General features: G+C 38.9%; 38 protein-coding genes, 1 tRNA gene and 1 riboswitch (1 of these 40 only partly in view). Of the genes, 32 read left to right on the top strand and 7 right to left on the bottom strand.

The features are described 5' to 3' along the window. Both P0108_RS05865 and P0108_RS05860 read left to right on the top strand, forming a co-directional pair. On the top strand, positions 1-2,488 hold the 3' portion of the coding sequence (locus tag P0108_RS05865) for an ABC transporter permease (protein ID WP_415697784.1). It extends 206 nt beyond the left edge of the window; 2,488 of the gene's 2,694 nt are visible here — the last part of the coding sequence; its start codon lies beyond the left edge, outside the window; it ends in the stop codon at positions 2,486-2,488. A 381-nt stretch (positions 2,489-2,869) separates the two neighbouring features. Next, the gene (locus P0108_RS05860) at positions 2,870-4,822 is read left to right on the top strand and encodes a chromosome partitioning protein ParA (protein WP_473730860.1); all 1,953 of its coding nucleotides are present in this window, start codon (positions 2,870-2,872) and stop codon (positions 4,820-4,822) included. An 81-nt stretch (positions 4,823-4,903) separates the two neighbouring features. Here the strand turns inward: P0108_RS05860 and P0108_RS05855 are convergent, their stop codons facing one another. After that, complete coding sequence (locus tag P0108_RS05855) at positions 4,904-5,677, bottom strand: response regulator (RefSeq protein WP_410310459.1); 774 nt, start codon at positions 5,675-5,677, stop codon at positions 4,904-4,906. Between the two features lie 12 nt (positions 5,678-5,689). After that, positions 5,690-8,239, bottom strand: a complete 2,550-nt coding sequence (locus P0108_RS05850) for a sensor histidine kinase (protein ID WP_102704492.1) — start codon at positions 8,237-8,239, stop codon at positions 5,690-5,692. 117 nt (positions 8,240-8,356) lie between these two features. Here P0108_RS05850 and P0108_RS05845 point away from each other — a divergent pair, with 117 nt between their 5' ends. The 4 genes from P0108_RS05845 to P0108_RS05830 all read left to right on the top strand — a co-directional run bounded on the left by P0108_RS05845 (position 8,357) and on the right by P0108_RS05830 (position 12,745). Then, entirely contained in the window at positions 8,357-9,739 is a 1,383-nt protein-coding gene (locus tag P0108_RS05845) for an alpha/beta fold hydrolase (RefSeq protein WP_064621612.1), read from the top strand. A gap of 126 nt (positions 9,740-9,865) precedes the next feature. After that, positions 9,866-10,669 carry a pyrroline-5-carboxylate reductase gene (gene proC, locus P0108_RS05840; RefSeq protein ID WP_064621611.1) on the top strand — a complete coding sequence of 268 codons (804 nt, stop codon included), beginning with the start codon at positions 9,866-9,868 and terminating at the stop codon, positions 10,667-10,669. 54 nt (positions 10,670-10,723) lie between these two features. Next, on the top strand, positions 10,724-11,812 hold the full coding sequence (ychF, locus tag P0108_RS05835; RefSeq protein WP_004111381.1) for a redox-regulated ATPase YchF: 1,089 nt from the start codon (positions 10,724-10,726) through the stop codon (positions 11,810-11,812). 147 nt (positions 11,813-11,959) lie between these two features. Further along, a complete protein-coding gene (locus P0108_RS05830; protein WP_416091227.1) occupies positions 11,960-12,745 on the top strand; it encodes a L,D-transpeptidase in 786 nt (261 codons plus the stop codon). A 102-nt stretch (positions 12,746-12,847) separates the two neighbouring features. On the opposite strand, the gene P0108_RS05825 is transcribed toward P0108_RS05830, so the two are convergent. Continuing rightward, entirely contained in the window at positions 12,848-13,909 is a 1,062-nt protein-coding gene (locus P0108_RS05825; protein ID WP_033888753.1) for a YeiH family protein, read from the bottom strand. A 221-nt stretch (positions 13,910-14,130) separates the two neighbouring features. On the opposite strand from P0108_RS05825, the gene P0108_RS05820 reads away from it, so the two are divergent. The 3 genes from P0108_RS05820 to P0108_RS05810 all read left to right on the top strand — a co-directional run bounded on the left by P0108_RS05820 (position 14,131) and on the right by P0108_RS05810 (position 19,497). After that, entirely contained in the window at positions 14,131-14,496 is a 366-nt protein-coding gene (locus P0108_RS05820; protein WP_012914086.1) for a DUF488 domain-containing protein, read from the top strand. A 339-nt stretch (positions 14,497-14,835) separates the two neighbouring features. Further along, entirely contained in the window at positions 14,836-16,125 is a 1,290-nt protein-coding gene (locus P0108_RS05815; RefSeq protein ID WP_004119362.1) for a uracil-xanthine permease family protein, read from the top strand. 321 nt (positions 16,126-16,446) lie between these two features. Further along, positions 16,447-19,497 (top strand): UPF0182 family membrane protein, encoded by a 3,051-nt coding sequence (locus P0108_RS05810; RefSeq protein WP_004111392.1) that lies wholly within the window; start codon positions 16,447-16,449, stop codon positions 19,495-19,497. Between the two features lie 100 nt (positions 19,498-19,597). Here the strand turns inward: P0108_RS05810 and P0108_RS05805 are convergent, their stop codons facing one another. Continuing rightward, positions 19,598-20,389, bottom strand: a complete 792-nt coding sequence (locus tag P0108_RS05805) for an ABC transporter permease (protein ID WP_076002793.1) — start codon at positions 20,387-20,389, stop codon at positions 19,598-19,600. A 311-nt stretch (positions 20,390-20,700) separates the two neighbouring features. Between P0108_RS05805 and P0108_RS05800 the strand changes: the two genes are divergently transcribed. The 3 genes from P0108_RS05800 to mfd all read left to right on the top strand — a co-directional run bounded on the left by P0108_RS05800 (position 20,701) and on the right by mfd (position 26,090). Next, the gene (locus P0108_RS05800) at positions 20,701-21,753 is read left to right on the top strand and encodes an ABC transporter substrate-binding protein (RefSeq protein WP_004111395.1); all 1,053 of its coding nucleotides are present in this window, start codon (positions 20,701-20,703) and stop codon (positions 21,751-21,753) included. 139 nt (positions 21,754-21,892) lie between these two features. Next, on the top strand, positions 21,893-22,492 hold the full coding sequence (gene pth / locus P0108_RS05795; RefSeq protein ID WP_004111397.1) for an aminoacyl-tRNA hydrolase: 600 nt from the start codon (positions 21,893-21,895) through the stop codon (positions 22,490-22,492). Further along, entirely contained in the window at positions 22,482-26,090 is a 3,609-nt protein-coding gene (gene mfd / locus P0108_RS05790; RefSeq protein WP_288231112.1) for a transcription-repair coupling factor, read from the top strand. Before pth ends, mfd begins: the two co-directional genes overlap by 11 nt. Before the next feature lie 37 nt (positions 26,091-26,127). Here the strand turns inward: mfd and P0108_RS05785 are convergent, their stop codons facing one another. The 3 genes from P0108_RS05785 to P0108_RS05775 all read right to left on the bottom strand — a co-directional run bounded on the left by P0108_RS05785 (position 26,128) and on the right by P0108_RS05775 (position 28,997). After that, the gene (locus P0108_RS05785) at positions 26,128-26,865 is read right to left on the bottom strand and encodes an ABC transporter ATP-binding protein (protein WP_119522876.1); all 738 of its coding nucleotides are present in this window, start codon (positions 26,863-26,865) and stop codon (positions 26,128-26,130) included. A 150-nt stretch (positions 26,866-27,015) separates the two neighbouring features. Next, on the bottom strand, positions 27,016-28,014 hold the full coding sequence (locus tag P0108_RS05780; RefSeq protein WP_119522874.1) for an ABC transporter substrate-binding protein: 999 nt from the start codon (positions 28,012-28,014) through the stop codon (positions 27,016-27,018). A gap of 167 nt (positions 28,015-28,181) precedes the next feature. Then, positions 28,182-28,997 (bottom strand): ABC transporter permease, encoded by an 816-nt coding sequence (locus P0108_RS05775; protein WP_473730859.1) that lies wholly within the window; start codon positions 28,995-28,997, stop codon positions 28,182-28,184. Further along, positions 28,987-29,111: riboswitch (TPP riboswitch) on the bottom strand. (Overlaps the previous gene by 11 nt.) A 210-nt stretch (positions 29,112-29,321) precedes the next feature. Here P0108_RS05775 and eno point away from each other — a divergent pair. From eno to P0108_RS05675, 20 genes are all read left to right on the top strand, one after another. Next, entirely contained in the window at positions 29,322-30,617 is a 1,296-nt protein-coding gene (eno, locus tag P0108_RS05770) for a phosphopyruvate hydratase (protein WP_004111411.1), read from the top strand. Between the two features lie 210 nt (positions 30,618-30,827). Continuing rightward, complete coding sequence (locus P0108_RS05765; RefSeq protein ID WP_012914093.1) at positions 30,828-31,742, top strand: L-lactate dehydrogenase; 915 nt, start codon at positions 30,828-30,830, stop codon at positions 31,740-31,742. 258 nt (positions 31,743-32,000) lie between these two features. Then, positions 32,001-32,501, top strand: coding sequence for a 2-amino-4-hydroxy-6-hydroxymethyldihydropteridine diphosphokinase (folK, locus tag P0108_RS05760; protein WP_004119382.1), 501 nt, complete (start codon positions 32,001-32,003; stop codon positions 32,499-32,501). A gap of 53 nt (positions 32,502-32,554) precedes the next feature. Next, positions 32,555-33,694, top strand: a complete 1,140-nt coding sequence (folP, locus tag P0108_RS05755; protein WP_119522870.1) for a dihydropteroate synthase — start codon at positions 32,555-32,557, stop codon at positions 33,692-33,694. 190 nt (positions 33,695-33,884) lie between these two features. Next, on the top strand, positions 33,885-34,358 hold the full coding sequence (locus P0108_RS05750) for an FtsB family cell division protein (RefSeq protein WP_119504393.1): 474 nt from the start codon (positions 33,885-33,887) through the stop codon (positions 34,356-34,358). 111 nt (positions 34,359-34,469) lie between these two features. Then, the gene (locus P0108_RS05745) at positions 34,470-36,146 is read left to right on the top strand and encodes a DUF501 domain-containing protein (protein WP_473046752.1); all 1,677 of its coding nucleotides are present in this window, start codon (positions 34,470-34,472) and stop codon (positions 36,144-36,146) included. Between the two features lie 42 nt (positions 36,147-36,188). Then, positions 36,189-36,272 (top strand) — tRNA-Leu (locus P0108_RS05740). 328 nt (positions 36,273-36,600) lie between these two features. Then, positions 36,601-37,299, top strand: a complete 699-nt coding sequence (locus P0108_RS05735; protein WP_473046686.1) for a hypothetical protein — start codon at positions 36,601-36,603, stop codon at positions 37,297-37,299. A gap of 186 nt (positions 37,300-37,485) precedes the next feature. Continuing rightward, complete coding sequence (locus tag P0108_RS05730; RefSeq protein ID WP_119522866.1) at positions 37,486-42,315, top strand: DUF4011 domain-containing protein; 4,830 nt, start codon at positions 37,486-37,488, stop codon at positions 42,313-42,315. Between the two features lie 359 nt (positions 42,316-42,674). Beyond that, positions 42,675-43,706, top strand: coding sequence for a cation diffusion facilitator family transporter (locus P0108_RS05725; protein WP_116994785.1), 1,032 nt, complete (start codon positions 42,675-42,677; stop codon positions 43,704-43,706). Positions 43,707-43,817: 111 nt separating this feature from the next. Then, positions 43,818-44,726 (top strand): TrmH family RNA methyltransferase, encoded by a 909-nt coding sequence (locus P0108_RS05720; protein ID WP_064621642.1) that lies wholly within the window; start codon positions 43,818-43,820, stop codon positions 44,724-44,726. A gap of 70 nt (positions 44,727-44,796) precedes the next feature. Further along, positions 44,797-45,864 (top strand): phenylalanine--tRNA ligase subunit alpha, encoded by a 1,068-nt coding sequence (gene pheS / locus P0108_RS05715; protein WP_033888768.1) that lies wholly within the window; start codon positions 44,797-44,799, stop codon positions 45,862-45,864. A 5-nt stretch (positions 45,865-45,869) separates the two neighbouring features. Continuing rightward, a complete protein-coding gene (pheT, locus tag P0108_RS05710; protein WP_473046687.1) occupies positions 45,870-48,491 on the top strand; it encodes a phenylalanine--tRNA ligase subunit beta in 2,622 nt (873 codons plus the stop codon). 256 nt (positions 48,492-48,747) lie between these two features. Next, a complete protein-coding gene (locus P0108_RS05705; RefSeq protein WP_032842537.1) occupies positions 48,748-49,287 on the top strand; it encodes an arginine repressor in 540 nt (179 codons plus the stop codon). 276 nt (positions 49,288-49,563) lie between these two features. Further along, complete coding sequence (locus tag P0108_RS05700) at positions 49,564-50,778, top strand: argininosuccinate synthase (RefSeq protein ID WP_012914101.1); 1,215 nt, start codon at positions 49,564-49,566, stop codon at positions 50,776-50,778. Positions 50,779-50,814: 36 nt separating this feature from the next. Next, positions 50,815-52,332, top strand: coding sequence for an argininosuccinate lyase (argH, locus tag P0108_RS05695; protein ID WP_473730858.1), 1,518 nt, complete (start codon positions 50,815-50,817; stop codon positions 52,330-52,332). A 166-nt stretch (positions 52,333-52,498) separates the two neighbouring features. Continuing rightward, positions 52,499-53,818, top strand: a complete 1,320-nt coding sequence (gene tyrS / locus P0108_RS05690; protein WP_076002805.1) for a tyrosine--tRNA ligase — start codon at positions 52,499-52,501, stop codon at positions 53,816-53,818. A 154-nt stretch (positions 53,819-53,972) separates the two neighbouring features. Further along, positions 53,973-55,583, top strand: coding sequence for a tetratricopeptide repeat protein (locus tag P0108_RS05685; RefSeq protein ID WP_102703053.1), 1,611 nt, complete (start codon positions 53,973-53,975; stop codon positions 55,581-55,583). A gap of 144 nt (positions 55,584-55,727) precedes the next feature. Further along, positions 55,728-56,828, top strand: a complete 1,101-nt coding sequence (locus tag P0108_RS05680; RefSeq protein WP_102703054.1) for an HAD-IIA family hydrolase — start codon at positions 55,728-55,730, stop codon at positions 56,826-56,828. Then, entirely contained in the window at positions 56,825-57,628 is an 804-nt protein-coding gene (locus tag P0108_RS05675) for a TlyA family RNA methyltransferase (RefSeq protein WP_102703055.1), read from the top strand. Before P0108_RS05680 ends, P0108_RS05675 begins: the two co-directional genes overlap by 4 nt. Positions 57,629-57,671: the final 43 nt, after the last annotated feature.

The raw sequence follows: 57,671 nt of genomic DNA, 5'->3' as shown, positions 1-57,671 counted from the left end.
TAGTAAAATTCATTATAAAGACCTTCATTTAGACGAAATATCGAAGATGCCTGGTGTTAATGGCATTCGTAGTGATGATGCGACTGCTCTTGTAAGAGTGGAAAAAGGTGATAAATCAGTTACGAGTATTGCTTGGTCTAATGGTTTGTATGGAAATCTTCCTGTGTATAAATCAACAGAAGGTAGAGAACCGCAAAAAATAGGTGAAATAACTCTTATTAAAAGTATTGCTAAATCAATACATGCAAATATTGGCGATACTATAACTTTGGTTAAAGTAGATGACACTGGCGGAGATAAAGAAAAATCGTACGATGTTCGTGTGGTTGGTCTTGTAGACGATGGAGAGCATTCTCAAATACCATTTTCAAATCGCGGCACATATCTTGGTGGCGTAACGAATGATTTTTGTGCAAAACTCAACAATCTTAAGAATTTTGACAATGAAGTTGTGCAAAGCAAAGTATACATGAGTATTGATGAATCTAAAATAAACGATTTATCTCCTACGATTAACTCTTTGCTTCCTTCGAGATTCTCTCTTATGTCTAGGCATGAAGTTGGCGTAAGAGCTGTTCGAAGTGTGTCCAACGGCACTAATTTTGTAACCATGTTCTTGCTATCTTTTGGTATTCTAGCGTTGCTTATTTCTTCGCTTGTTATAGCAAACACATTCCAAGTTTTGGTTGCTCAACGCAGACGCACTCTTGCACTTTTGCGCGTAATTGGTGCACAATCGCACCAGCTTTATGCAGCAGTTTTGCTTGAAGCTGCAATACTTGGAGTTATTTCTGCGGCTGTTGGCGTGCTTTGTGCAATCGGATTTATGGGCGCAATTAGTAACGTGAATATTAATTCTGGACCGTTATCTAAGATTCCTTTGATTGTCTCGCTTCCAGCGGTTGTGTGGCCAATAGCAATTGGCACGATTGTAACAGTTCTTGCATCTATGAGTGCTGCTCGATCTGCTACAAAAGTAACGCCTATGGAAGCGCTACGACCAATGGATTTGATTAAAGATAAGCGTGCAAGCATTATTCGCGCTGTTTTTGGCGTTGTGTTTATTGTTGTAGGTATTTTAGCTGCGGCTTTAAGTGCTACTTCTTTAGCAAGCATGATTGCGAGGAAGTCTCCTACTGCTGGTTCTGACTCTTGGATGACTTTGCTTGGAGCAATGTTTGGTTGTGCGCTTGTTTTTATTGGCATTATTATTACAGCAACATTCTGGATGCCGTTTGCTATGAAGGCCACTGGAGCAATCATGGCGCTTTGTGGGCCTGCATCTAAGGTTGCTAACGCAAACGTGCAAAGGAATCCTAGAAGAGTTGCAGCAACTGGAACGGCTTTGCTTATTGGCGTAACGCTTGTTTCAACAGTAGTAACGGGCGCAATGTGCGGTAAAGCAACTCTTAAAGGTGTTGTTGATGATCGTTACAGTGTTGACATTATTATTCAAGGCAAGAATGTTGATGAATCTCTAGCTGCTGATATTTCAAAGATTAGTGGAATAAAGCATACTGAGTTGCTTCCTGCAGTTCCTATGACTTTTAAGAATGCTAAGGGTAAAACTGAGTACGCTATGGCAGCTGGAGTTGATAATACAGATCAACTTAAAAATGTAATGCACACTGACCTTGATGGCGTTAACATAAACAAAGATTCTATACTTTTGCCTAAGTTTAATAATGAAGGTGGAGAACCTTTTGAGCTTAAAAAAGGAAACCTTAGTCTGCAAGCTTATGTAGAAAAGTACGATTCTAGTGAAGATAGTGTAGATAGTATTACGCCATTTACTGGCATGAACACAGACTCTAGTAATAACGATAAGAGCATTACTGTAAAGCAAGTTCAGTTTAAGAAGTATAGAAATGTTAATATATATTCAAGGAATACTGCTTTTGTTAGCAAATCTTACTTCAATAACTACCTTAAGCCTACAACGCATATTTTGCTTATTTCGGTAGACTCTAGCAAAGCTAATCTTGTAGATATTGTTAAGAATATTAGAAATATTACATCTAGCTATGCGGAGGTTATGGCTGGTGGAAGCGTGTTCCAACGAGCGCAGTGGGAGAGTGCTATCGACATAATGATGATGTTGCTTGTTGGCTTAATAGCAGTAGCTGTTGTGATTGCTTTAATAGGCGTTGCAAACACATTAAGCTTGTCTGTTATTGAGCGAACCAAAGAATCTGCAACTTTGCGCGCAATCGGCATGACAAGAGGACAGGTTAGAAGATCTCTTGCGTTGGAAGCAACGTTGATTTCCCTAACAAGCACTGTTTCTGGCTTGATTGTTGGAACAGCGTTTGGGTGGATTGGATCCTACATGGTGTTTAGCGCAATTGGCAAAGTTCCGTTTGTAATTGATTGGACTATTTACGCGGTTCTTGCTCTCATCGCTTTACTTGCAGCTCTTCTTTCTAGCGTGCTTCCAGCTCGTAGAGCAGTGAAGTCTTCGCCAGTAGTTGCGCTCGCGGAGGACTAAATTTCACAAAAACTATATGTGAAAGATAGTCTGTAGAAGTTAAGTTGCAGAAAATAAAGATAATGCCGGTGTGTAAATTTTACGTGCCGGCATTATCTTTTTCTTAGGCTTTTTCGACACTCTGAAAAAATTTGTAATATTGTTATTATTTTTTTATTAAAACGTGCGTATAATTATGCGACTAGCATAATATTATGTAAAAAAAGAGCATTTTTTATTAGTAATATTCAAAAATAATACGATTATTATTCATCATGACAAGTTTTATCGGAAATATTCCGAATAAATGGCATTGAAAATGTATTTATTTCTTTGTTATGCTCAAAATGACTGCTGACATAAGTTAGACATGAAGGCCGCTACGAGCAAGGAGTAACAAATATGGTAACGGTCAAGAAAAAATCTGCCGCAGCAATCGCAGGATTTGTTTTGTTCCTGCAAGGTCCAATGCCAGCATGGGCGCAAGAAGCTGCTGAGGTTGTACAAAATACGCAAGCTCAAACAGAGGTGACTGCAAAAGCATCTACTGAAGAAGCAATTGAAAAAGCTGAAGAGCAGGTTCAGCAATTAGAAGCTCAAATTGAAGAGTATAAGAAAAAAGTTGCAGAATTTGACGATCTTTTAAATAAAATCTCTGAAACTGAAAAAAGATTTGAAAACGTTGAGAAAGATAAGGAAAAGGAACTTTTAGAAGCTGAAAATGCATTGAAAATGGATTCCGAAGCTGCAAAAGTAAAAATTGCAGAATTTGAAAAATCCAAAGAAGAAAAGGATAACGAACTTATTGGATTAAAAGCCGCATATGAACTTTTAAAAGAGCAATATGATAATGCAAAATTAGCTCTTGATGCTTTGCAAAGTGACGAAGAAGAAAAAAGTCAAACAAAAGAAAGAGCTGCAGCTAACATAAAACAATATGAATCACAGATTTCAAATCTTCACAAAGAAGTAGATAATCTTAAGGAATCTATTGCAAGCGATTCTGCTCAAATTAAAGAGTATGATACAAAAATCAGTGAATTAGAAACTGCGTTAGAAAAAGTTGATCAAAACGATGCCGGTAATATTTATTCTCTAGCGGACCAGTTTAGAAAAGTCTCTAATGATCAAGTTTCGCTTAGCAAAAAAGTTGAAGAAAATAAGAAACTTGTTGCTGATAAAGAAAGAGCTTTGAACGAATTAGAGACTCTTTTCACAACAGCAAAACAAGAATTTGAAAAAGCAGATGAAGAACTTAAAAAGATTAAAGATCAAATTGATGAGTCTAAGAAAAATGTAGCTAGTAAGCTTGAAGCTTCTAACAGTAAAGATTCTGAAGTAAAGAAAGCAGAGTCTGAAACAAAGCTTCTTAATAATATTGTTGAGAACTATAAGTTAGTTGACGACAAAAAGAAACTAGATGAAAAAATTAAATCATTAAGAAATGGCTTTGAAGGCGCTAAAACATTTAAAAACAATCAGATTCAGCAGAAAACTGAGAAAAGTGATTTAAAGAAGAAAGCTGAGGATTCTTTAAAGGACGCAGAAAAGAATCTTGAGGAAGCTAGAGTTAAAGTTGCTGCCCTCAAAGCTCAATTGGAACAGGAAAAAGTTCAAAAGAATCAGCAAAGTGGTAGCAGCTCTGATGGTAATAATAATGCCAAAGAATCTGAAAAACAGACTAATCCTGTTGCTCCAGTACCTTCTGATTCTGAATCTAAAGAGCATGTTGCTCCAGTACCTGTACCTCCTGAAGCATCTGCTCCGAAAGTAACTGCTCCAGTTCCTACAGTGCCTGAATCTAAGATTCCAGCTCCGTCTATTAAAGCTCCAGCTATGCCACCTGCTTCTGTTGTTCCTGCTACCCCAGTAGTGCCAGCAGTTCAGGTTGAAGATAATTCAGCTCCTGCAACGCCTTCTGCACCTGTAGTTCCTGTAGCACCTGCAGAAAATCCTACTGTTGCAAATACTCAGAAGGCAGTAACTCCAGCTGCTGAATTGGTTAAAAGTGTTTCTTCCGCAGTTGCATCTCATGCTCCAGCTGCTGCTAGTACTTCAGCTGCTGTGGCTCCGTCGAACAATACTTCGCAAGCAGATAAGTCAACTGAATCTCAAGTTTCAGAAGAAAACTCGAAGAAGCCTGAAGATAATAATGGTGAAACTGAGGAAGTTGAAGAAAAGACTCCTGTTGAAAGCAATAAGCCACAAGCTCAAGCTAGTGCTACAGCCGAGAACAAGTCTTCTGGCAATATGCTTAGCACTATAATGCTGGGTGTTTTGGGTGTGCTAACCATTTCTGGAGCTGCTGCTGCCGGCGTTACTGTTATGCGTCACCGTCGCCTTCCGAGAGCATAAATTAAAAAACTACTCGGTACGTTGATAATCTGAATTTGCGGCTATTTGTGTCTATGCATAAATAGCCGCATTTTTATATGCTTACGACTTAACTAAGCCATTTTCGTAAGCGAAAACTACAGCCTGCACGCGGTCTCGAGCACCGATTTTTCCTAAAATATGCGCAACATGAGTTTTAACTGTTGGTAAGCTAATAAATAGTTTGTCAGCAATTTCCTGATTTGAAAGTCCGTGAGCAATTTCAACAAGAACTTCGCGTTCTCTATCAGTAAGTTCTGTAATAGCTGAATTTGTGTACGCGCAACTTTGTGTTTCTTGCGCAGCCGGATTTGCTTGTACGTCGTAACTTACTTGTGCAGTGTAATTCGCAGCACTGTTTTCTGTAGTATTTGTTGCTACTTTGCCTTGCTGAATCATATTTTCAATCAAACGCTTCGTAGCAGTCGGAGCAATAATTGCGTTTCCTTGATACACTGTTCGTATTGAATTAAGCAAAGTTTCAGGTTCAGTATCTTTCAAAAGGAACCCGGAAGCACCAGCATGAATTGCAGCCATAACATATTCGTCTAAATCAAAAGTTGTTAGAATAATAATTTTAGTATTTTCGTTAGTTTTTTGCTGCAGAATTTTGCGAGTTGCTTCCAATCCGTCCATTACAGGCATGCGAACGTCCATAAGAATAATGTCTGGATTTTGGCTTTTAGAAAGCTCCACAATTTGTGATCCATTAGAAGCCTGAGATACAACGTGCATATCTTGCTGCGAATTTATTACCATCGCAAATCCTGCTCGCACAAGCTCCTGATCGTCTGCTATTGCAACGCGAATTACTTCATTGTTTTCCATATTTTCCATAGTATCAACTTACTATTGCTTATTTAATGCGTTGTGTTGAATTTGCTCATCAAGTGGGGCAGCAGGGCGAATAGCAATCTCAGTTACATTCGCAGCATTATTTGCTGAATGAACGCTTGAACCTGTTTCTCGCAAAACTCCAAGCAATTTTCGCATATATTTCAGTGCCGAACGACCTTCATCTCCAATATTTTTAAAGGCTTTACTAATTTCTTCACTTTGTTCCTGTGATTGCTTTGGTTCTGATAACTTTCGATTTTCTGCATTGCTATTTGTTTTTTCGTATTTATTTAGCATATCAATTCCGCTATTTGCGGCATCGATTACTTTATGCAATGTAATAGCAACTTTTTGCTGAATATTTGAGCTAAGTCGTTGCCTTTCTGCGTTAGCTGCAAGTACTTCTAGCTGTTTTTGCTCTTGCTCTAATTCTGTTCTGCGCGCTTTTAGAATCAGCAAATTATTGTCATCGTTTCTGCGGGAATAAGCAAATGCAATGGCCGCAAAACAAATTAACGCAACTATAAAACCAAAAACTAATCCAACGGACGCAAATTGCATAAAGTCATAAAAATTGGTTGTGGCAATATTTGATGTAAAGAATCGTATTGGAGTTTCAGTTTGTGGAATATTTTTTGATGAAATACCAATTTTTACGGCGAAAATAGCAGATTCGGCAAGCACTACTGCGCTAACCCATTGCCATGCGCGTTTTTTACCGTAGAGCACAGCAGCGTAAATAATATTTGGTATGAAAAAATTAGCGAATAAAATATTCGGCAAGAGTATAAGCTGTATTGCAGAAAATACTGCTGCAACAATTGCGCATGCGGTTGGAGCTTTTCTGCGAAACATGAATGGCACCATGGTTGTAAGAGTAAATACTTTATAAAGTATTTGTAATGAAAGCGAGTTGGAATATTGTGAAGACATTCCAACTCCAACAATAAAATCGTAGGTTGGCAGAAAGAGCATCATAACAACCCAAGGTGATGCATAAATAATGTCTCCAATAAGCCAATGTTGTTCAAACCATTGTGATACTTTCTCAATCCTATTTTTTGAAGTATTTGCTTCTGGTAAAACGTATGGCAAAACGTTTGTCGAAACTTCCGATGATGTTGAAACGTTTGCATTTTCCGGTTTTGTTTGTGCTTCTGCTTGATTATTAACTTTTGCATTCTTATGAGTAACGTTATGAATACTATTTAATACAGAAGCAGTACTGTTTGACTGGTCTGCGCTGTAGGAATATGGAATAAAAGCAACAATACTAAACGTTCCATCATTCATTTTTCCATAATCAAGCGTTCCGTGAAGATTTTCAATTCGCTCTTTCATGCCAATCAAACCATAACCGTTTTTATGTGGCGCACCGCTATTTTGCTCTTGATTAGCTTCTAGCTTGTTTATTTCATTTGTAATTTTTAGTGTTAAGCCTTGGTTCTTCCACTGTTCGTGAATGTTTATTTTAATGCCATCTCCTGCATGCTTTCGAATATTAGTAAGAGACTCCTGAACAACGCGGTATGCAACGGTTTGTGCGTCCGCGTTAAGCCTATTTTGAGAATTTATGCCATCAACAGTGTGCCAAAAAATATTTTTAGGAGATGCAATTTTTGCTTGCTCAATAAGAGAAGGCACGTGATTGAAGTCCAATTGACCCGATGGAGCGTCTGTTAAAGCTTCTAGAAGTCGGCGCATATCGTGAACGGCTCGCTCGGCTTCATTTTTAATAATATGCATTGTTTTTTTAGCAAGCGAAATATCTTTGGTTGCTGCATAACGACCACCATCTGCTTGCACAATAATAATAGAAAGCGTGTGGGCAACAATATCGTGCATATCTCTTGCAATTCTTGCGCGTTCTGCAGTAACAGCAATGTGTTGAGCTTTTCGGCGGTACGCGCGAATAGAATTATTGTGATCTTGCAAAAGTTGAATAGTATGCACGTGAGTGCGCTGCCAGTAGCCAATAATAACCGTAATAGTAGTAATAATAATCGCAAAAATTATTGAAGGAATTGCAAAATTAAGTATATTTGAAACGCAATTTTTTATGTTACTACTATTTATATTTTGTACACTACAAGTGTAACTAGCTTTTGAATGATTGTTGCCATATATTGGCCCCATTACGATATTCCACGATATTATTGCGCAAGATAATACTGTTGTTACGTAAGCTGCAATAACAAAAGCTTTTGAATGTTCTGGATTTCCGCGCGCAATAGCATTAACAAGTAGCACGAAACCAAAGAAATCAGCGAAAAGTTGAGTAGAGCCAAATGCTACTTGCACAATGCAAATAACAATAAAAATAGTAGCCGATTGTTCAGGCCATAGTTTTCGGACTGAAAGTAGTAATGCAACAACAATATTGATAAGCGTTACTGTAATAAGCGAACCTTGAGTCAAAAAGCCATCAACGTTGCTTATAACGTAGCGATCGCTTGAAAGCATAAAAAGAATAAACGGAATAATACCCCACAATATATCGTTTAGCGTAAGTTCAGTGCGTAAGCGTTGTATGCAACTGTTAAACGTGTGAGATATTTTCATATTTACTAGGCTAGTGCATAGTACTTTATAGAACAATCAAACTTGAGTATGATTTATAAATAGAGTGTGTAATTGATAGTTGCAATGTAGCACGAAAATAAAGAAAGGGATGGCAAGATGGCATTGCTTACAAGCTATTATGTTCCGGGATTGCATATTGAAGAACGAGCGATTGATGTGCCGCTTGATTGGGAGGGTAACACTCCGGGTGGTGCTATCAAAGGTGAGACTATTCGCTTATTCTGCAGAGTAGTTTGCGCTCCTGAGCATGTGCATGACGATTTGCCGCTGCTTGTGTTCTTGCAAGGAGGCCCAGGCGGGCAGTGCCCACGTCCGCTTTCACCTTCTAGCGATGGTTGGATTCAAGAGGCTATTAAGCATTTTCGCGTAGTTTTGCCGGATCAGCGCGGTGTTGGACGTTCCTCAAGGGTAGATGCTTCAACCATGAAGCGTATGTTGGATGACGGCGTTAGTGTTGAGCGTCAAGCATGGTATTTGAAGCGTTTCTTAGCTGATTCAATTATTCGCGATTTTGAGCATTTGCGACTTACTGAGTTTGATGCGAAGCCGTGGGTGTCTTTGGGACAAAGCTACGGCGGTTTCCTTACGCTTACATATTTGTCACTGTTCCCGCAAGGATTAATTGCAAGCTTCACAACCGGCGGTATTCCTCATGTTCCGGCGAATGCGCGTGAAGTTTACGAACACACGTTCCCGCGTATGGCTCGCAAAACAGAGCAATTCTATGAGCGTTATCCGCAGGATGTGGCTCGCGCCGCTGCTATTGCAGACCGTATTGCTCAAGGAGACGTTATGCTTCCAAATGGCGAAAAACTTACGGTTGAACGATTCCAAATGTTGGGCTCTTCCTTTGGTATGAAACCAAGTTTTGAGCGAGTGCACTGGCTTCTTGATTCCGCTTTTTCTGACGGTGACGGTTCGCTTAAAGCTTTCAAACACGCTGGCGGTTCTGTTGCTGGTAGTTTAAGCGACGAGTTTGTTTACGGTGTCATGGACTCTACAGCTTCTAGTCCACTTTATTGGCCGCTGCAAGAATTTATTTATGCTGACGGTGAATTGGAACACCCAATTTTGTGGGCTGCTCAACAGGTTCGAGAAACTATGCCAGAGTTTTCTGGTTCTGCACGTCCGCTTCTTTTTACGGGCGAAGCTATGTTTCCTTGGATGTTTGATCAAGAAAAAGCTTTGCAGCCATTCTTGCCAGCAGTTGACTGCTTAATGAGCGACAAGCAGTTTGGCAAGATTTATGATCAAGAGCAGCTTGCTAATAATGAAGTTTCACTACAGTCTGCAGTCTACTTTGATGACATGTATGTTGATTCTGGTCTTCAGTTAGATACGCTTTCTCGTATTGCAAACTCCCATTATTGGACAACGAATGAGTTTGAGCATGATGGTTTGCATGGAAACATTGTTTTCCGTCATCTATTTGATGAGGCTTTAAATCGCGGTGATTTAGAGGGAATTTACAAGAGATAAGCCGTATACAAAGGTAATAATTTTAATATGCGCAATGATTATAGTGCACTCTTTGCTATGCTATACATCTGTTTGCTTAGTAATGAGTGCACTACTGTTTTATCAATGCGCTAAAGGGAGTCATGTATGGGTACTTGTGTATCTGGAACTGTTGGTTTTATAGGCTATGGCAATATGGCACAAGCAATCGCTAAAGGTGCGCTGAATGCAGGAGTATTGCAAGGTGAAAATATTGTTGCGTGCGCGCATAATTTTGAAAAACTCGAGCGTAATACTTCACTAATTGGCGCTCGCGCTATGCGTACTGCTCAAGAAGTGTGTGAAGCAAGTGATGTGATTATTATTGCTGTAAAGCCGTATCAGGTTGCTGAAGTGCTTAAGCCAATTTGTGAAGTTATTAATGAACGAGGTATTGCTGTTATTTCCGTTGCAGCCGGTTGGACGCTTGAGCGTTACATGGAACTGCTTGGCAAGAATGCTCATGTTCAGTGCATTATTCCGAATACTCCTATTGCGGTCTGCCAAGGCGTGACTTTAGCTGAAACTACTCATACGCTTAGTGATAGTCAACTTTCAATGTTTAGTGCTTTATTTGAGCCAATTTCTTTGGTAGAGCGAGTGAATAGTGATCATATGAATATTGCAATGTGTATTTCTAGCTGTGCTCCAGCTTTTACAGCAATGTATATGGAAGCATTGGGCGATGCTGGTGTGAAATATGGTTTGCAACGTGATTGTGCTTACCGTTTGGCTGCAAAAATGATTGAAGGAGTAGGTGCGTTATATATGGATTCGCGCACTCATCCAGGGATTATGAAAGATGCAGTGTGCTCTCCTGGAGGAACAACTATTCGTGGCGTTGCTGAGCTAGAATCTCGCGGATTTAGGGGAGATGTGATTGCTGCAGTTGATGCTATTGAAAATAAATAGTAAATAAAATCAAGTTGTGTCGGCTTTCCCGGCGCTGGTCTAAACTAGGTAAATATGTCTTTAACTATTGGAATTGTTGGATTGCCAAACGTTGGTAAGTCCACTATGTTTAATGCTTTAACCCGCAACAACGTTTTGGCGGAGAATTATCCGTTTGCAACTATTGAGCCTAATACTGGTATTGTTCCGCTTCCGGATTATCGTCTTCCAGTTTTAGCTAAATTAGTTAATACTGAAAAGATTGTTCCAGCAACAGTTACTTTCGTTGATATTGCAGGAATTGTTAAGGGTGCCTCCGAGGGTGAAGGCTTGGGCAATAAGTTCCTTGCTAATATTCGCGAAGCAGACGCTATTTGCGAAGTTGTTCGCGCGTTTAATGACGACGATATTGTGCATGTTAACGGAAAAGTAGATCCTGCTGACGATATTGACACGATTAATACTGAGCTAATTCTTGCCGATATGCAAACTATTGATAATGCTTTGCCAAAGCTTGAAAAAGATTTGCGCGGTAAGAAAGTTACGCAAGAATACGTAGACGCTGTAAATAAAGCTAAGGAAATTCTTGAATCTGGCAAAACTATTGACCAGGCTCATAACGAAAAGCTTATTGATAAAAACGACGTGTATGATTTGCACTTGCTAACTGCTAAGCCATTTATTTACGTGTTTAACGTGGATGATTCGGAGTTGGCTGATGAAGATTTAAAGTCTAAACTTTCTGCATCTGTCGCTCCTGCAAAAGCAATATTCCTTAATGCTCAATTTGAGTCCGAACTTACTGAGCTCGACGAAGCAGATGCTCGTGAAATGCTTGAAGATGCTGGTTTGAAGGAATCTGGTTTGGATCAGCTTGCTCGCGTAGGATTCGATATTTTAGGTCTTCAAACCTATTTAACTGCCGGTGTTAAGGAAGTTCACGCCTGGCAGATTCATAAAGGCTGGACTGCTCCACAAGCTGCTGGTGTGATTCACACTGATTTTGAGCGTGGATTTATTAAGGCAGAAATTGTGTCATATGATGATTTTGTTGCTGCTGAAGGATCTATGGTCAAAATTAAAGAGGAAGGCAAGCTTCGTCTTGAAGGCCGTGATTATGTTATGCAAGACGGCGATATTGTTGAATTTAAGTTCAACGTATGAGATTGTTTGCGAAAATAAAAGCAGTATGATTCATATTTAATATTGCTGAATTAATAAGTGAAAAAATATTGCTTTTTGCGCGTTGCATCTAATAATTTCCTGCTAAACTATTGGATGCAACGCTTTTGCATTTATATAGGAGACATAATGCAGTTTATTCGTAACATAATGAATGACATTAAAAAGTGCATTCGCATTGCTGCGAAAATGCGCAACTGGTGGAGGAGAAGCTCTAAAGCTGCTCGTATTACGTCTTCTGTTTTATTAGCTTCTTTGCTGATTGCATGGTTGTGCTTTATTATTTTCGAAACTGTTAATATGGTTTCTTACTCGTCTAGATACAGCGCAAAATTGCAGAATTCTGTATTAATTCAGCGCGAAAAAAATGCTTATAGTAACAATCTTGGTAATAAAGACAATGAGGTTGCTGATAATAAGTCGTTTGAAAAATATTTCGATAAATATTGCAAACAAAAGTTAGATAAATCAACGGTTAATCATGTTTTTTGGAAACATCCTACTGGTGGTGAATATCCAAATCTTTCAGGGGTTAAAGTTTCTGACTTAAAAGTTAATGTGGACTTAAAAAAGCAACGAGTGCATATTCTTGCCAATGGTAAAACTGTATATACAATGATTATGAGTTCTGGAATGGGTGATTCCACTCCTCATGGTGATTATCACATTAATATGCGCGGAAAACATTTCTTTAATCATGAGGAAAAAGTTGGTGCTGATTATTGGGTTGGTTTTATTGGTGGAGAATACTTATTCCATTCGGTTCCAACGCGCTACAACTTTGGTGAATATATTCCGTCGGAGGGCATGAAACTTGGTAAGCCTGCTTCGCATGGTTGTGTGCGTTTAAGTGTTGCGGATGCCAAATGGTTTTATAAAAATATTCCTGATGGAACGGCTGTGCATATTAGATAGATTTTTCAAGAATACGCGAAAATAAATTATCGAGAATATAAAATGAGGATCTTCAAACGAAGACCCTCATTTGTTAAGCAAAACTATTCTGTAATGTTTTATTTAGAAGAACAGTACTGCAGCTGCATAAGCCAAAGCAACTAAAACAATAGAAGCTAGGAAGCTTGCTGCAAATGCTGCGCGACCTTGCTTGAAAATAGCTCGGAAGTTTACGTTAATTCCAAGTGCAGCCATAGCCATGCCAAGGAAAACGTATCCTGCTTCTACAAGAGTTGATGCGTGTGCCGCTACGAAAGGAACGTAAGTTCCAATAACAGATGCTGCAATAAAGCCAAGCATAAACCATGGGAAGCTAATCTTATGCTTTCCGCCATTTTCAACTTTGCTATGACGAGCATTCCACCAAATTGCAATAAAGATGGAGGCTGGAACGAGCATAAGAACTCGCGAGAGCTTCATGATTGTTGCAACATCGATACTATTGAACGCTCCGCCAGCTGCAACAGCATGTGCAATTTCGTGAAGTGATGCACCTGCTGTAATGCCAAGCTGCTGCTTAGTCATGCCAAAGTTAGGCAGGATGAAAATTTCAGCAAGAGCGTAAATAGTGCCCATAATTGCAACTGTTGCAACAGCCATAACTTCGTTCTGTTCTTTCTCATCTTCCTCTTCTGGAAGAACTGGCATTGAGCCAGAAAGACCCATAACTGCAGCAGCTCCACAAATACTTGTGCCTCCTGCTGTAAGCATTGCAAGCTGAGGATTTACTTTCAAGAGTTTAGCAATGTTATAAGTTACGCAAACCATTATTGCAACTAACACAGCTGCAATAGGCAAGCATTTAATGCCCTTGGTAAACAAATCATGCAAATTCAGCTTAAATCCGAGGAGAATAATACCTAGGCGAAGAAGTTTGTTTGCAATCAAACCAGCAGCGCTTTTAACGCCTGCTCGCCTTGAATCATTATTCATTTTGTACACGTGCAATGGCAGCTGCAGAGCCATGCCAACAAGCAACGCAATAATAAGAGCACCAAGTAATTGGAAACCTGGGTACTGCTTAAGCCAGCTGCCAATAAAGGAAGCTAGAAGTGTCAATACAGCAATAAGAGCCATATCGATGGTGCAGATTTTCTTTTTCCATGTATCAAAGAAATTAACCATTTAGCCAAGTATTCTCCCATAATCGGACAAAAACGAACATAAATTAAAAAAATTAAGCAAATTTTATATAATTTTGCTGCAAATAAACGCGACACGCCGACATAAAATCACATAATCGAACATAATAACTCAATTTATATCGCAGATATCTTTTGCTAGTAAATAATTCCTTGAAAAAATAAATAAAGCTGCGATTATGGTAAACGTATAAAGGAGATTTTATGAACAAGTGCACTGTGAAGATTAAGCGTGTGTATGAAACGATTAGTGAAGATGATGGTGTGAGAGTCTTGGTTGATAGACTTTGGCCGCGTGGTATAAGCAAAGAATATGCTCATATTGATAAATGGCTTAAAGATATTGCTCCTACTTCGCAGTTACGCAAGTGGTTTAATCATGACCCGGAGCATTTTGAAGAATTTTCACATCGTTATGTTGAAGAACTTGATTCAAATCATGAAGCTGTTGGTGTGATTATGGATTTGTTTAATAAGTATCAAACTATAACTTTGTTGTATGCTGCAAAAAATCCAAAAGTAAATCACGCATTAGTTTTGCAAGAATATTTACAAAAATTACTTGCTTGAGTATGTGTTTACTAATTTTGCGATTGTTTAACTTTGCCTAACTTTAATTATTTTATAAACATAAGTTAGTAAGTATCAACTTTAGTTGGTGTTCATTGCATTCTTTTCAACACGCCGACCTTGCTTGATATTCCAACAAAAATAAAAAACAAAACTGTAATTTTTTTCTTATGCTCGACACTTTCGTTTTGCGACATTAGAATGTCCCTTTGGCATATGGGTCGGTGGTGCAATGGACCTCCCAGAAGCTGCCATCCCAGCGCTCAATGAGTGCTTGTTTTTTTAGCGACACTTGTTTTACACAACATTTTGCATAGCTTGTTTTTGCAAGGAGAAGAAATGAATTCATTATTCACGTGGCAGCTTCACGGTAATGGCAAAACGTTAAAGCCTGGTGAAGTTGTAGAGCCAGACGAGCGTTTGACTTGGACTCGTACTGCTGGAATTGGTGCTCAGCATGTTATTGCAATGTTTGGTGCTACGTTCTTGGTGCCTATTCTTACGGGCTTTGATCCATCAACAACATTGATGTTCACTGCTATTTCTACAGCACTGTTCTTACTTATTAACGCAAATAAGCTTCCTAGTTATCTGGGAAGCTCTTTTGGTCTTATAGCACCTGTTATGGCTGTAACAACAGCTCATAAAGGTATTGCAGTTGCAAGCTTTGGCATTATGTGCACAGGTTTGCTTCTTGCTCTTATAGGTGTGCTTGTACATTTTGCAGGAGCTAAGTGGATTGACATTATTATGCCACCTGTCGTAAACGGTGCAATCGTTGCAATTATTGGTTTTAATTTAGGACCTGCAGTTTGGACTAACTTCCAGAAAGCTCCAGATACAGCTCTTGTGACATTAGTTGCTGTAATGCTTATTGCTGTAGTATTTCGCGGTCTTCTTGGTCGTTTAAATATTCTTTTAGGTGTTCTCGTTGGTTACGCTTATGCATGCTTCCAAGGTCAAGTCGATTTTAAAAAGATTGAAGAAGCTTCTTGGATTGGTTTTCCTAAATTCCACACGCCACAAGTTGATTTCTCTGTTCTACTTATGTTCTTGCCGGTAGTACTTGTTCTCATTGCAGAAAATGTTGGTCACGTAAAGTCTGTAGCTCAAATGACTGGTCGCGACTATGACTCTAAGATTGGAACTGCATTATTCGCAGATGGTTTTGGTACAGCTATTGCTGGTTTATTTGGCGGCTGTGGTACCACCACGTACGGTGAAAATATCGGTGTTATGGCTGCAACAAAGGTTTATTCTACTGCAGCTTATTGGTGTGCTGCAGCTTTTGCTTTTATATTGAGCCTTTGCCCAAAGTTTGGCGCTGTTGTAAATTCAATCCCAGCTGGTGTTCTTGGTGGCGTGACCACTTTGCTTTACGGCATGATTGGCATGATTGGCGTAAGAATCTGGGTAGAAAACAAAGTTAACTTCGATAAGCCAGTGAATATTATGATTGCTGCAATCGTTATGATTATTGGTATTGCTAACTTCCAGTTTGCTATTTCTGGAATTCAGTTCAACGGTATTGCAATCGGAACCGTTGTGGTGTTGGTTGTATACCACTTACTGAAGGCTATTGGAAAGCTTACTGGTACGATTGCTAAAGATGATCCTGATGTTGCCTAGCTTAAATACTCCAATTTGATTTAATTTAATCGCTTTAAGCGCGTTCGCATTAACTTGCGGGTGCGCTTTTTGTAATTAATTTTGATTACATAATATATAGATTGGGAATAATTAGTATAGTATCATTAACCTTATGTTGAAGCTCATCATAGAAGTAATTATTGGCATTATGTGGGTTGTTGCTGGTGCATATATGGCTAAAAATAATAAAAATAGTAAGAGCAGTGCGAGCAATAAAAGTAACAAAAATGTACAGACTATATTCTCAATGATGATGAGAAAGATAACAACAATAAGCTTAAGAATGAAAGAAATTGTTCTATGAAAGTTAATCTGAATTTTGCAAAATTTACTTATACTGCAAAAAAGTGGAGGTGGATTCTTGCGATAGTAGTGTTAATTGTCGCGTTTGCTGTAGCTGCAATATTTGCTCTCGCAAGGTTCATAACTGATTGCATGTGGTATTCGCAGCTTGGATTTGAAAGTGTTATTTGGATTCAGCTTGCAGCAAAAGTGGGCGTTTGGGTGCTTTATGCAATATTAATGTCTGCTTTTGGATACTTGTCTGCAGCTTTGGCAATAAAAGCGCGTCCAAGCAATGCAGATGGAACTTATATTCGAATTAAAGGCAATGTTATTGATTTAAAGCAGGGAATTAGTTCAAAGCTTGCTTTGCATGTTGCAGGAATTTTTTCATTGATTGTAGGCGCAGTATTTGGATTTAAATTCTACAATCATTGGGCGCAAATTTTGTTAATGTTTAACGCCCAACCTTTTGGCATTAAAGATCCGCAATTTGGAATTGACAATGGCTTCTATGTATTTGTGCTTCCAGGATTAAGGTTATTTATAAGCGCATTTGTGCTTTTATTGGTAATATCTCTTGTTTTCTCTATTATTACGCACATTCTTATGGGAGCAATTCGTTTTAGTATGCCTATCGATGGTAAAGGCATATTAAGTATTACAAAACGAGCACGTAGACAAATTTCTGTATGGTTTATGCTTGTGATTTTGACATGGGCACTTCAACAGATTTTAGACATGTTCGCTTTAGTAACTCTTGATGGATCTCGAATTACAGGCGGCTCATACACTGACATGAATGCTGGTGTTCCTGGAAGCATAGCAATGGCAGTGATAACAGTGTTAGTTGGTTCTGTTATTGCATTTTGGTTTATGAAATCTCATGCTTTATCTGTAGAAGCACCAATTTCAGTGCGTTTTAAAACAGCAATTAAGGCATGGAAAACACCAATTATTGCTTTAGCTTTTATGATTGTTTGCTCAATTGTTATATCTTTCGCTTGGCCGGCACTTGTGCAGCGATTTAAAGTTGCTCCTAATGCTCAGGAATTGGAAGCTACTTATATTCAGCGTAATATCGATGCAACAAAGTTTGCTTACGGGCTAAATAACGTAAAGAAAGAATCGTATAACGCTACTTCTAAAGGTAAATCAGGTGCATTATCAAAAGAAGCAGAGTCAACTGCGCAAATTCGTTTGTTAGATCCACAAGTTACGTCTCCAACGTTCCGTCAATTGCAGCAATCGAAGCAATATTACACTTTCGCAGATACGCTTTCAGTTGATAAATACGATATTGACGGTGTAAGTCAAGATACGGTTATTGCTGCGCGCGAGCTTGATTTAGCTGGCAACGATAATCGAAACTGGGTTAATGATCATACAGTTTATACGCATGGCTATGGAATTGTTGCAGCTTACGGAAATAAAGTAACAACAGATGGACAGCCACAATTTATGGAGTATGGTATTCCTGCTCAAGGCAAACTTACTAAGTCACAAAAGTATGAACCGCGTATTTACTTCTCACCAAATGCTCCTGAGTATTCTATCGTTGGTTCTCCAAAAGGGACATCTCCATGGGAGTTTGATTATCCGACTGGCTCTCAAGGTGCTTTAACTACTTTCAAAGGCAATGGTGGTCCAAGTTTAGGAAACTTCTTCTCTAAACTTTTGCATGCAATTAGATTTGAGTCTGATCAGATTCTTTTTTCTGACCGTGTGACTTCTGAATCTCAAATTTTGTATGATCGTGATCCTAAGACACGCGTGTCTAAGGTTGCTCCTTACTTAACTTTGGATGGTCGAGTTTATCCTGCAGTAGTAGATGGTCGCGTTAAGTGGATTGTTGATGGCTATACTACTTCTGATTCTTACCCTTATTCTCAAATGACTGATTTTGGTAAGGTAACTCAAGATTCCACAACAACAACTTCTCATTCTATTAAAGGGTTGACAAATCAGCGCGCAAACTACATTCGTAATTCTGTGAAAGCTACAGTTGATGCTTATGATGGATCTGTTGATTTGTATGTGTGGGATACGAAAGACCCTGTGATTAAAGCATGGCGTTCAATTTTCCCAGGTCATTATCATGACATTTCTAAGATTTCTGGCGATTTGATGAAGCATTTGCGTTACCCAGAAAGCTTGTTTAAAGTTCAACGTCACTTATTAGCAAAGTATCACGTCGATACAGCAAGCCAATTCTTCTCTGGAGAAGACTTCTGGCAGATTCCTGTTGATCCAACTGAATCTCAAAAAGCACAAAAAGAAGATATTTTGCAACCTCCATACTATTTGACTTTGCAAACTGGAGACGCAAAGAAACCAGTATTTTCGCTTGTTTCTACTTATATTCCGGCAGGTAAAAGTACTCGCGAAATATTAACTGGTTTCTTGTCTGTTGATTCAGATGCGGGGGATACTCCTGGAAAGATTGGTCCAAATTACGGTAAGATTCGTTTGCAAGAATTACCTAAGATATCTAATGTTCCAGGACCTGGTCAAGCTCAGAATAATTTCAACGCTAATGCAAATGTTTCTAAAGAATTGAATTTGCTTGAATCCGGTTCTACTAAAGTTAAGCGCGGCAATTTGATTACATTGCCTCTTGGCGGTGGGCTGGTTTATGTAGAGCCTGTTTATGTGCAATCTAGCGGTTCTACTAGCTATCCTTTGCTTAAGAAGGTGTTAGTTGCGTTTGGAGATCAAGTTGGATTTGCAGATACGTTAGATGAAGCACTTAATCAAGTATTTGGCGGAAACTCGGGCGCTTTGGCTGGAGATGCTTCTAATAATTCTTCTTCAAACAATGCTGCTGAAAATAATGAATCTAAGGATGCTGATTCTAAAGAAGGTACTTCTAAGGAAAATGAGTCTACGAATTCAGAAAAATCTCATTCTATGAGCCAAAAAGCTAAAGAAGCACTTAAACGTGCGGCTCAAGCATTAAAAGATTCTGATTCTGCTATGCGATCCGGAAACTGGGAAGCTTACGGAAAGGCACAAAAAGAGTTGAGCGATGCTATTAATGAAGCAATGAAAGAAGAATCAGGTAAGTAAGTAGGTTTTCGTTAATATATCAGTTTGTGAGTTACAAAAGTAGCGAATGTTACGTTATTTTCGTTACTTTTGTAGCTCACATGGGCTATTTTAATTCATTTCACAATTGGTTATCTGGATCCTCATCTTCGTCTGCTGAGCCAAGCAGAATTCTTTCACAAGCATTAACAATGCACATAAGAAGCGCAGTAAGAATTATTATTACTATTGTTGCAGAAAAAATAAGTGGTGTTCTAAATGAGTTATAAGCGAATTGAAGCCAAATTCCTAGCCCATCTTTGGCTCCCAAATATTCTGCAGTTGAAGCAGTTCCAAAAACATAAGCTGCACTAATGCGTATGCCACCAAAAATTTGGCGAGCTGCAACCCTTAATTTAACATGCCACAAAGTCCAAGTTCTACTTGCTCCACAAGTTAAAGCAACATCTGTATAAAAACTTGGAACAGCGTCAAGACCTCGTATAGTTTGCACAGCAATAGGGAACATGCTGAAAACCATTACTATTACAATTTTTCCAGATATTTCAAAACCAAACCAAATCAAAAAAATTGGCGCAATAGAAATTAATGGCATAGTTTGCGCTGCGCATAAAAGCGGGAATAAAGCAGATTTAACAAGCTTACAAACATGGAAAATAACACCTAAAAGAATTCCAACTACTATTGCAATAGAAAAACCGATAACTGTTTCTTGTGTTGTAATTAATGCTGCAGGTAATAGAGTTGGCAAAGAGTCAGCTGTTGATTGAGCAATTGAAGATGGTGTTGGAATCAAATTTTCCGAAATTTTATAATAGTCGCATGCATACTGCCAAAAAACAAGTAAAACTATTACAGAAAATACAGTTGGCAGGTATTTAATTAGCATACGTTTAAAACGCGATTGCGTCATGAAAACTCGATTCCTTTCTTTAAACGACTTCGATTGCTGCCCCAATCGAATTATTTAAAACTACAAATAGCATGTACATTCTATTAGAAACGCACAACTTCTGTGAGTTTAATAGTGTACGAGATTTTTTTTATTTGTCTATTTAATCATGCATAATCTAAATGTTTCGTGAGTCAATGTGTGGCAAACTGTAGCAGGTTGAATCTGCGCAGGGGCATTGAACGGCGCGGGCTAGGTCCTTTGTTACCGTTTTCTGCCGAGTTCGTGTCACTTTCCCAGAAGAACGGTACAAGAAACAAAGTAGGGAACTCATGAATATGCGTATTGTAAAGCGTACTCTTGCGTTTGTTCTTTCTGCGTGCTGCGTATTTTCTTTCTCGGCATGTGGATCTGCAAGTAGTAGTAAGAATGCAAATCTTCGTAAAGTGTCGTTTATGCTATTTTGGGCACCGGATACTAATCATATTGGTATTTATGTTGCTAAGCATAAAGGATGGTTTAAAGATGCTGGATTAGATGTCAATATACTTGCTGTTGCTCAGACTGGTTCGGAACACGCAGTTGATAGTGGTGTTGCTGATTTTGCTCTTAGTACTTTGACAAATGCTGCTGATTTTTCAACAAAGGGAGCAAATCTTGAGCAAGTTATGCAAGTTCAGCAAAAGCCAAGTGCTATTTGGTGTTCACTTGCTTCGAACAATAAAATTCATTCTCCAAAAGATTTTGATGGTCGTACTTTTGCAACTTTTGGTTCAGCTGAAGGTGATGCTGTAATTCGTAGGATGATTCAACACGATGGTGGTCAAGGTAAGTTCGACAAAGTGACTGTTGGAACTTCAACTTTTAGAACTCTTGAATCTGGCAAAGCTGATTTTGGTGGTTTTTACGGCACTTGGGAAGGTGTACAGTCTGAAATGTTTGGACCAAAGCTTCGCTGCTTCATGGAGGGCGACTACGGTGTACCAGGTCAGCCAGATACTATTGGAATAATCGCAAATAAGCGTACTGTAGCTAAAGACCCTAAGCTTGTTCGAGCATTTGTTAAAGCTGCAAAGCGCGGATATGAGTATGCTTATGAACATCCTGATGAGGCTTCTGAAATTCTTGTGAAAGAAGCAAAAGATGCTAATCTCGACATAAAGTTTGTTCAGCGTAGCATGAAGATGATTGTTGACGGTCAATATTGGGGCAATCGCGCGGATATTAAGAGCGGAAAATTTGTGTTCGGAACCACTGATGTTAAAGGCGCTCAAGCTTACTTTAACTTCTTAAGTAAGGAAGGTGCTTACACTGATTCTAAAGGCAAAGTAACTCATAAAACTCCGCAAGCAAAAGAATTGTCTACTGACGAATTTTTGAAATAAATAACATAATGACTTGAGTCTTGATAGAATAGGCTGAAGTATATAAGGGCGTATCGAGTAGTTGTAATTTTACGTTCAGCTACAATCGATGCGCCCGTTTTGTTGTTTTGCTAAATATTTGAATGGGGAGTGGTCTGCCATGGCATCGGATTTTTGGCTTATTGCTGGCTTGGGAAATCCTGGTACAAAATATGAGGGTACTAGACACAACATGGGTTTTATGGTTGCAGACGTTTTGGCACAACGTTGGTCAGTATCTCTTTCGGATCACAAAGGTTTAGCTAAACTTGGCAAAGGTGTTATGAATCTTGATGGTCGCGTAGCAAAGTTTTTCCTTGCTAAACCGTTGACTTTTATGAACGATTCTGGTGCTGCAGTATCTTCTATAAGCTCCTATTATCAAATAGAACCGGATCATATTGTGATAATTCACGATGATATGGATTTAGATTTTGGGCGCATTAAAGTAAAAGCAGGAGGCTCTGCTGGAGGACATAACGGTATTCGTTCTATCGATCGCTCTCTTGGTACTCCTCAATATTCTCGAGTGAGAATGGGTGTTGGTCATGCGCAGCGTGGTGCTCACGCGCACGATAATACCGTCAATTGGGTTCTTGGAGGTTTTGCTGCAGCTCAAAAATCCGATCTTCCAAACTTTTTAGCAGATGGTGCTGATGCTGCAGAAAGTATTATTTTCCATGGATTAGCAGCAACGCAGGAGAAGTTTAATGGCCGCTGATAGCAGGTCTAATACCAGAAACAACAAGAATGATAATACTGATGATATTTCAGTAATAAGCTTGAGAGATATTCTTAATGATTTATCAACTAAGGATTCACTTTTTAAAGCTTTATCTGAATATGATCTTGATGCGATATCTGATTATTGTTGCGAAAGTGCAAATAAAAATCGTAAAGATTTAGATTCAATAAGTGAAGATTTAACAATTTCTTCTCCTATTGGAATTCGTTCTGCTATTGTTGCTGCATTAGCTAAGAAAAAGCCAGTTGTTGTTATTGTTCCATCGAGTAGAGATGCTGAAGATTTTATTGCGTCTGTGCGTGATTGGTACGATGGTGATGCTCAAGACGTTGCTAAATTAGAAGCGTGGGAAACGTTACCTCATGAAAGGCTTTCGCCTAGGGCAGATACTGTTGCTAGCAGGATTGCAGTGTTTCGTAGGCTTTGTCATCCTGAAAATAACACATCACTTTTTGGTCCGATTCGCGTGTTGGTTATGCCTGTGCGATCGCTTATTCAGCCTGTAGTTGAAGGCATTGGTGATATAGATCCTCTGTTATTTGAGTGCGGAAAAGAATTAACTCTTGAATATGCTGTGAAACGTTTGGTAGAAAACGCATATACTCGTGTTGATTTGGTGATGGAACGTGGAGAGTTTGCTGTTCGTGGTGGAATTATTGACGTTTTTGCGCCAACGATGACACATCCTGTGAGAATTGAATTTTTTGGTGATGAAATTGATACTATAAAGCAATTTCATGCTTCTGATCAGCGTACTTATGGCAATAATATTTCAAGCATTTGGGCTACGCCTTGCCGTGAGCTTCAGATTACAGAAAAAATTTGCAAGCGCGCGCGTTCTCTTATTGGCGCAATTCCAAATGCTGACGATATGCTTGAATCAATCGCAAATTCTATACCTGTAGAAGGTATGGAGTCCTTGTTGCCTGCACTAGTGGATCGCATGGAATCAGTGCAAAATATGCTTCCGAAGGAATCTGTTATTATTCTATCTGATCCCGAAAAATGCCGTAGAGCTGCAGATGACGTAACTGCTACAGCTAACGAATTCTTAGCAGCTAGTTGGCATGTTGCTGCTTCTGGACACGGTTCTGGAGCTCCAATAACATTCGATCAAGCTAATTTCTTGGATTTTGATGAAACGATTTCATCGTTAGAATTGTCTAATCATGATGTATGGAAATTAACATCTTTTGGTGTTGACAATCAAATTTATGGAAATATTGCTTTGCCAGCATCGGCGCCACAAGAGTTTCGAGGAGATGAATCGAAAGTTTCTGGTGGTATCACTTCTCTTGTCGACAATGGTTTTGCTGTAACTATTACTGCAGCGGCTTCTGGTACTCTTGCACGCTTGAGACGCGCTATATATGCGACTGGTGTACATGAATTTACTACAGTGCGCTCAAGTATTTCGGATGGCTTCATTGACAATGCTGCGCGTATTGCGATTCTTACAGAGCGTGATCTGACAGGTAAATCTTCTGCATCAGCTCAACTAAAAACTCCAAAACGCAGGCGCAAAGCAATCGACCTAATGGAACTAAAGCCTGGTGATTTCGTGGTGCACGAGCAGCATGGTATTGGACGTTTTGTTGGTATGAAACAACGTAATATTGCTGTTTCGGGTGGTAGTGCAACTCGCGAATATTTAGTAATTGAATATGCTCCTAGCAAACGTAATGCTCCTAACGATAAGCTGTTTATTCCAACAGATCAGCTTGATTTAGTGAGTAAATATATTGGTGCAGAAATACCAAAGCTTAACAAGCTCGGCGGTTCCGACTGGGCTCAAACTAAAGCAAAAGCTAAAAAGCATGTTCATGAAATTGCTGAAAATCTTATTAAACTTTATTCAGCAAGGCAGCAATCTCGCGGATTTGCATTTAGTAAAGATACACCTTGGCAAAAAGAGTTGGAAGACGCATTTCCTTATCAAGAAACTGCTGATCAGCTTACAACTATTGACGAAGTAAAAGCAGATATGGAAAAGCCAATCCCAATGGATCGCTTAATTTGTGGAGATGTTGGTTTTGGTAAAACTGAAATTGCGTTACGTGCAGCTTTCAAAGCAGTGCAAGATTCTAAGCAAGTTGTTGTTTTAGTTCCAACGACCTTGCTTGTTCAACAGCATTACGAGACTTTTACAAATCGATTTGAAGGATTCCCAGTAAAAGTTGCTGCAATGAGTAGATTCCAAACTTCTAAAGAGATTGAAGAAACTTTAGCTGGATTGCAAGATGGAAGCATTGACGTTGTTATTGGAACGCATAAGCTTTTGAATCCTAGTATAAAGTTCAAAGATTTAGGTTTGGTTATTATTGACGAAGAGCAGCGTTTTGGTGTGGAACATAAGGAAACGCTCAAAGCTTTGCGCACAAACGTTGACGTATTAAGTCTTTCGGCAACGCCAATTCCTAGAACTCTTGAAATGGCTGTAACTGGTATTCGTGAAATGTCTACTCTCGCAACTCCTCCAGAAGATAGGCTTCCAGTGCTTACATACGTTGGTGCGTATGATAATTCTCAAGTTGCTGCGTGCATTAAGCGTGAATTGTTACGTGGCGGTCAAGTTTTTTACGTCCATAATCGTGTTGAAGATATTAGTTCTGTTGCAAGTAAGATTCAGGAGCTTGTGCCAGATGTCCGTGTTGCTATTGCTCATGGAAAAATGGGCGAGAAGCAGCTCGATGCTGTTATTCGTGATTTTTGGCATAGAGATATTGATGTGCTTGTTTGTACAACGATTATTGAAACAGGTCTTGATATTTCTAATGCGAATACACTTATTGTCGACCATGCAGATAGATTCGGTTTAAGCCAGTTGCATCAGTTGCGCGGTCGAGTAGGTAGAGGTCATGAGCGTGCTTACGCTTACTTCTTGTATGATCCTTCAAAGCCTATGACGCAACAATCTCACGATAGACTCTCAACAATTGCTCAGCATACTGCACTTGGTTCTGGTTTTGATGTTGCGATGAAAGATTTGGAATTGCGCGGAACTGGAAATTTGCTTGGAGATGAGCAAAGTGGCCACATTGAGGGTGTTGGATTTGATTTGTATGTTCGTATGGTTTCTGAAGCTGTTGAAAAATATAAGGAACCTGAAAGAGTTGAGCCTGTTTGTGTAACTATTGATCTTCCTGTTGAGGCTTCTCTTCCAGTTGATTATATTGCTTCTGACAAGCTTCGTTTGGAAGCGTACCGGAAGCTTGCTGCTGCTAAGGATAATAGTGATTTGCGAGAACTTCACGATGAGCTTCTTGATCGCTTTGGTAATCCGCCTGAAGAATTTGAGTCTTTGTGTGATGTTGCTCGTTTGCGTTTTAAAGCACGCGAGATTGGTATTACGCAAATCAGCTCTCAAGGAAAATCAGTGCGAGTTGTTGGCGTCGATCCAAAAGAGTCTGTGATGATGCGTTTGAAGCGTATTTATAGAGGATTGCAGTATCGTCCTCTTACTCATATGCTTATTGTTCCAGCTCCTTTTGAATCTTCACTCGGGTCTGGTTCAATGAGTGAATCAGATATTCTTAAGTGGTCTAAGCAATTACTTGAAGACTTAGCGTGGTGATTTGTAATATCTGTTGCAATATAAGTGTTAAAAATATTTATTGCAATGCCATGCGTAGTTCATCTTCTATTTCAACGTGATTATTTGGACGCTTTTGTGTATCAAGTTGGCTTCGATTAATATTCCAGTTTTTCTCGATGATTCCGTCTTTGATCATAAGAATTCTGTCAGAAAGTCTTACTGCTTCGGAAATATCGTGCGTGACCATTATTGTGGTCCAACCATGTTTCTGTCTTAGATTATCAAGCAAATCTTGCATGTCTAAACGAGTTAAAGCGTCTAATGCTCCGAAAGGCTCGTCTAAAAGTAGTAATTCAGGATTATGAACTAAAGCTCTAGCTAATGAGACTCGTTGGGCTTGACCACCTGAAAGTTCTGATGGCCATTTCGAACCATAATTATTAAGTTGCATATCGTTAAGAGCTTTTTCTGCAATAGATTTTAGTTCTGATTTGTTTCCTTGCATGCCGAAAACTACGTTCTTACTTACTGTTAGCCATGGTATTAATCTTGCATCTTGGAAACCTATTGCTTGATGTTGTGTGACGTTTATTGTTCCAGAATCAGGTTTGATTAATCCTGAAATAACTTTAAGAAGAGTGGTTTTTCCGCATCCTGAGCGTCCTATTAGAGATACGAATTCGCCTTTTTTAATATTTAGATTTATATCTCGTAATATTTTAGCGTTATTTTTAAAAGTCGCGCCAATATGTTCTAGAGTAACGCAGTAAGAGTTATCTTTAGTCGCATAGTTTTCTTCTATTTGAGTGTTCATATTTACTCCTACTGCGTTGCTCTAAATCATGTTTATATAATCTTGTTATATAACTTTGTTTTAATTTTGATTAATCAGTTATATGTTATTTTATTTTGATATTTAATTTTGTTTTTTATGAATATGTGTTTTATAGATAAATGAATTAATTTACTTTGTGCAATCCATTACAGAATCTTTCAAATTCTTTGGAGCTTGCTTAATTAAACCATATTTCACGTATTCTTTAGCCTGAGTTTCCATCATTTTCAAACCTTTTTCATCGATTGGACGAATAGTTGGATTGTCAAACTTTTCAATTTGCTTAATAATAGTTTCGCTTGCTCCGAGCTGCTTGTAAGCGTTTCCAATAACATTGTTTTCTTTATGAGACTTTTCTGCTTCGCGAACAAGAGCCTTGTACATCTTCTTAACAAGATCTGGATGCTTTTTGGCAAAGCTCTTAGAAACAATGTGAATAGTAACGTTCATATTGCCGTACTTTTTAGCATTTACAAGCAATTTTGCGCCTGGAGTTGTCATTGCTGCAGCAAGATTCTGATCGAATGAGGAAATTGCGTCAATCTGTCCAGAAGTAAATGCTGCCTGGAAGTTCTTAGGGCTCATCTCAACTTTGTTAACTTTAGAAACGTCTAAACCGCTTTTATCAAATGCGCGGTGAAGCATGTAATCGCCAGTATCACCGTTGTGAATAATAGCAACTTTCTTTCCGTATAAGTCTTTTAGTGTTTTCACGCCGCTTTTTGCGGATGCAACGATTCCTTGAGAATCACCATTGTAATATTCGAGCGCAAAAGCTACCCATGGTTGTCCTTCAGCAATCAAATCAATGAAGCGTCCGGTTCCAGTAGTTGTAGCATCTGCATTTCCGCTCATAACAGCAGTAAGACCATCAACTGGAGTGTAAGGACCAGTGTAAACTACTTTAGATTTACCAAATTCTTCTTGAAGGAATTTCTCATTTTTCAAAGTAGTTAAATAATTTGCTGTAGAAAGATAAGCAACTCTCATAGTTCCAGCATCTTCTTTTGAAGAAGCGTTTGATGATTTTTGTGAGCTTCCGCAAGCTGCAAGAGATACAGTTGCACAAGCAGCGCAGATTAATGCAATAATGCTCTTTTTAGAAAATCGCATTTTTAAATTAGCCATGATATATAGTTCCTTTTGTTTGTTGTTTTGTTTGTTGTTTTGTTTATCTGTTGTTTGTTTGGTTGTTATTATTTGGTTGTTGATTCTAAATATTGACTGATTCTTAAAAAGCAATTTAATGCATTTTAAAAAGTAGTTAACTTTAGAAAAATGTTGATACTACTAGATTATTGGCGTGATTTTCTATCTAATCTGCGTTCGGGTATAAGAAGATACTCTAATATGTTTGCAGTAAGCTCAGATCCAAGACCTGCAATTGCGTACATAATAACGCATGCCATCATTTGATCTGGCCTAAAGAATTCTTGCGCTCTTGAAAGAATGTATCCAATTCCAATAGAAGAATTGACTGTTTCGCAAGTCACTAATGCAACCCATGCTACAGATATTGCAAATCGCAAACCTGTCATAAAACTTGGAAGTGTACCGCGAAGCAAAATAGATATAAAAATAGTAGATTTTTTAACGTGATAAACCTGCGCTAATTCGAGAAGTTTCGGATCAATATTACGCACTCCGTCGCGAATATTAACGTACATAGGTCCAAAAACGCCAACAGCTATAAGCGCTATTTTCATCGTTTCATCTATTCCGAGGAAAATTATTAATATTGGAGCTAAAGCCGGGAATGGAATTGACCTCAACATGTGGCTTGGTTTATCAACTACAATATTGCCAAGCTTACTGCCTCCCGCAAGTACGCCTGCAGGAACAGCAAAAATAATTCCTAACAAAAGTCCTAAAAGAACTCGTAAAATACTTATTCCTAAGGATTTTAATAATATGCCTTCGTTGTTTAAATCAATAAAAGCTTGTATTACTTCATATGGGGATGGCAAAGAACGGTCTTCGGTTGGAGAAAGAGTTGTGAAAAACCACAAAACCAAAATGAGGATAGTTGAAATCCACACTTTACATGAAGATACCGCTTTAAATGCAATCTTCAATATGTTCTTCGCTTTATTAGGCGAACTGTAAGTCATGCGACAATCCCTTCGATAGTTTTAGCTATATCAGGTTCAACGAGTGTATTCTCAGCGCAACACTATATGTATTGTTGTTTGGCACGATGTAGTTGCGCACCCCGTGTCTGAGGTCATTATCACTTAAGGGTATGGACAAGTATATTTTAAATCGATATTTATAAACAATATTGCTTAAAAATATACAATTGGCTCATATGACTCGAGTTGAATCAAAATATTGTGAACGTTCACGGCATAAATACGCTGGTACTCAATATAACGTCCATAAAACGCACTAATCTTAAAAGAGTCATCACAACCCATAGGTATAAAGGAGTAGTTGTGGCAGCTATTGAAAGCGTATATGCACGCGAAATTTTGGATTCTCGTGGAAATCCTACTGTTCAGGTTTATTTGGAGACCGAAGATGGCGCTCAGGGTATTGGTTTAGTGCCTTCTGGTGCTTCTACTGGTGAGGCTGAAGCTTGGGAACGTCGCGATGGCGACAAGTCCCGTTATCAAGGCAAGGGCACGTTGGAAGCTGTTAAGGCTGTCAACGAGGTAATTGCACCTAAGGTTATTGGCATGGATGCCACCGATCAGCGCGCTCTTGATGAGACGATGATTGAGCTTGATGGCACGCCAAACAAGGGCAAGCTTGGTGCTAACGCAATTCTCGGCGTTTCCCTCGCTGCTCTCTACGCTGCTGCTGAATCCGCTCAGCTTCCGTTGTACCGCTACATTGGCGGCACCAATGGTCACATTCTTCCAGTTCCAAACATGAACATCATGAACGGTGGTGCTCACGCTGATTTCGCAACCGATATTCAGGAGTACATGATTTCTCCTTACGGTTTCGCAACCTACAGCGATGCTTTGCGCGCTGGTGTTGAGGTTTATCACACCTTGAAGAATGTTTTGAAGAAGGAAGGCTTGGCTACTGGTCTTGGCGACGAAGGTGGCTTCGCTCCAAAGATGAAGTCCAATGAGGATTCCTTGAAGTACATCATGGATGCAATTGCAGCCGCTGGCTACGAGCCAGGCAAGCAGATTGGTATTTCTCTTGACGTTGCTTCTTCTGAGTTCTACAACAAGGAAACTGGTAAGTATCGTTTCGATGGCGAAGAGCGCGAATCTGCTTACATGCTTGATTACTACGAGAAGCTCATCAACGAGTATCCAATCGTTTCCATTGAAGATCCATTCCAGGAAGAAGGATGGGATGATTGGGCAGAAATCACCAAGCGTCTTGGTGATCGTTTGCAGTTCGTTGGCGATGACTTGCTTGTCACCAATCCAAAGCGTTTGGCTAAGGGTATTGAGCTTGGTGCAGCTAACTCCTTGCTCGTGAAGTTGAACCAGATTGGTTCCGTTACCGAGACTCTCGACGCTATTGAGCTTGCAACCAAGAATGGCTTCACTTCCATGGTTTCTCACCGTTCTGGCGAAACCCCAGATACCACCATTTCTGATCTTGCTGTTGCTAAGAACACCGGCCAAATCAAGACTGGTGCTCCTGCTCGTGGCGAGCGTATTGCTAAGTACAACCGCTTACTTGAGATTGAGGAAGAGCTTGGTTCTACTGCTCAATATGCTGGTTACAGCGCATTCAAGGCTTGCAAGAAGTATATGAAGTAATATGCTAGAGCTTTTATAAGTTCTACGTAAGTCTTGTTTAAGATCTAGACTGTAGCATAAATCGGTCAGTCGCATTCGTGCGATTGGCCGTTTTTCGTATATTTTAGCGATTTTTTGAAAAAATATATAAATTTTTCTAACATTACTTTTATTCTCATCAAAATAGTGCTATTTTTTATGGAAAACTAAAAACGGAAGGAGATGTTTCATATGAGAAAAGTCGCAGTTATAGGCATGGGAAACGTTGGTGCAGCAGTAGCGCATCAACTTGTTGTTGGCGGTCACGCTGATGATTTGTACCTTTATGATACAAACGAGGCAAAGGTGAATGCCGACGCATTGGATTTTGAAGATTCAATGGATAATGTGCCTTTTAATGTTAATATTACGGTTAATGATTATGAAGCATTAAAAGACGTAGAGGTAATCGTAAGCGCCTTGGGTCACATAAAGCTTTTGGACGTTCCTCATCCAGATCGTTTTGCAGAGCTTAAGTATAATCGTAAGGAAGTTGCAGAAGTTGGTGCAAAGATTAAGGCTTCTGGATTCCACGGTGTTTTGATTGACATAACAAATCCTTGCGACGCTATTTGCCAGCTTTACAAGGAAGCTACTGGTCTTCCTTACGAAAAGATTATTGGAACTGGCACTTTGCTTGACTCTGCGCGCTTGCATCGTGCAGTAGGCAAGTTCTTTGGCGTGCATCCAAAGGCTGTTAAGGGATATAGCTTAGGAGAGCATGGTGATTCGCAATTTGTTGCGTGGTCCACAGTTAAAGTCTTTGAGCAGCCTATAACAGAGCTTATTAAAGAAAAGAACATGGATTTAGACGCTATTGATGAGGAAACTCGCGAAGGCGGATTTACAGTGTTCTACGGAAAGAAGTACACAAACTACGGTATTGGTGCTGCTGCAGTTCGTTTAGTGGATGCAGTTCTTTCAGATTCTAAAGAGCAAATGCCTGTTTCTAACTATCGCGAAGAATACCATTCTTATCTTTCTTACCCAGCAATTGTTGGTAGAGAAGGAATTGTTAAGCAATGCCAACTTGACTTGACTGAAGAAGAGTTGCAAAAGTTGCAGCATTCTGCAGATACAATTTTGAGTAAAGCTCAAGCAGAATAGATAAGTCAAAAAATAAAATAACTAAAAAATACTACTTTTGAATCTAAAATATTTTACAGATTTTAGATAAAAGCGTATTGGAAAATGTCGTTGTAGGTTTGATTGCTCTTCAAGAGTATTGAATTTACAGCGACATTTTTGTTATAAAAATTTTTGATATTAGCTTATTTATTATTTGAATTTATAAAGTTGGCTAGTCCTAACTGTTCATGATATATACTTTTAACTATAAATTGAATTATTTTTTTGGGGGGAAATATGATTTCTAGTGCATACATAAGTGTTGGAAGTAATATAGGTGATAGATTACTTAATTTGCGTCAAGCTGTTTCGCTATTGAAGCAAAATTCGCATATAAGCAATATTATCGTTTCTTCAGTGTATGAAACTGAACCAGTTGGTGACGTAGTGCAAGACAGTTTTTATAACATTGCTTTACGCTTGGACACTGATTTAACAGCTTTTGAATTGCTTGATTTTATTCATGATATTGAACAGCGTCTTCACAGAAAGCGCATAGTTCGTTGGGGTCCTCGAACAATCGATTTAGATATTATTGATTTTGGTGGTCAAACTATAAAAAGTGAAAATCTTACGATTCCGCACAAAGAAAGAGATAATCGCAGATTCGTATTAGTTCCTTTGCTTGAAATAAGCGCAGACGATGCTAATTATCATGAGCTCATCCAAGATAAGCTTAATAAAACTAGCGACACTAATTGGATTAATATTATTGAAAGTAGCGAAGTTTTTAATTAGTTTGGAATATAAATTTAGTTTTAAATATGAGGTTTTAGAAAGAAAGAATACAAATGCGAATTATTGAAAGCAATTTGGAGAATGCGTCTTCTAAAAGTATTGCAGATATAGCGTTGCTGCAGGATCTTTGTGTAAATCAAAAAATTTTATGCACGTGGGAAAATATTAGCGAAAACGATTTAAGCAAAGTAGCTGATTTTCTCGATCATTTTGATACAGCTATCAAAGTTTCCGAGTCTTCTATTGACTTCATTTTGCCGCTTATTGCTCTTAAACCTTTTATGCAAGAGTGCGAAAAAGCATGGTACGAAGATCAAGAATTACTTGCAAGTTTGCGCTCGCTATTAAAGCAAAAAGCAATTGTGTGGAATGCAGGGCGATTCTGCTTTGATACACTTGACAAGCCGATAGTTTACGCGATTTTGAATATTACTCCTGACTCATTCTATGATGGCGGCAAGTACCAAAGTGAAGACGAAGTAAATAGCCATATTAAAGAAATAGTTGAAGCTGGTGCTGATGTTATAGAAGTAGGCGGTCAAACTACAAAACCTGGCGGTTATTTAGAAATTACTCCAGAAGAGGAAATAAGTCGCGTTATACCTGCTATTAAGTATATTCACAAAAATTATCCTCAAATTGCTGTAGCAGTAGACACTTACAAGTTACCTGTAATGAAAGCTGCAATTGAAGCTGGCGTAGATATTATAAATGATGTTCGTGCGTTTGATTCTCCAGAAAAAGTAAAGCTTATGGCAGATTCTAACGTTGGATTAGTAACAATGCATAGCAATAGAGATACAGAATATGACAATTTAACAAAGGTTATGTGTCAATTCTTTAGCGATAATTTAAAAATGCTTGTTGATGGAGGAGTTGACTTAAATAGGATTATTCTTGATCAAGGAATTGGCTATGCAAAGGTTGCTGATGGTGAACAAGATTATGCAATGATGCGCAATATTAATCAATTGCATCGTTTTGGTCGACCAATACTGGTTGCGATTTCTAGAAAAGGCTTTGGTAAGAAGCTTTTTAATTTAGATAAAGAAGATCGTTTGCCTGTCACTTTAGTTGCAGAAACAGCGATGTTTATGGCTGGTGGACGTGTAATACGTGCTCATGATATTGCAGAAACAAAGCAATTAGTCGAAATGATCGATGTTATTAATAGAAATTACTGGTTTAAGTAGAAAAATTTGAATATTTTTTTGCAGTTTTGTTCGTCAGTTTTTTTAATTTTAATAACGAATAAATGTGAGTTACTGTAAATGTAGCGTGACTGTAAATGTGGCACAACAGCATTTTGCATCTAAAAGCGCGTAAGATACTAGCGGAATGTATGATGTTTTCACGTCGAATACATCAAGTAATTTAGAGAGTATGGTTATGAAAAAGCGTCGTAAAACAGCATTAGGTGAAGATGTAGCACCATTGCAACAGCGTCGACTACTTTCAGGACCACTTGTGTTTTTATTTATGGTTTTTGTAGTTACTGTTGGTTCAATTGAGTGCATTTCAACAGTTAGAAATTATGCGTTAAGCTTATCTGAGCTTCATGCACTTCAGCGTGAAGAAAGTGATTTACGTGAACAAAAACGTACGTTGGATAATAATATTGACCGATGGAAAGACAAAGCATACGTTACCGCTCAAGCTAGAGATCGTCTCGGCTTTATTTTTCCCGGTGAGCAGGCTGTTCGCGTAGAGCATCCTGAAGCAGTAACTGGAAAAGTTTCGAATGAATTTGCTCAAGAAAATAGCGAAACTAAGACTCATTCAGTCTTGCCTTGGTATAGTGACTTAATGTATGCAATACATAAAGCAGACAAACCAGATACTGTGCCATCTTTATAACATATAAACTGATAAAATATATAAACTGATAAAGTAAAAGATTATTTATTTGTAAAACAGCTTTAACAGGAGTAGAAACGCATGGCTAACAGCCAAGAAAGTTCAGATAAAATGCAGAACAGTAATAAGAAATATATTCCAGAAGAAGCTGTGAAACGTTTATTTACTACACCTGCAAGTGATGCTGAGCGTACAATTGTTGAAAAGCAACTTGGAAGATTCCCTAGAGGAATGGTAGCTGTTGGTGCGCGTTGCGTTTGTGGTAGACCTCTTGCTGTTATTACTAGACCATGCTTAGAAGATGGCACACCATTCCCAACTACATGCTACCTTACCTGTCCTGAAGCTGTAAAAGCGGTGTCTCGCGTCGAAGCAGACGGTATTATGCGAGAATATAACGAGCTATTACAATCGGACGAAGATCTAAAGAAACAATATGAGCGTGCACATAAGTATTATTTGGAATTCCGTCATGAATTAGCTGTGTCTTTGGGGGATAGTGAAGAGCATATTAGTCAGATGAGCGCTGGTGGAATGCCAGTTCGTGTTAAATGCTTGCATGCTTTGCTTGCGCAAACATTGGTAATGGGCAAAGGTGTAAATCCTATTGGTGATATGGTGTTAGAGCGCATTAAAGATGAGTTTGATCCTAAAGTGTGCCGCTGTACTACTCCGTGGAGCGATGATGCATATGCTACTGAAACGGAAGTTGTTGTGGAAGACGAAACGGTTGCAAAAGATAAAACTGCAGAGGGCGAAGCTGTGAAAAGTGACACGACTACTTGTGCAGAAAAAACAGTACAGGTTGCCGCAATTGACTGTGGTACGAATTCTATTCGACTAAAAATTGCGCAAGTTTCTGAGCATGGGATGAAAGATATTGTGCCTCGTATGCTTCGCGTCGTTAGACTAGGTCAGGGAATTGACGAAACTCATCGTTTCGCAGATGACGCTTTGGAGCGAGTGAGGGATGCTGCGCACGAATTTGCGCAAGTTTTGAAAGAACATCCAGTTGATGCGATTCGTTTTGTGGCAACTTCAGCTACACGAGATGCTGAAAATCGTGAGATCTTTGAACAAATGATGATTGATGAGCTTGGTGTTCGTCCTGAAGTTATTAGTGGTACTGAAGAGGCAGCTCTTAGCTTCCTTGGTGCAACAAGCGTTGTGTCTCGCGATGAGTTGCAGCCACCGTATCTCGTAGTTGATTTAGGTGGAGGTTCTACTGAGTTAGTGCTTGGAGGGGATGGGGACTGCTTGCCGGCGCACAAGGTTTCTGCAGCATACTCCATGAATGTTGGTTCTGTTAGAATGACTGAAAGGCATTTGCATACTGATCCTCCTACGGAAGAGGAAATTCAAGCTGCGATTGAAGATATTGACAAGCATATTGATGATGCTTTCAAAGTTGTCCCTGCAGGGCGAGCTCGTACTATTATTGGCGTTTCTGGAACTGTGACAACTATGGCTGCTTTGACTATGGGATTGCAGCATTATGATCATACTGCTGTCGATGGTGTGCATATTGGATTAGAGCAGGCTTATGCTGTTAATAATCGCTTTTTGCGTATGCCTAGGGACTGCAGGCGCACGTATGCGACGATTCACCCAGGGCGTGTGGATGTTGTCGGCGGTGGAGCAGTGATTTGGAGCCGTGTGTTGGAGAGATTAGCAAAAGCTGCGTATGAGGATCACGGTGGGGTTTTGGATACGTTTGTTGCAAGTGAGCATGGTTTGCTTGACGGAATTACGCTTGATTTGGGAAGAAAGTTACTCGCCACACGCTGAGCTTGTTCTTTGCTTAGATATATGGCATAATAAGTGATTGCTGCCTCTGTGGCGGAATTGGCATACGCATCAGACTTAAAATCTGACGCCCTTACGGGCTTGTGGGTTCGAGTCCCACCGGAGGCACAAACAAAGCGCTGCACAGTTTTTAGCTGTGTGGCGCTTTTTGCTTTTTGAGTTTTGGGTAGTCTATGCTTGGGTTGTGTTAAAATTCCACTGTGATTTGTTAGCGCAAATCCATATAATACATTGATATTTATTAGGATTTATAATGATTCGTGATAATAATTGTGCACTAGGGAAGTGCAGTAATGTTCTTCATTCTAAATATAGAAAGTTTCGTCGCTTAAGCTCACTTGCATTCATAGTACTAATTTCTTTTTCTATGGTTTGTTTTAGTGGATGTGCGGATTCAAATGCAGAATTTAAATCATTACAGAAAACTTGCGAGAATTTGAAAGTTAAAGTGAATGCTGCGAGTAAGGCTCTAGAAGATGCATTAAATGATGCAAAAAATAAAACTGGTCAAATTTCTTCTGATGATGTAGAAGATTCGTCAGTATTGGATAACTTAAATTCTGTATTGGATGAAGCTAAGAATGTAGATTTCCCTACTATTTCATGCTTAGCAGATAATAAAGATGACATTAAGAAATCAAATAAAGAACTTAATGATCAGCTAAAAGTGTACAAAGATAAAATAAAAGAACTAGAACAGGTTTCTAATGATGTTCAGGATTCATATAGAAAACATGTTTTTAGTGAAGCGAAAAAAATTGCGGATGATGCAGTAGGTAAAGTTAAAGATCCTAAAGTGATTGATGACCTTAATGCAGCAATAGACAATGGTGATATTGATGCAATTCCTGATGCTGTAAAAGCTGTTAATGAAAGCATCGAGGCAAAAAATAAGGAAGATGAGGAAGCTCGTAATGCAGCTCAACAAAAACGTCCTCCGGTTGTCAAGCATAAGCAGCCTGTAAATAATAACGTTCCTCAGCAGTCTCAGGATGATCAACCTTCGGCATCTCAAAATTATGTACATCCTGGATCTTTCTGTTCAGAAGAAGGAGCTACTGGTATAACAACTAAGGGAACTCCAATGGTATGTAGAAGCCGTGATGGCGATAGACCTCGTTGGGGTAGACAATAGATTTGCTCTAAGAATATTTGAATATTAATTTTTTGAAGGACAGTAGTCTTTGCTGCTGTCCTTCAAAATTATTTATAGATTATTTTTTTTTTTAAAACTCTGCTTTTGTAGATAAAAAGAAAGTATTTAGAGTTAAAATTATTCCAATTGAGTTGTTACCAACGTTGCTTGTGAGGTAAAGAGCAGATGGAAGCCAAACAATTAATTGAGTTATCTAAGCGTATAGATAAGTGGGCAGAACAATTATTGGATACTGGCAAGCGAAATAATCTTGTAAGTTTTAAAGATCGTAAATTATCTACTTTAGAAATATTAAAACCAAGTGCCGAAGAGATTTTCCAAGAATTTTCTTCAGATAATCCAAATCCTTTTACAATATTTGATCCAGCGCAGATTCTTGACGATGAGAATAATGATTATGACGATTCTTTTGTGTCAGATACAAATTCAGATAGTAGAGAAAATAAACGTATTTATAACAAAAACGATTTTCTTAATAGATTCTCTAATGAAATAAGTTCCTCACAAGTTCTTGCGTATAGCACTTACGGTAAGCCTGTAGCTGCTGCAAGAAATATTATGAAAACTTCCAATGAAATTATGAAAGAAACCGGTATAAATGTTGCGTATATAGCATTTGGATTTATTCATTGGAAAGATACTAATTACGCTGATACTGTCCGTTATGCTCCTATACTTTTAATTCCTATACAGATAACAAATAAATCTCTTACTGATCCGTACATAATATCTGTACTTGATGATGAAATTCTCATAAATGAAACATTTTCGCTCAAAGTCAATAACGAGTATGGCATAACTCTTCCGGAATATAAAAATGGAACAACTCTAGAAGAATATTTTGAAAGTGTTCAAGATTTAGTTTCTAAATTAGGTTGGGAAATAAGTAAAGAATGTAAGATCGGACTTTTTTCTTTCGCAAAAATAAATATGTATATGGATCTTAAGAATAATAAAGATAAGATTCTTAATAATTTAATTGTCAATAAGCTTTTAGGTGGTTCTGCAGATTCTTATGATGAATCTGATGAAGATATAGATGAGTCTGAGGCTGGTAAGGATTCAATAATTGATTTATGCAATGTTGTTGACGCTGATTCTAGCCAAATTGATGCTATAGAAATGGCTAAATCTGGTAAAAGCTTTGTTTTGCAAGGCCCTCCAGGAACTGGTAAAAGTCAAACAATAACAAATATCATTGCTGAATGTCTTAATGATGGCAAAAAAGTATTATTCGTTTCAGAAAAACTTGCTGCGCTAAAAGTTGTATATAACAAAATGCAGCAGACAGGTATTGCTGACTTCTGCCTTCAACTTCATTCAAATAAAGCCAATAAGAAAGATGTTATTAAAGATATATGTAATAACTTCGATATTCAAAAGAATGAAATTAATCAACTAAAAGTTGATGAGGAAATAAATGTTAAAGTAAAAGCAAAAGAGAAATTGGATTCTTATGATTACAATCTCCACAAAATAAATCCTGTAATTAATAAGAGTTTATATGATTTATATGAGCGTCTTGCAAAATTTGATGAAAATGCTGATATTATATGTGAGGTTCAAGATATATCTAAATTAGGAACAGATTATCTAGATACTGCTACTAATCTTTTAACAGAATATGTGGATTATCTTCCTACTATAGGGTATGACTACCGTGATAACCCTTGGTACGGATATATAAATCAGAACATTTCTTTGCAAGAAGAGATGCGAATAAAAAGTAGTATTTCTTCTTTAGTTGACGCACTGCGAGAATTGATTACTGTAACAGGTGTTATGTCTGAAAGATATAACATTAGCTGTAAAAGCTTTAAGGATTCTGTTTTTTGGGGTTATTTCTTTAAATTCATTGGTGAATCGTTATTGATTACTCCTGCTCTTTTAAACAGGCAGAATTTTAATATTGCCTATGATTCTTTGCAAAAATTGAAGGCGCTAAGTGATGAGATACATGTTTCGTTGCAAAAGATGTCTGATTACAATGATGGCATTTATAAGTTAGATGGTTTAAAAAATCTCAACGATTTGAAACATCTTAATAGTGCAATATCTAGAATTTTTAACTCTGATTATAAAAAGATTGTTTCTGATGTACGACTATGCAAAAAAATAGGCAAAAAGATTAAATATGATGAGTTAGTTCTTTTAATGGAAACTCTATCAAATTATCAGAAAGCAGTTAGTGAGTACTATTATATCGAAGCTTCTGTTAAATCAATGTTTGGTTCAGCGTATAACGGTATTGAAACTAACTGGGATTATGTAAGCGAACAAATGAATACGCTTGCAAATATGCTTTCTAATGAACACTCATTTGAACCGTTAGAAAAGTATTCAAGCTTCTTGTCTGAGAGTAAAACGTTCATTGAATATTCTAATCAAATTTTCAATATACTAAATGAAAGTAATGTTCAAAATTTCGATTATATTTTCAATAATTTTGATAGGGGAATTGTTGATTTTCAGTCTATTTCGCTTGATGATGCTAAATCTAAACTTGAGGATTGTCTTTCATCATTTGATCAATTGCGCCAATGGTGTGGATTTAGAGAATTACTTAATAAAATTAAGAAATTTGGAATGCTAAAGTTTATTAACGATATTATAGAGAATAATGTTAATAAAGACAGTATTGTTGGAACTTTTAAGAAGCAGTTCTATTTGCAATGGATTGACTTACTTATTAGGCAGAATAGTTCTTTGTCGCAATTTAGTAGGCTTTCTCAAGATAGGGCAGTAAAAGAATTTGCAGAGAAGGACATTGAGCAGTTTAAAATAAATCGAATAAAGTTGCGTGAGAAGCTTTCATCTGCATGCCCTGAGTCTAATTACGCTGCATCTGGAAGTCCTTTAAGTATACTGTTGCGCGAAAATAAGAAATCAAGAAGCAAAAAGAATATACGCGAACTTATTAAAGAAGCTGGAGAGCTTGTTCAGAAAGTTAAGCCATGTTTTATGATGTCACCGCTGAGCGTTAGCACGTATCTTGACTATGACTCTATGAAATTTGATATTGTAATATTTGACGAAGCTTCACAGATGTTTCCTTGGGATGCGATTTGCGCAATAAGTCGTGCCAAGCAAGCTATTATTGTTGGTGATTCTAAGCAAATGCCACCTACTAATTTCTTTAGCACTGTTATAAATAATAGTGAAGATGATGACGAAGATGATGACGATATAAGAAGCTTTGATTCTATATTAGACTTAGCTTCTGTTGTTTTGCCGCAGGTCAGATTAATCTGGCATTATCGTAGTCGCTGTGAGCAGCTTATTGCATTTTCTAACAAGAATTTTTATGATAATAAGCTTATAAGTTTTCCATCTGCTCAGTCTGATTCTGAGGGTCTAGGAATTGATTATTACTATGCCAATGGAGAATTTGATCGTTCTTCTCATAACAATAGGAAAGAAGCTGAGTACGTTGTTGATTTGATTTATAAGAACATTGATAAATATCCTAATAGAAGTTTGGGTGTTGTTGCATTTAGTCAAAGTCAGCAAAATCTTATTGACAAATTGTTGTTTAGGAGGCGTCAATCTACTCCAGAAAAAGAGTTTTTCTTTGATGAGAACAAAGAGGATGCGTTCTTCATAAAGAATCTTGAAACTGTTCAAGGTGATGAGCGTGACACTATTATATTCAGCATTGGCTATGGTCCTGATTCTAAAGGTATACTTTCGCTTAATTTTGGACCTTTAAATAAAGAAGGTGGCGAAAGACGCTTGAATGTTGCTGTTACAAGAGCAAAATATAATATTCAAGTTGCTTCTTCTATGCATGCTACTGATATAGATCTAAGCCGCACGAAATCAGAAGGTGTTAGACTTCTGAGAGAGTATCTTGATTTTGCTGAAAATGGTGAGATCGCTTTAGAGCGCAATGAGAGTGTAGGAAACATAGATCAGTTTGATTCAGACTTTGAATTTGAAGTGTGTGAATTCTTACGAAATCATGGGTTCTCTGTAGACACACAGGTAGGATGCTCTGGATTCAGGATTGATCTTGGATTAAAGATTCGCAATAGTTCCGACTATGTTTTGGCGATTGAGTGTGATGGTGCTACATATCATTCGTCCAAGAATGCTCGTGATCGCGATAGGCTTCGACAGACTATTTTGGAAAATATGGGTTGGAAATTCTATAGAATTTGGTCGACTGAGTGGTTTAGAAATAAACTAGTTGAGCAAGAGAAGCTTCTGCATGTTGCTAATGATGCTGTAAAAATTCAGTATATTCATGAATTTAATTCTGATGATAGTAACTTGGAGCTATCTAATGAAGGTAAGGTTTCATCTAATCCCAGCTCTGATGACATGCACGTTCGAGATTCCGTTCATGGTAAGCATGTTACGCATGCAGATTTTTCTAATAAATACGAAGAAAATATGAGCAGTTTAAAAGAAAAGTCTGCAAAAAATCTTTATGATATTACGCAACCTGTTGTTAATAATCATTTTTCTTTTGAAAAATATAAGATGGCTAGCAGTACTAAAGATTGTAAAGATATTTTTGACAAGCATAAGAGCATAGGTTTCAAAGAAATTGTTAAGGATATTCTAGAAGTTGAAGCTCCTCTTTCAGAAAACCTTCTTTTGCAGAGAATTGTTTGGTATTTCCAGCGTGAAAAAGTTTCTTCAGCTGTGCAAAAAAGTTTTGACATAAAAATGCGAGGCTGTGAAGATTTTGGCATCATTCGTCGTAATGGTTTTATGTATTTAAAGGATGCCCATATTGCTTTCAGATTGCCTGGTGATATTCTCCGCGATTTTAAGCAAATTGCACCTGAAGAGATTGGCGAAGGAATGCTTGAGATTATTAGCAAAAATGTTAGTGTGGCAAAGGATGGTTTATATCGCTTTATGATTGGGCAATATGGAAAGAAGCGGTTAGGAAGATCTGATACTGAAGCTTTAGATAATGCTTTGGATATGTTGCTGAAATCTGGCAAAATCGTAGACGATGATGGTCAAATAAGATTGAGTTAATATGTGAGAGACCATATCGCAGCATGCAATCTGCGCGAGTGTCTCAAAACCAACGAAATGAGACATTGGTGCAGAAACGGTACTGCGTTACTGTCGGAAAGCAGGCAGATCAGACGAGCGTGGGCAACTTGTTATACGCTGTAGGTTTGGGGGAATGACCAGATTCCGCTTACAGTTTCAGTTTGTCAGTTTTCGCTTACACGCTTATGTTGACGGTGTGTGATTACATAGTTGTAGATATGACTGTTTAGTAATTTGAACCCCGGCTTAGGCTGGGGTTCATTACGTATAAGGCAAAATGCGAATGATATTGAGAAACAATATCGTCCAAATATTTTAATATTTTAGGAGGCTGGAAAGTGCATAATCATAACGATGTAATTCGAACTAGTGACACTGATTCACACTCAAGCAGTGCGAATGCAAATGCCAACTCTTTCGATACTAATTACAACAATGCCAACGCAGCTTCCCAAGCAGAAGCAATTCACGCAAGTCATGCGCATCAGCATCGTTTGCTTCTTACGCTTTCTCTTACTGCAACTGTGTTTTTTGCTGAGGTAATTGGTTCTTTCATAACCAATTCTTTGTCGCTTCTTATAGACGCAGGTCATATGCTTACAGACATTTCGGTTCTTGCAGCTTCAACAGTTACTGCAATTCTTATGCGTCGTCGTCCAAATAGTAAGCGCACGTGGGGTTGGGCGCGTCTTGAGGTTATTACAGCTGCTGCGGGAGCTCTTATTTTACTGCTTGTAGGAGTGTATGCTCTTGTTGAAGCTGGAATGCGTCTTTTTGGTAGTGGCCATCAAGGCATTCACGATGTAAATCAGCTGCTATTCTTTGGTATCCTTGGTTTAGCTGCGAATTTAGGTTCTCTTGTAATTCTTATGTCTCAATCGCAAGACAATATGAATATGCGTGCTGCTTTTCTTGAGGTTATGAACGATGCTCTTGGATCTGTTGCAGTTGTAGTCTCAGCTATTGTAATGATGAGTACAGGCTGGGCAGGTTTTGATGCTGTAGCTGGCGGTATTATTGCGCTTCTTATGATTCCTCGTGCGTTAAAGCTTCTTAAGAATGCTGTTAAGGTTCTTCTTGAGCAGACTCCTGAAGGTCTTGATTTAAACAAAGTTCGTGAACATCTAGAGCATGTTCCTCATGTTCTTGCAGTTCATGATTTGCACGCTAGTACTGTCTCTACTGGTATGCCGATTTTTATGGCACATGTTGTTGTGGATCCTAATATGACAATGTCTCAATGCTCTCAAGTGCTTTCCCAGCTTCAGGACTGCTTGCGCGAGCATTTTCCTGTTTCTGTCTCTCACACTACTTTCCAGCTTGAGCCTAAGGGTTATACAACTTCTAGTGCGTCAGAGCATCATGAATAGAGTTTATAGGTTTTGCTTATAAGTCTTGTTGCAAAGAACGTGACAAGTTTGCATAAATACGTGAATGCGTATTTCCTGTGTCGTAATTGTTTTTGAAGTAAAGTTATATTTATGCCGTTAAAAGAACTAATTGATAATACTCACAGTGAGCGCGTGCGCAGACTCGTTTCTTTAGGTCGCGCAAAGTCGCATGATTTGCAGCGTTTTTTAGTTGAAGGTCCGCAAAGTGTGCGTGAAGCTGTACGTTATGCCACAGATTCGTTATGTGATATTTATGTTACTAAAGATGCTTGTGAAGGTAATGAAAAGGAAAGTTCACAATTTTCTTCTTTGCGGGAAATAGTTAAAGAAGCTTTATCTCGATCTTGTTATGTTCATCCTGTTGAGTCGAATATTATGCAAAAAATTAGTGCTGATTCACAGGGAATTGTTGCGGTTGCTAATTCGAAATCTTTGGACGATATTTATTTTAGTGAGTTTAAAAATTTACAGCAATCAGCACAAGTAAAAGTAAAAAACGATTTTAAGCCTCTTCGTATTGCAGCTTGCTGGCAGGTAAGAGATCCTGGCAACGCTGGTGCTATTATTCGTGTTGCAGATGTTGCTGGATGCGATGCTGTTGTTTTTGTTGATGATTGCGTAAGTCGTTGGAATGCTAAGCTTGTGCGTTCGACTGCTGGCTCACTATTTCATCTTCCTGTAGTGCAATTAAGCGTTCAAGACTGGTTCGAATGCGCTGCAAAAGCAAATATTCGAGTTATTGCAGCTGATATTTACGGAACTGACAAGATTAAACCTGTGCCATTTCCAAAAATTTTAGTCAATTCCGAGGTTATTAGCAGTTCTTTGGCTATTTTATTTGGTAATGAAGCTAGAGGCTTACCTAAAGAAGTATTGCAGCAGGTTGACGATATTTCAATAATTCCAATATATGGAAAAGCGGAATCAATGAACCTTGCAACAAGTGCAGCAGTAATGCTTATGGGCTTGGCTATGTCGAGTCATGAGCGAAAAATATAGCTTTGGGCAATATTTTGCAATAGCGTATATAAACAATGAATATACGTATAACACAGATAGGAAAGGTGCTGTGACCGATAATAAGCCATTCGATATTAAAGCTGTAAGTAAAGCAGTAAAAGAAGGTATTGCTAGCGTTACAGCTGCTCAAACTATGGAAGAGCTGAAGGCTGTTAAAACTAAGTATGCTGGCGCGCAGTCAGTGATGACTGTTGCAAGTAAAGCAATTGGTTCTTTGCCTGCGGATCAAAAGAAGGAAGTTGGCAAGGTGATGTCAACTTTGCGAGCTGATTTTGGTCGAGCTTTTGCAGAAGCTACAGAGCGAATTAAAGCTGTTGAAGAGGCTAACATGCTTTCTGCAGAAACTGTAGATATGACTCTTCCAATTAATCGTAAGCCTTTAGGTGCTCGTCATCCTATTGCTCGTATTATTGAGGATTTTGAAGACTTCTTTGTGTCTATGGGTTGGCAGATTTCTGCAGGTCCAGAAGTTGAAACTGAATGGTTTGATTTTGATGCATTGAACTTTGGTCCGGATCATCCTGCGCGTCAAATGCAAGATACTTTCTACGTTCAGGGTAATCAAGCTAAGGATGCTGCAGGCTTTGTTGGTTCAAACATGGTTTTGCGCACGCAAACTTCTTCTGATCAAGTACGTGCGTTAATTGAGCGTGGAGTTCCTCTGTATATTGCTTCTCCTGGTAGAGTGTTCCGCACTGATGAACTGGATGCAACGCATACTCCAGTTTTCCATCAATGTGAAGCTTTGGCTGTAGATAAGCATTTAACAATGGCTGATTTAAAGGGTGTTCTCGATCGTTTAGCTGTTGCGATGTTTGGTCCAGATGCAAAGAGCCGCTTGCGACCAAGCTACTTCCCATTTACTGAGCCTAGTGCTGAGCTGGATCTTTGGTTCCCAGATAAAAAGGGCGGTCCAGGCTGGATTGAATGGGGCGGTTGCGGAATGGTTAACCCTAATGTGTTGAAGTCTGCAGGTTTAGATCCACAAGTGTATACCGGTTTTGCTTTTGGTGTCGGCTTGGAGAGGACTCTGCTTCTTCGTCACGATATTAACGATATGCATGATTTGGTTGAAGGCGATAAGCGCTTCAGTGAACAGTTTGTAATGGGGGAGTAAAACTCATGCCAATGGTAGATATTGACTGGCTCAAAGATCATGTTGAAGTGCCAGAAGGTTTAACTTACGAACAGCTTGCTAAAGATTTAGTTCGTGTTGGTTTAGAGGAAGAAGAAATTCATACTTCTCAAGTTACCGGTCCAATTGTTGTCGGTTACGTAGTTGATGCAACTCCTGAACCGCAGAAAAATGGCAAAACTATTAATTGGTGCCATGTTGATGTTGGAGATAAATACAACGATGTTGACGAGAACGGCAAGAAAGTTCCTCGTGGCATTGTTTGCGGTGCTCCTAATATGGCTGCTGGTGAAAAGGTTGTTGTAACTCTTCCTGGTGCTGTTCTGCCTGGAGATTTTAAGATTGAGCCGCGTAAGACTTACGGTCATATTTCTGACGGTATGTGTGCTTCAGAGCGTGAGCTTGGTTTGGGAGATAGCCACAATGGCATTATTTTGTTGCGTGAATATGGCTTCTCTAAGGCTGAATATGATGAGTTGAAGCCTGGCGACGATGTAATGGAGTTGTTGCATCTTAATAAGCCGATTTTGGAGATTAACATAACGCCTGATCGTGGATATGCTTTCTCTTATCGTGGTGTTGCTCGTGAATATCATCATTCAACTGGTACTGTTTATACGGATCCTGTTTCAAAGTTGAATGAGCAGGTATCGCAAATTAATGATGAAGGTCACAAGACTTCAGATATTGACGTGAGTATTGAAGATACTAATCCAATTCATGGTGTACCTGGTTGTGATCGATATTATGCGCGTGCTGTACACGGTTTTGACTCCACTTGTGCAAGCCCACGTTGGATGCAGCGTCGTTTAACGCGTGCAGGTATGCGCAGTATCTCTCTTGCTGTTGATATCACTAATTATGTCATGCTTGATTTGGGTCAACCTCTTCATGCTTATGATTTAGACAAAATTGAAGGTCCAATTGTAGTTCGTCGTGCACATGAGGGCGAACATCTTACGACTTTGGATGGCAAAGATCATGAATTGCATGTTGAGGATTTAGTTATTTGCGATTCTCCTCGTGGAAACCATGGTTCACGCGTGCTTGGCTTGGCAGGTGTTATGGGCGGCATGTATGGCGAAGTTACGAGTGAAACGAAAAATATTTTGATTGAGGCAGCTCACTTTGATCCCGTTTCAATTGCTCGTACTGCTCGTCGACATAAGATTCCTTCTGAGGCTTCTCGTCGTTTTGAGCGTGGCGTTGATACCCAATTGCAGCCAGCAGCTGCACAAATGGCTGCAAATCTTTTGGAACAGTTTGGTGGAGCTAAGCCATCTACATCGCCGTGTGATGTCAATAATACTCAGTCGCGAAATGTGATTGTGTTTAAAGCTAATGAAGTGCAGCGAGTTGCCGGTTTGGATGTTGATTTGAATCGCATTAGCGATATTCTTACCGATATTGGTTGCTCTGTTGCTGGTGGTGGAAATGGATCCTTCTCCGTTCTTCCTCCAACTTGGCGTCCTGATTTGAATGAGCCTTGCGATCTAGTAGAGGAAATTGCTCGACTTGTTGGATATGATGAGATTCCTGTTAAGGTTCCTGCTGTTCCTGTTACTGGTCGAACTGGCTTAACTGCGCAACAGCAAACTAGACGAGCTATTGCTTATGAGTTAGCGGAAACTGGTTTTGTTGAATCTTTAAGCTATCCATTTGTTGGTGAGGAAGATATTAAAGCTTTCCGTCAAAATGTGGATGAAGTTGCTGAAGTAAGTGTTCGTATTGCTAATCCTTTAGCTGGAGACAGGCCTTGGCTTCGTCGTTCTGTTTTGATGACTTTGGCTGGTACTGTTCGACGCAATCTTCATCGTGGTTTAACAGATATTTCCATGTATGAGCTTGGTCATGTGTACTTTAGCGATCCAAATGCTCCTGCAATTCCTGCATTACCTGGTTCTGTTAGACCTTCTAATGCTGAGCTTGCTGCGTTGGATGCTGGATTACCGGAACAACCTTTGCATGTTGCTGCTTTGCTAACTGGTCATGCTGAAGAAACTGGTTGGCTTGGTACTCATAGAGATGTTGATTGGAGCGATGCTGTTGAAGCACTCCAGCGAGTTGGTAAGAGAATTGGTGTTAAGTTCATTCTCGAACAGTTTAAAGCTCAAGATGCTCCATCTTCTTGGCATCCTGGTCGTAGTGCTCAAGTTTGTGTTCTTGCTGAAGATGGTTCAAGCGTCAATCTCGGTGTTGTTGGCGAATTGCATCCACATGTTTGTGAAGCGCTAGATTTACCTAAGCATTCTGCAGCATTCGAGCTTGATTTAACTGAATTGTTTAAGAATATGATTATGAAGCCTGTTCAAGCTAAACCAATTTCGACTTTCCCTCCTGTAAAGCAAGATTTCGCTTTCACTGCACCAATTGAGTTGAAAGCGAATGAATTGCAGTCTGCTATTGAAAAGTCTGCTGGAGATTTGCTTGAATCTGTTGAGTTGTTCGATGTGTATGAGGGTGAGCAGCTTGGAGAAGGTTTGCGTTCTCTTGCTTATTCCGTAACGTTCCGAGCAAATGATAGAACACTTTCTGGCGAAGAGATGGAAGAAGTTCGTAAGAAGATTACGGATGCTGCTGAAGTCTTGCACGCAACTTTGCGAGTGTAAAATATAATATATTTTAGTTAATGCGATTGTGCATACGTTCTAATAGTAGTATGCATAATCGCATTTATTGTATTATTAACTCTTTTTCTTTTTATGTAAAGTAACATCTATTTTTTAAATAAAATATAGCATTTTCATGCATAATAGATATGTGTGACGAAGAACACATAAATAATTTTTTATGCATGTAGATATGTATACACATATTCGTATATATTTAATTGAAAATATGTTTATGAAAGGTTTTGATAAAATTATGATGAATCCAGAAACGGATGCAGAATCAAATAACGAAGTGTCAATAAAACAGCAACGTCCTGCAACAAAAGCAGCGCGTTTAAACGCTATTGAACAAGCGTTACTGGCAGAAGTGATTACTTCTCAATCTCAACTCGCTAAAGTGTTGGCGCGTCATGGTTTTAATGTTACTCAAGCTACTTTGAGCCGAGATTTAGATGAGTTAAATGCCGTTAAAATTCGATTAACGGATGGCAGGATTGCGTATGTGCTTGGCGATGGTACTGGCAATCGTCATGCTATGGATACTGTGCGAATTGATCAGCAAGTTGCTCGCACTTTAGCAGGTCTTGTCACTGAAGTTGGACATGCAAATAATATTGTTGTTATTCACACTCCATCAGGCGCTGCACAATATGTTGCAAGTGTTATAGATCGTCAGCCTTTGAAAGGTATTTTAGGATCAGTTGCTGGAGATGATACAGTTATTATGGTTTGCGTTTCAAATGAAGAAGCTGAAAATCGAGCAAATTGGATGCTTTCAGTAGCTTCTCGTTAAACAATTTATTAAAAAATATTGTGGCTATTTAATTAAATATTGCATTAAAAAAATAATTTTGCAGTAACGAAAAGATTTATACGCGTGCAGTGCATTGTTGAGCTGCGCGCGTTTTTATATGTATAACTATAATTGATATATTTTTTTATATTTTATAATAACTCTTCGAAGATGATAAAAATATAATAATTTTTTGGCGCATCTGTTGATTTTATTTTAGATGTATAATATGCTCTTTATTGTTTATTTATCCAATACATGACCTGGGAGGTCACAATGACTAATAAAAAACGTATTGTCTTGGCGTATTCAGGTGGCCTCGATACTTCGGTAGCAATTCCATACCTTAAAGAGCAAACAGGTCAAGACGTTGTAGCTGTGTCGCTAAACGTTGGTCAAGGCGGTGAAGCGCTTGAAGTAATTAAGAATCGTGCTTTGGCTTGTGGTGCAGTTGAGGCATATGTTGTCGATGCTCGCGAAGAATTCGCAGATAATTATTGCATGCTTGCATTAAAAGCTAACGCAATGTATGAAGACGTGTATCCATTGGTTTCTGCTCTTTCTAGGCCTTTGATTACTCGCCACTTAGTGAATGCAGCTCATCAATTTGATGCAGACACAATTGCGCATGGTTGCACCGGCAAAGGAAACGATCAGGTTCGTTTTGAAGTTGCAATCCAATCTTTGGATCCAGAATTAAAAGCTATTAGCCCAATTCGAGACTTGTCACTTACTCGTGATGTTGAAATAGAATTCGCTAATGAGCACAAGCTTCCAATTGAACAAAGCAAGAAAAGCCCATATTCGATTGACCAAAACGTGTGGGGTCGTGCAATTGAAACCGGTTTCCTAGAAGATCCATGGAATGCTCCGACTGAAGAGTGCTATTCTTATACGCAAAATCCTCTTGAATCTCAAGAACCGGATGAAGTTAGAATTACTTTTGAAAAAGGTATTCCAGTCGCAATTGACGGTCATAGTGTAACGCCTTTGCAAGCAATTGAAGAAATGAATGCAAGAGCTGGAGCGCAAGGAATTGGACGAATCGATATTATTGAAGATCGTCTTGTAGGAATTAAATCTCGTGAATTGTACGAAGTTCCAGGTGCTCAATCTCTAATTGTTGCACACCAAGAGCTTGAAAATTGCTGCCTGGAGCGTGAGCAGCATAGGTTAAAGCGTGCTCTTGATAAAAAGTGGGCTGAATTTGTCTATGATGGTCAGTGGTTCTCTCCAGTTGTGTGTTCTCTTAACGCATTTATTAATGAAACTCAAGAGCATGTTTCTGGAGAGATTCGAATGACTATGTATGCTGGCAAAGCTGTAGTTACTGGACGTCGTTCTGAGGAATCATTGTATGACTTTAATTTAGCAACGTATGATTCTTCAGATACATTTGATCAGCGTGCTTCCAATGGATTCATTGAAATCTACGGATTGTCTAGCAAGGTTGCAGCAGCAAGAGATATGCGCGTTGCAAACAACAACTAATACGATATATATAAAAAGATATAAAGGTAATAAACTATGCACGATGCAACAAAAGCAGCAGCCGCAGAACTAGAAAATAATGAAAGTAATAATACTAATCACCCTATTGCATTGTGGGGTGGACGATTTAGTTCAGGTCCTTCAGCAGAGCTGACGAAACTAAGCAAGTCCACACAATTTGATTGGCGATTAGCGGATGATGATATTGCTGGTTCTAGAGCTCATGCGCATGCATTGCATCGTGCAGGTCTTCTTAACGAAAAAGAGTATGCTGATTTATCTTGTGCATTAGATGAATTGCAAAAGCATGTAGATGACGGAACTTTCGCACCCATTGAGGAAGATGAAGATGAAGCTACAGCATTAGAGCGCGGTTTACTTGAAATTGCTGGAAATGAGCTTGGCGGAAAGCTTCGTGCAGGTCGCTCTAGAAATGATCAAATTGCAGCTTTAATACGTATGTTTTTGCGTAGGCATGCGCGCATTATTGCATCATTATTGTTGTCAGTTTGCCAAGCGTTGCTGAATCAATCAAAAAATGCAAAAGACGCGGTGATGCCGGGTCGCACTCACATGCAACATGCTCAACCAATTTTGCTTGCGCATCAGTTAATGGCACATGTTTGGCCGCTTTTACGAGATGTAAATCGCTTCATAGATTGGGATTTGCGTGCAGATGAAAGCCCTTATGGAGCAGGCGCTTTGGCAGGCAATACTCTTGGTCTTAATCCAGAAGAAGTAGCTAAAGAGCTTGGTTTTTCTAAAGTTTGCGTTAATTCTATAGACGCAACTGCAAGTAGAGACTTAGTTGCAGAATTTTCATTCATCGCAGCAATGATTGGCGTTGATATATCACGATTAAGTGAAGAAATTATTATTTGGAATACTCAAGAATTTGCATTTGTTCGTTTAGATGATGCTTATTCAACTGGCTCATCGATTATGCCTCAAAAAAAGAATCCAGATATTGCGGAACTTGCTCGTGGTAAAGCTGGTAGATTAATAGGCGATTTAACTGGTTTAATGACAACTCTTAAAGGTCTTCCTACTGCTTATGCTCGCGATTTGCAAGAAGATAAAGAAGCTGTTTTTGATCAAATTGACACTTTAGAAGTGCTTCTTCCAGCTTTTGCTGGAATGGTAGAAACTATGAAATTTGATCTAAATAGACTTTATGAACAGTCTTCTACTGGTTTCGCTCTTGCTACAGATATTGCAGAATGGCTTGTAAAAAAGGGTGTTCCATTCCGTAATGCTCATACTTTGTCTGGTTTGTGTGTAAAGCGAGCTGAGGGAATTGGGGGAGATCTTGCTGATTTAAGCGATGATGATTTTTCAAATATTCTAAGCGGTTTTGTTGATAGCGCAGAAATTGCGAATATTAGAACAATATTGACTAGTGCTGGATCTGTGTCTGCCAGATGCGGTCGTGGCGGTACAGCCTTCGCGCGAGTTAAAGAGCAAATTGTAGAGGCTGAAAATGCAATGGATAATTATTATAAATTTGCAAATTCAAAAAGCGATGGTTCTGCTTATATCTCGCCTATAAAATAATTTTAAAATTAGATTATTAGCTGTCACGTTATAGTGCCAAATATTGTACTTTATAATATTTGGCACTTTTTTATTATGCGTGTCGCCATGTGCTGCAAAAATTGAAAGGCTTGTGGACGCGCAAAGCGCCCGATATTTATCGGTATTCTGTATTAAGGAGATACGAATGGCTCAGGTCAGGAACTACAAGGAAGCAGGTTTTGCTTCTTTGTTTGAAGAGCTTAAGTGGCGTGGATTAATTTCACAATCTACTGATGAGCAGCAGCTTGCTCAAGCGCTTGACGGAGAACCATTAACGTATTATTGCGGTTACGATCCTACTGCTGCTTCATTGCATATTGGTAATCTTGTGCAGCTTATTAATATGCGTCACTTGCAGGCTGCAGGTCATCATCCTATTGCTTTAGTTGGTGGTGCTACTGGTTTGATTGGTGACCCTCGTCAAAGCGGAGAACGCACTCTTAATTCTAAGGATATTGTGGCTGGCTGGGCTGAACGCTTGCGTAAGCAGATTGGTCGAATCTTGCCTCTTGATGGTGAAAATCCTGTTCGTTTTGTCAGCAATTACGACTGGGTTTCTAAGATGTCTGCTATCGACTTTTTGCGCGATGTTGGTAAGAACTTCCGAGTTGGAACAATGCTTTCTAAGGATATTGTGGCTCGTCGCTTAAATTCCGATGAAGGTATTTCTTTTGCTGAGTTTAGTTATCAAGTTTTGCAAGGCAATGACTTCTTGTACTTGTTTGATAATTACAACGTAACTTTGCAACTTGGCGGTTCGGATCAGTGGGGTAATCTCACTTCCGGCATGGATTTGATTCGTAAGGTTCGTGGCACATCCGTAAACGTGTTTACTAGCCCGATTATTACAGATAATCAAGGTCGTAAGTTTGGTAAGTCAGAAGGTAATGCCATGTGGCTTGATCCTTCTATGCTTAGCCCTTATCGCTTCTACCAGTTCTGGTTCAATCAGCCTGATGATGAAGTTGTTAAGTTGCTTAAGGTGTTCACTTTCTTGCCAAAAGATGAAATTGAGCGTTTAGCTCAGCAAATTCAGGATGATCCTGGAAGTCGTGAAGCTCAGCGCGTGCTTGCGTGGGAAGTTACAAGTTTCGTTCACGGTGAAGATTTAACAAACCAGGCTATTGAAGCTTCTTCCGCTTTGTTTGGACGTGGTGATCTTTGCAATATTGATGAGCAGACTCTTGAAGCTGCTTTAGATGGTGTTAAGGTTAAGGCTGAAGACGGTAGTTTAGATTTCGCTAAGGCTAAAGTTGCAGATCGTGTTGTTGAGGCTGCAGTTGCCGCTGGTCTATTCCGCACTGTTTCTGAAGCTCGTCGTGCTATTGAAGCAGGCGGTTTGTATCTGAATAATGAACGTGTAAGTGGTGTCGACGATGTGTTAAGTGAGGGCTCTTTCTTGCACGGTCGTTTCGCTTTGCTTCGCCGTGGCAAGAAAGCTATCGGTGCCGTAGAGCGCGCTTAATAAATGTTTGTGATGTATTAAAAAATACATCTGTTGTAAGCTTGCTGCTTGATGTATGCTATAGCTTGCTTACAGCAGATGTTTAGTTATTTTATGAATATAATTAAAATGTGATTTTGTAATAAAATTGCACATAGATGAGAGGTATGCCAGAATGGGCGAAGAACGCGAACACTCGCGGAGTGGTAAGAAATCTTTTGGTGAACGTGGTGGATTTGGTCATCGCAATGGTGGTAAAAGTAGCGAGCGTCGCGGTGGTTTCCATAAGGATGGTTTCCATAAAGGCGGTTTTAAGAAGGGTGGTTTCCGCCGTAATGATGATGACCGTGAAGAGAGCTTCCACTCTGGCGTAAAGCGTGATGGTGATCGTCGTTTTAACCGTCATGACGATCGTAAAGATGACCGTCGCGGTGGTTTTAAGAAGAATGGTTTTAAGAAGGACGGATTCCGCTCAGAGAATCGCGATAATGATCGTCGCTTTAATCGTATAGATGACCGTCGCGATGACCGCCGCTCTAGAGATTTTGAACATTCTTGTGAAGAAGGTGGCAACCCACGCTACAAGAAGTTTGATGGTGAACATCGTTTTGATCGTCGTGACGATCGCAGGGATAGTCGTCGTGAGAACCATCGCAATGGCGATTTCCATAAAGATTTCCATAAAGGCTCTAAGGGCGGCTTCCGTGATGACCGCAGAGACGATCGTCGCGATGAGCGCAGAGATAATGAGCGTCGTTTTGATCGTCGTGACGATCGCAGAGATGATCGTCACGCAAATTCGCGTAGTAACTTCCGCTTTGAAGATGGTCCACGCCGCAATTCTGACGGAACTGTTTCTTATCCATCTCAAAATCCTTATACAGCACGTCGCCCTGGTGAACCTAAGATGCCAAAAGGTTTGGAATGGGCAATGCTTTCTAAAGAAGATCGCGAGCGTTTGCGCGGTCTTTCAAAGGAACACGCTGAAAATATTGGTCTTCATATTCTTGCAGCTTATACTTTGCAAGAAGAAAATCCTGAACTTGCATTAGAACATGCAAAGTGGGCTGCTAAGCAAGCTTCTCGTATTGATTTTGCTCGCGAAACTTTAGCTTTTGTGGCCTATCGTCAGGGCGATTACAAGCTTGCTTCTAAGGAATTCCGCACTGCAATGCGAATGAATGGCTACCTTGATTATTTGCCATTTATTGCCGATTGCGAGCGCGGTATGGGAAATCTAGATAAGGCTTTAGAAATTTGCATGTCAGATGAAGCAAAAACCTTAAGGGGAGAAGTAAAAGCCGAAATGTTCCTCGTTTATGCAGGTGTTTTGGCTGATACTGGTCATGCTGATAAGGCTATTGAATTGGTTCATGCAATGGGTCGTTCAAAGGGTCTTCCTGGGGAGTATCGTATGCGTGCAGTTCAAGCAGAACAATACTTCTTGGAAGAAGCCGGGCGTAGTGACGAAGCAATTGAATTAGAGTCTTTGCTTGATAAGCTTGAGCAACAGTATGCTGATGTTGATGACGAAGATATAAATCCTGATGATATTGTTATCGACTATGATTTAGAGCATTTGAATGATGACATGATGGATGAAATTGGCATGAGTGAAGATGATGCTCAATTTGCTCCTGATGAAGAATCTGATGAAGAATCTGAAGTAACTGAAGATTCTGAAGATTTAGAAAACTCAGAAGACTCAGAAGAGACAAGTAACTCTGAGAATGCGGATAATACGGATACAATCGAGATGAGTGCTGTTCACGCTGACGAAGAGTAGTTCGTAACATTTGAATATTTGCGTTCGGCTGCTTTTAAGTAAGCCGGGCACTTGCTGCTTTGAGAGTTGATATTTATAAAATATATTTGAAAAATTTGAATCTAAATTAAGTGCAGTGTTTAGCAAACTTAAATGAGGTATAGTATGCAAGTTGAAACGAAAAAGAATTTTTCTTCATGTAATCGTCCGTTAAGCGATGCATTTCGTCTAGCACTGCTTGATTTAGATGGTGTTGTATATCGTGGTGGAAATGCTGTTGAATATGCGTCTGATTCCATTTTGTTTGCGCAAAAAAATGGAATGGCAATTGAATACACAACTAATAATTCTTCGCGTTTCCAATCTGTTGTTGCAAAACAACTGGAAAGTTTTGGCTTAAAAGTAGAACCATGGCAGATTATAACGTCTTCTGTTGTTGCAGCAAGGATGGTAGCTCGCAATGTTGAGAAAGGATCCAAAGTTCTTGTTCTCGGCGCTGAACATTTGCGTCAAGAAGTGCAACGCGTAGGATTACAACTCGTAGATTCGTGCGAAGATAATCCTAAAGCTGTTATTCAAGGCTGGTATCCTCAAATGACTTGGCAAGAAATGGCGGAAGTTTCTTTCGCTGTTGAGCATGGTGCAAAATATTTCGTTACTAACCGCGACTTAACTATTCCAAGAGAGCATGGTATTGCTCCTGGATGCGGTTCCATGATTCAAGCTGTTATTAATGCTACGGGTGTAGAGCCTATTTCGTCTGCTGGAAAACCAGAATCTGCAATGTATGATGAAGCAAGGTTTTTGGTTGCTGCTAATGCTAAGCATGATGATTCTGAATGTGAAGAATACACTGAAAAAGACGAGTATGGGAATCCTGTAATTAGTATTGAGTATTCATTAGCAGTTGGAGATCGTTTAGATACTGATATTGAGGCTGGAACAAGAGGAGGCTATGCTTCTCTACTTGTTCTTACTGGAGTTACAGATCCTCGCATGCTTATGCTTGCGCCAAAACATTTGCGTCCAAGTTTTGTTTCTAAAGACTTGCGAGGATTAAACGAATCTCACAACGCTCCTGAACGAGTTAACGGTAGTACTTTTACTTGTGAAGATGCTATAGCAAGAGTTGTGAATAATAATATTATTGAAGTTAACAACACTAACGATTGCAATGCTTTAAGAGCTGCTTGTGCGCTGGCATGGAGCTTGCAAGATTGCGGTGAAAATATGGAAAATTATACTCTTCCGGAGTTTTCCTTATGACTGTGAATGAGGATTTAAGTAAACTTTCAAATAGCAATATTTCACAACGCTTAGATTGCGCTTTGGTTAGTCGTGGTTTAGCAGAAAGTAGGACAACTGCTCAGCGTTTAATTCATGCTGGCGTAGTGAGTGTTGACAATCGAAATATTACGAAATCCTCATTTTTAGTAAACAATTCACATACAATAACAATCGACGAATCAAAAAATACGCAATTTTGTATTAGATACGTTTCTCGTGGAGCACTTAAGTTAGAAGGTGCTTTCGAAGCGTTTTCTAAAAATGGTTTAACTACTTCCAAATCAACTAAAGCTCTAGATATAGGTGCATCAACGGGCGGTTTTTGCGACGTTCTTTTGCAAAGAGGTGTTCATTCTGTAATAGCTTTAGATGTTGGTCATGGTCAATTGCATCCAAAAATAGCTAACAATTCACATGTAATTGAAATGAGTGGCGTAAATATTCGAGATGTGTACGAAGAGAACTTGCCATATAAACCAAATCTTATAGTTTCGGATGTTTCTTTTATTTCTCTAACGCTTGTTATTCCAGTAATTTCTAGAATAGCTCAATTGCATGCAGATATTGTGCTTTTAGTTAAGCCGCAATTTGAAGTAGGAAAAGGAAACCTTGGAAAAGGTGGAATAGTAACTGACGAGACTTTAAGAATTAAAGCTTTAGAAACAATAAAAAGTTGTGCAAATCAAAACGGTCTAAAGGTTATCTCCTCTTGCGAATCTCCTATTGAAGGAACGCATGGCAATACGGAGTATCTTCTTTATGCACGTTACGAGAAGTAAGTTAATTATTGAATGTTTAGCATTTTTCAATATGTATCCTAAC

The organism is Gardnerella sp. c10Ua_244 (assembly GCF_055818055.1).
This window is presented reverse-complemented; position numbering and strand designations above follow the sequence as displayed.

Excerpts from the sequence above, each read along its gene's own strand:
- pth (WP_004111397.1), top strand. The coding sequence starts at position 21,893 with ATGGCATCGGATTTTTGGCTTATTGCTGGCTTGGGAAATCCTGGTACA.
- P0108_RS05810 (WP_004111392.1), top strand. The coding sequence starts at position 16,447 with ATGAAAGTTAATCTGAATTTTGCAAAATTTACTTATACTGCAAAAAAG.
- P0108_RS05785 (WP_119522876.1), bottom strand. The coding sequence starts at position 26,865 with ATGAACACTCAAATAGAAGAAAACTATGCGACTAAAGATAACTCTTAC.
- proC (WP_064621611.1), top strand. The coding sequence starts at position 9,866 with ATGGGTACTTGTGTATCTGGAACTGTTGGTTTTATAGGCTATGGCAAT.
- mfd (WP_288231112.1), top strand. The coding sequence starts at position 22,482 with ATGGCCGCTGATAGCAGGTCTAATACCAGAAACAACAAGAATGATAAT.
- P0108_RS05705 (WP_032842537.1), top strand. The coding sequence starts at position 48,748 with ATGATGAATCCAGAAACGGATGCAGAATCAAATAACGAAGTGTCAATA.
- P0108_RS05685 (WP_102703053.1), top strand. The coding sequence starts at position 53,973 with ATGGGCGAAGAACGCGAACACTCGCGGAGTGGTAAGAAATCTTTTGGT.
- P0108_RS05675 (WP_102703055.1), top strand. The coding sequence starts at position 56,825 with ATGACTGTGAATGAGGATTTAAGTAAACTTTCAAATAGCAATATTTCA.
- P0108_RS05680 (WP_102703054.1), top strand. The coding sequence starts at position 55,728 with ATGCAAGTTGAAACGAAAAAGAATTTTTCTTCATGTAATCGTCCGTTA.
- P0108_RS05815 (WP_004119362.1), top strand. The coding sequence starts at position 14,836 with ATGAATTCATTATTCACGTGGCAGCTTCACGGTAATGGCAAAACGTTA.
- P0108_RS05800 (WP_004111395.1), top strand. The coding sequence starts at position 20,701 with ATGAATATGCGTATTGTAAAGCGTACTCTTGCGTTTGTTCTTTCTGCG.
- P0108_RS05765 (WP_012914093.1), top strand. The coding sequence starts at position 30,828 with ATGAGAAAAGTCGCAGTTATAGGCATGGGAAACGTTGGTGCAGCAGTA.
- P0108_RS05750 (WP_119504393.1), top strand. The coding sequence starts at position 33,885 with ATGGTTATGAAAAAGCGTCGTAAAACAGCATTAGGTGAAGATGTAGCA.
- P0108_RS05820 (WP_012914086.1), top strand. The coding sequence starts at position 14,131 with ATGAACAAGTGCACTGTGAAGATTAAGCGTGTGTATGAAACGATTAGT.
- P0108_RS05700 (WP_012914101.1), top strand. The coding sequence starts at position 49,564 with ATGACTAATAAAAAACGTATTGTCTTGGCGTATTCAGGTGGCCTCGAT.
- P0108_RS05855 (WP_410310459.1), bottom strand. The coding sequence starts at position 5,677 with ATGGAAAATATGGAAAACAATGAAGTAATTCGCGTTGCAATAGCAGAC.
- P0108_RS05825 (WP_033888753.1), bottom strand. The coding sequence starts at position 13,909 with ATGGTTAATTTCTTTGATACATGGAAAAAGAAAATCTGCACCATCGAT.
- pheT (WP_473046687.1), top strand. The coding sequence starts at position 45,870 with ATGCCAATGGTAGATATTGACTGGCTCAAAGATCATGTTGAAGTGCCA.
- P0108_RS05775 (WP_473730859.1), bottom strand. The coding sequence starts at position 28,997 with ATGACTTACAGTTCGCCTAATAAAGCGAAGAACATATTGAAGATTGCA.
- P0108_RS05745 (WP_473046752.1), top strand. The coding sequence starts at position 34,470 with ATGCAGAACAGTAATAAGAAATATATTCCAGAAGAAGCTGTGAAACGT.
- P0108_RS05730 (WP_119522866.1), top strand. The coding sequence starts at position 37,486 with ATGGAAGCCAAACAATTAATTGAGTTATCTAAGCGTATAGATAAGTGG.
- P0108_RS05805 (WP_076002793.1), bottom strand. The coding sequence starts at position 20,389 with ATGACGCAATCGCGTTTTAAACGTATGCTAATTAAATACCTGCCAACT.
- tyrS (WP_076002805.1), top strand. The coding sequence starts at position 52,499 with ATGGCTCAGGTCAGGAACTACAAGGAAGCAGGTTTTGCTTCTTTGTTT.
- P0108_RS05845 (WP_064621612.1), top strand. The coding sequence starts at position 8,357 with ATGGCATTGCTTACAAGCTATTATGTTCCGGGATTGCATATTGAAGAA.
- argH (WP_473730858.1), top strand. The coding sequence starts at position 50,815 with ATGCACGATGCAACAAAAGCAGCAGCCGCAGAACTAGAAAATAATGAA.
- folP (WP_119522870.1), top strand. The coding sequence starts at position 32,555 with ATGCGAATTATTGAAAGCAATTTGGAGAATGCGTCTTCTAAAAGTATT.
- P0108_RS05830 (WP_416091227.1), top strand. The coding sequence starts at position 11,960 with ATGCAGTTTATTCGTAACATAATGAATGACATTAAAAAGTGCATTCGC.
- folK (WP_004119382.1), top strand. The coding sequence starts at position 32,001 with ATGATTTCTAGTGCATACATAAGTGTTGGAAGTAATATAGGTGATAGA.
- ychF (WP_004111381.1), top strand. The coding sequence starts at position 10,724 with ATGTCTTTAACTATTGGAATTGTTGGATTGCCAAACGTTGGTAAGTCC.
- P0108_RS05860 (WP_473730860.1), top strand. The coding sequence starts at position 2,870 with ATGGTAACGGTCAAGAAAAAATCTGCCGCAGCAATCGCAGGATTTGTT.
- P0108_RS05780 (WP_119522874.1), bottom strand. The coding sequence starts at position 28,014 with ATGGCTAATTTAAAAATGCGATTTTCTAAAAAGAGCATTATTGCATTA.
- P0108_RS05720 (WP_064621642.1), top strand. The coding sequence starts at position 43,818 with ATGCCGTTAAAAGAACTAATTGATAATACTCACAGTGAGCGCGTGCGC.
- P0108_RS05850 (WP_102704492.1), bottom strand. The coding sequence starts at position 8,239 with ATGAAAATATCTCACACGTTTAACAGTTGCATACAACGCTTACGCACT.